At 39.8% G+C, this 53,167-nt stretch carries 44 protein-coding genes, 1 tRNA gene and 1 pseudogene (1 of these 46 running past the window's edge); 22 read left to right on the forward strand and 24 right to left on the reverse strand.

What is annotated here, in order from left to right; translation table 11 throughout:
• The 5 genes from BT127_RS16520 to BT127_RS11560 all read left to right on the forward strand — a co-directional run.
• Window positions 1-1,804, forward strand: partial view of an ATP-binding cassette domain-containing protein gene (locus tag BT127_RS16520; protein ID WP_139275512.1) — the 3' portion only. 128 nt of this gene lie to the left of the window's left edge; 1,804 of the gene's 1,932 nt are visible here — the last part of the coding sequence; the start codon falls outside the window, past its left edge; the stop codon is at window positions 1,802-1,804.
• Window positions 1,801-2,985, forward strand: a complete 1,185-nt coding sequence (locus BT127_RS16525) for an ABC transporter ATP-binding protein (protein ID WP_139275514.1) — start codon at window positions 1,801-1,803, stop codon at window positions 2,983-2,985. Before BT127_RS16520 ends, BT127_RS16525 begins: the two co-directional genes overlap by 4 nt.
• A complete protein-coding gene (locus BT127_RS11550; protein WP_075425149.1) occupies window positions 2,978-3,160 on the forward strand; it encodes a hypothetical protein in 183 nt (60 codons plus the stop codon). Before BT127_RS16525 ends, BT127_RS11550 begins: the two co-directional genes overlap by 8 nt.
• Window positions 3,161-3,185: 25 nt before the next feature.
• On the forward strand, window positions 3,186-3,947 hold the full coding sequence (locus tag BT127_RS11555; protein WP_318257228.1) for a class I SAM-dependent methyltransferase: 762 nt from the start codon (window positions 3,186-3,188) through the stop codon (window positions 3,945-3,947).
• 124 nt (window positions 3,948-4,071) lie between these two features.
• A complete protein-coding gene (locus BT127_RS11560) occupies window positions 4,072-4,572 on the forward strand; it encodes a hypothetical protein (protein WP_075425150.1) in 501 nt (166 codons plus the stop codon).
• 340 nt (window positions 4,573-4,912) lie between these two features.
• Here the strand turns inward: BT127_RS11560 and BT127_RS11565 are convergent, their stop codons facing one another.
• Both BT127_RS11565 and BT127_RS11570 read right to left on the reverse strand, forming a co-directional pair.
• The gene (locus tag BT127_RS11565) at window positions 4,913-6,385 is read right to left on the reverse strand and encodes a sensor histidine kinase (protein ID WP_075425151.1); all 1,473 of its coding nucleotides are present in this window, start codon (window positions 6,383-6,385) and stop codon (window positions 4,913-4,915) included.
• Window positions 6,375-7,049 carry a response regulator transcription factor gene (locus BT127_RS11570; protein ID WP_075425152.1) on the reverse strand — a complete coding sequence of 225 codons (675 nt, stop codon included), beginning with the start codon at window positions 7,047-7,049 and terminating at the stop codon, window positions 6,375-6,377. The genes BT127_RS11565 and BT127_RS11570 overlap by 11 nt, the downstream gene beginning before the upstream one ends.
• Before the next feature lie 275 nt (window positions 7,050-7,324).
• On the opposite strand from BT127_RS11570, the gene BT127_RS11575 reads away from it, so the two are divergent.
• From BT127_RS11575 to BT127_RS11585, 3 genes are read left to right on the forward strand one after another with little or no spacing between them, the layout of a single operon-like run.
• A complete protein-coding gene (locus tag BT127_RS11575; protein ID WP_075425153.1) occupies window positions 7,325-9,535 on the forward strand; it encodes a putative bifunctional diguanylate cyclase/phosphodiesterase in 2,211 nt (736 codons plus the stop codon).
• A gap of 12 nt (window positions 9,536-9,547) precedes the next feature.
• Window positions 9,548-10,036, forward strand: coding sequence for an LURP-one-related/scramblase family protein (locus BT127_RS11580; RefSeq protein WP_075425154.1), 489 nt, complete (start codon window positions 9,548-9,550; stop codon window positions 10,034-10,036).
• Between the two features lie 26 nt (window positions 10,037-10,062).
• Window positions 10,063-11,145: a 6-phosphofructokinase gene (locus BT127_RS11585; protein WP_075425155.1), complete on the forward strand. Its 1,083-nt coding sequence runs from the start codon at window positions 10,063-10,065 to the stop codon at window positions 11,143-11,145.
• A gap of 62 nt (window positions 11,146-11,207) precedes the next feature.
• On the opposite strand, the gene murD is transcribed toward BT127_RS11585, so the two are convergent.
• From murD to BT127_RS11605, 4 genes are all read right to left on the reverse strand, one after another.
• Entirely contained in the window at window positions 11,208-12,554 is a 1,347-nt protein-coding gene (gene murD / locus BT127_RS11590) for a UDP-N-acetylmuramoyl-L-alanine--D-glutamate ligase (RefSeq protein WP_075425156.1), read from the reverse strand.
• Complete coding sequence (locus BT127_RS11595; protein WP_075425189.1) at window positions 12,551-13,933, reverse strand: MurL-like N-terminal domain-containing; 1,383 nt, start codon at window positions 13,931-13,933, stop codon at window positions 12,551-12,553. The genes murD and BT127_RS11595 overlap by 4 nt, the downstream gene beginning before the upstream one ends.
• Before the next feature lie 17 nt (window positions 13,934-13,950).
• Window positions 13,951-14,331: a metal-dependent transcriptional regulator gene (locus tag BT127_RS11600; RefSeq protein WP_075425157.1), complete on the reverse strand. Its 381-nt coding sequence runs from the start codon at window positions 14,329-14,331 to the stop codon at window positions 13,951-13,953.
• Window positions 14,332-14,493: 162 nt separating this feature from the next.
• On the reverse strand, window positions 14,494-14,922 hold the full coding sequence (locus tag BT127_RS11605; RefSeq protein WP_082335019.1) for an acyl-CoA thioesterase: 429 nt from the start codon (window positions 14,920-14,922) through the stop codon (window positions 14,494-14,496).
• A 186-nt stretch (window positions 14,923-15,108) separates the two neighbouring features.
• Between BT127_RS11605 and cls the strand changes: the two genes are divergently transcribed.
• From cls to BT127_RS17210, 5 genes are all read left to right on the forward strand, one after another.
• Entirely contained in the window at window positions 15,109-16,641 is a 1,533-nt protein-coding gene (gene cls / locus BT127_RS11610; protein WP_075425159.1) for a cardiolipin synthase, read from the forward strand.
• A gap of 18 nt (window positions 16,642-16,659) precedes the next feature.
• A complete protein-coding gene (locus tag BT127_RS11615) occupies window positions 16,660-17,130 on the forward strand; it encodes a PM0498 family protein (RefSeq protein WP_075425160.1) in 471 nt (156 codons plus the stop codon).
• 107 nt (window positions 17,131-17,237) lie between these two features.
• A tRNA-Trp gene (locus BT127_RS11620) sits at window positions 17,238-17,313 on the forward strand.
• Window positions 17,314-18,125: 812 nt separating this feature from the next.
• Window positions 18,126-19,133, forward strand: a complete 1,008-nt coding sequence (locus BT127_RS11625; RefSeq protein ID WP_075425161.1) for a tyrosine-type recombinase/integrase — start codon at window positions 18,126-18,128, stop codon at window positions 19,131-19,133.
• Window positions 19,134-19,847: 714 nt separating this feature from the next.
• The gene (locus BT127_RS17210; protein WP_075425162.1) at window positions 19,848-23,444 is read left to right on the forward strand and encodes a leucine-rich repeat protein; all 3,597 of its coding nucleotides are present in this window, start codon (window positions 19,848-19,850) and stop codon (window positions 23,442-23,444) included.
• Window positions 23,445-23,690: 246 nt separating this feature from the next.
• On the opposite strand, the gene BT127_RS11635 is transcribed toward BT127_RS17210, so the two are convergent.
• From BT127_RS11635 to BT127_RS11665, 7 genes are all read right to left on the reverse strand, one after another.
• Window positions 23,691-27,338, reverse strand: a complete 3,648-nt coding sequence (locus BT127_RS11635; RefSeq protein WP_075425163.1) for a leucine-rich repeat protein — start codon at window positions 27,336-27,338, stop codon at window positions 23,691-23,693.
• A 585-nt stretch (window positions 27,339-27,923) separates the two neighbouring features.
• Window positions 27,924-28,244, reverse strand: a complete 321-nt coding sequence (locus tag BT127_RS11640) for a hypothetical protein (RefSeq protein ID WP_075425164.1) — start codon at window positions 28,242-28,244, stop codon at window positions 27,924-27,926.
• Between the two features lie 138 nt (window positions 28,245-28,382).
• Window positions 28,383-31,484, reverse strand: a complete 3,102-nt coding sequence (locus BT127_RS11645; RefSeq protein WP_075425165.1) for a type I restriction endonuclease subunit R — start codon at window positions 31,482-31,484, stop codon at window positions 28,383-28,385.
• Entirely contained in the window at window positions 31,481-32,344 is an 864-nt protein-coding gene (locus BT127_RS11650; protein ID WP_075425166.1) for a DUF4238 domain-containing protein, read from the reverse strand. Before BT127_RS11650 ends, BT127_RS11645 begins: the two co-directional genes overlap by 4 nt.
• A complete protein-coding gene (locus BT127_RS11655) occupies window positions 32,345-33,550 on the reverse strand; it encodes a restriction endonuclease subunit S (protein WP_075425167.1) in 1,206 nt (401 codons plus the stop codon).
• Between the two features lie 25 nt (window positions 33,551-33,575).
• Window positions 33,576-33,791: a hypothetical protein gene (locus BT127_RS11660; protein WP_075425168.1), complete on the reverse strand. Its 216-nt coding sequence runs from the start codon at window positions 33,789-33,791 to the stop codon at window positions 33,576-33,578.
• A gap of 18 nt (window positions 33,792-33,809) precedes the next feature.
• A complete protein-coding gene (locus BT127_RS11665) occupies window positions 33,810-35,378 on the reverse strand; it encodes a type I restriction-modification system subunit M (protein ID WP_139275516.1) in 1,569 nt (522 codons plus the stop codon).
• 328 nt (window positions 35,379-35,706) lie between these two features.
• Between BT127_RS11665 and BT127_RS11670 the strand changes: the two genes are divergently transcribed.
• The 6 genes from BT127_RS11670 to BT127_RS11695 all read left to right on the forward strand — a co-directional run bounded on the left by BT127_RS11670 (window position 35,707) and on the right by BT127_RS11695 (window position 37,698).
• Window positions 35,707-35,901 (forward strand): hypothetical protein, encoded by a 195-nt coding sequence (locus BT127_RS11670; RefSeq protein WP_075425169.1) that lies wholly within the window; start codon window positions 35,707-35,709, stop codon window positions 35,899-35,901.
• A gap of 2 nt (window positions 35,902-35,903) precedes the next feature.
• On the forward strand, window positions 35,904-36,101 hold the full coding sequence (locus tag BT127_RS11675) for a hypothetical protein (RefSeq protein WP_075425170.1): 198 nt from the start codon (window positions 35,904-35,906) through the stop codon (window positions 36,099-36,101).
• A 48-nt stretch (window positions 36,102-36,149) separates the two neighbouring features.
• On the forward strand, window positions 36,150-36,344 hold the full coding sequence (locus BT127_RS11680) for a hypothetical protein (RefSeq protein ID WP_075425171.1): 195 nt from the start codon (window positions 36,150-36,152) through the stop codon (window positions 36,342-36,344).
• Between the two features lie 18 nt (window positions 36,345-36,362).
• Entirely contained in the window at window positions 36,363-36,926 is a 564-nt protein-coding gene (locus BT127_RS11685) for a hypothetical protein (protein WP_075425172.1), read from the forward strand.
• Window positions 36,927-37,192: 266 nt separating this feature from the next.
• Window positions 37,193-37,387: a hypothetical protein gene (locus BT127_RS11690; protein ID WP_075425173.1), complete on the forward strand. Its 195-nt coding sequence runs from the start codon at window positions 37,193-37,195 to the stop codon at window positions 37,385-37,387.
• A gap of 86 nt (window positions 37,388-37,473) precedes the next feature.
• Complete coding sequence (locus tag BT127_RS11695) at window positions 37,474-37,698, forward strand: helix-turn-helix transcriptional regulator (RefSeq protein WP_082335021.1); 225 nt, start codon at window positions 37,474-37,476, stop codon at window positions 37,696-37,698.
• A 75-nt stretch (window positions 37,699-37,773) separates the two neighbouring features.
• Here the strand turns inward: BT127_RS11695 and BT127_RS11700 are convergent, their stop codons facing one another.
• The 3 genes from BT127_RS11700 to BT127_RS11710 form a co-directional block, all read right to left on the reverse strand.
• Window positions 37,774-38,796, reverse strand: a complete 1,023-nt coding sequence (locus BT127_RS11700; protein WP_075425174.1) for a zeta toxin family protein — start codon at window positions 38,794-38,796, stop codon at window positions 37,774-37,776.
• Window positions 38,789-39,262: a helix-turn-helix domain-containing protein gene (locus BT127_RS11705; protein WP_075425175.1), complete on the reverse strand. Its 474-nt coding sequence runs from the start codon at window positions 39,260-39,262 to the stop codon at window positions 38,789-38,791. The genes BT127_RS11700 and BT127_RS11705 overlap by 8 nt, the downstream gene beginning before the upstream one ends.
• Before the next feature lie 125 nt (window positions 39,263-39,387).
• Complete coding sequence (locus tag BT127_RS11710; protein ID WP_075425176.1) at window positions 39,388-40,095, reverse strand: hypothetical protein; 708 nt, start codon at window positions 40,093-40,095, stop codon at window positions 39,388-39,390.
• Between the two features lie 246 nt (window positions 40,096-40,341).
• On the opposite strand from BT127_RS11710, the pseudogene BT127_RS11715 reads away from it, so the two are divergent.
• Window positions 40,342-40,572 (forward strand): annotated as a pseudogene (locus BT127_RS11715) (DUF6809 family protein).
• Window positions 40,573-40,691: 119 nt separating this feature from the next.
• On the opposite strand, the gene BT127_RS11720 reads toward BT127_RS11715, so the two are convergent.
• From BT127_RS11720 to BT127_RS16860, 4 genes are read right to left on the reverse strand one after another with little or no spacing between them, the layout of a single operon-like run.
• Window positions 40,692-42,758, reverse strand: coding sequence for an RICIN domain-containing protein (locus BT127_RS11720; protein WP_075425177.1), 2,067 nt, complete (start codon window positions 42,756-42,758; stop codon window positions 40,692-40,694).
• A 17-nt stretch (window positions 42,759-42,775) separates the two neighbouring features.
• Entirely contained in the window at window positions 42,776-44,848 is a 2,073-nt protein-coding gene (locus BT127_RS11725; protein ID WP_075425178.1) for an RICIN domain-containing protein, read from the reverse strand.
• Window positions 44,849-44,876: 28 nt separating this feature from the next.
• The gene (locus BT127_RS11730; RefSeq protein WP_075425179.1) at window positions 44,877-46,742 is read right to left on the reverse strand and encodes a phage tail tip lysozyme; all 1,866 of its coding nucleotides are present in this window, start codon (window positions 46,740-46,742) and stop codon (window positions 44,877-44,879) included.
• The gene (locus tag BT127_RS16860) at window positions 46,739-48,547 is read right to left on the reverse strand and encodes a CHAP domain-containing protein (protein WP_175541958.1); all 1,809 of its coding nucleotides are present in this window, start codon (window positions 48,545-48,547) and stop codon (window positions 46,739-46,741) included. Before BT127_RS16860 ends, BT127_RS11730 begins: the two co-directional genes overlap by 4 nt.
• A gap of 294 nt (window positions 48,548-48,841) precedes the next feature.
• Here BT127_RS16860 and BT127_RS17215 point away from each other — a divergent pair, with 294 nt between their 5' ends.
• Together BT127_RS17215 and BT127_RS17220 are read left to right on the forward strand one after the other, a co-directional pair.
• Window positions 48,842-49,384 carry a tyrosine-type recombinase/integrase gene (locus BT127_RS17215; protein WP_318257230.1) on the forward strand — a complete coding sequence of 181 codons (543 nt, stop codon included), beginning with the start codon at window positions 48,842-48,844 and terminating at the stop codon, window positions 49,382-49,384.
• Between the two features lie 12 nt (window positions 49,385-49,396).
• Entirely contained in the window at window positions 49,397-49,933 is a 537-nt protein-coding gene (locus BT127_RS17220; protein WP_318257231.1) for a site-specific integrase, read from the forward strand.
• A gap of 307 nt (window positions 49,934-50,240) precedes the next feature.
• On the opposite strand, the gene BT127_RS11745 is transcribed toward BT127_RS17220, so the two are convergent.
• The 4 genes from BT127_RS11745 to BT127_RS11755 form a co-directional block, all read right to left on the reverse strand.
• Window positions 50,241-51,209 carry an AAA family ATPase gene (locus tag BT127_RS11745; RefSeq protein ID WP_350339281.1) on the reverse strand — a complete coding sequence of 323 codons (969 nt, stop codon included), beginning with the start codon at window positions 51,207-51,209 and terminating at the stop codon, window positions 50,241-50,243.
• A 51-nt stretch (window positions 51,210-51,260) separates the two neighbouring features.
• The gene (locus tag BT127_RS17365) at window positions 51,261-51,641 is read right to left on the reverse strand and encodes a relaxase/mobilization nuclease domain-containing protein (RefSeq protein ID WP_350339283.1); all 381 of its coding nucleotides are present in this window, start codon (window positions 51,639-51,641) and stop codon (window positions 51,261-51,263) included.
• The gene (locus BT127_RS11750) at window positions 51,590-51,943 is read right to left on the reverse strand and encodes a plasmid mobilization protein (protein WP_075425180.1); all 354 of its coding nucleotides are present in this window, start codon (window positions 51,941-51,943) and stop codon (window positions 51,590-51,592) included. The genes BT127_RS17365 and BT127_RS11750 overlap by 52 nt, the downstream gene beginning before the upstream one ends.
• Window positions 51,944-52,348: 405 nt before the next feature.
• Window positions 52,349-53,167, reverse strand: an 819-nt coding sequence (locus tag BT127_RS11755; protein ID WP_350339282.1) for a hypothetical protein, incomplete at its 5' end; no start/stop codon positions are given.

Below are 53,167 nucleotides of genomic sequence, written 5' to 3' on the forward strand. Positions count from 1 at the left end.
CAAGACCACATTGACACGTCTTATAAACGGTCTGATACCACATTTTTACGAGGGAGAACTGATAGGTGAGGTACTGATAGACGATCACAATGTATCAAAAAGTGAACTGTCGGAAACTTCAAAGCTTGTGGGCAGTGTGTTCCAGAATCCTAAATCACAGTTTTTCAATATCGACACTTCTGGTGAACTGGTATTCGGCTGCGAAAATATAGGACTTCCCCGTGACGAGATCGGGAAAAGGCTTGACAGGACGGTAAAGGACCTTAAGCTTGCACCGCTGCTGAACCGTAATATATTTGAGCTGTCAGGCGGAGAAAAGCAGCAGATCGCCTGCGGAAGCGTCTATGCCGCTGATCCGCAGATATATGTACTGGATGAGCCTTCCTCCAATCTTGACAAAAAAGCGATCAACCGTATCCACGATATCTTTGCAAAGATGAAGGCGAACGGAAATACACTCGTGATATCCGAACACCGTATCCACTATCTTATGGATATCGCCGACAGGTTCATTTATCTGGATGACGGTATCATTACAGGTGAATACACTGCTGATGAAATGCGTGCAATGCCTGATGAAACACTTGCAGAGCTCGGACTTCGCTGTACTGATATACGTAATATCCCTGCAAACGATCAGTCCGATACGATGCAGAATGCCGCTGCGGCGCTCGATGTTATCGACCTGAGTTGTAGTCGCGGCAATTCTCGTATTCTGGATATAGACCGTATTTTGCTGCCTGAAAACAGTATCGTCGCAGTTGTCGGTGATAACGGCTGCGGTAAAAGCACACTTGCTGAAGCACTTTGCGGACTCATCCCGTCTGATGGAAGCGTGGCACTGGGCGGTACATTCCTCAGCAACAAGCAGAGGCAGCAGCAATGCTATATGGTCATGCAGGACGTGAACCGTCAGCTTTTCTCTGACAGCGTTATGGAAGAAGTGATGCTGAATGCGGCGGTCTCACAAGAAGATGCGGAAAAAACACTTGAAGAACTGGGACTTGGGGACTTCAAAGACCGTCACCCCGCATCCCTTTCAGGGGGGCAGAAGCAGCGTACTGCGATAGCAGCGGCTCTCTGTGCAGGCAAAGATATCATTCTCTATGACGAACCGACAAGCGGACTTGACAGAACGGGAATGCAGCGGTTCGGTGAGCTTCTGAACAGCACACGCAGCAAGGTGAAGCTCTCTTTCATCATTACACATGATCCTGAGCTGATCCTGCATTGCTGTACCCATGTCCTGCATATGGACAGAGGACGCGTGACAGCCTTTTATCCCATGAATGAAGAAGGTGCTCAGCGCGTCAGAAACTATTATCTATCAAAGAGCAGCGATACTACAAGCAAGGTCAGGGATAAAAAATCGCAGATCGGCAAGATACTTGAGCATACAGGAAAGGAACGTCCGAAGGTATTTTTGTCCGCACTCCTTATGATGATAGGTGCGGCGGCAAGCATTGTGCCTTACGGACTTGTGGGGAGTCTTGTACGGAAGATACTGAGCGGCGGCAGGTTAACACTTGACACGGCATTACCCGTAATTGTAGGGATGCTTATCTGCGAGATACTGTATGCGGTGTTTTATATGCTCGGACTGCGTGTTTCTCATCATGCGGCATTTGCTGCACTTGAAAACATCCGATGCAAATTGCAGGAAAAGCTTGAACAACAGCCGTTGGGTTCGGTCATGGCACGTTCAAAAGGCGAACTCAAAAAGCTGTTTTCGGATGATATAGAATCGATAGAAATGCTTCTTGCACACATGATATTCTTGCATTCATCATCGCTCAGCCTATGATACGCTGTTCACTTGCGGATGCGAAGACGCGTCAGGAAAGCATTGAGGGACTGACATCTGCGGTTCTTGAATATGCGGAGGGACTGCCGGTCATCAAAAGCTACGGCATGACGAGAGAAAGCGCAATTGAGATGCGTAAGGCATTTCGGGACTCCAGAACAGCTAACCTGTCATTTGAAGAGCATATCCTGCCTTACGAGATAGCAATGATGATACTGTACGGTGCAGGTATGACAGGCATACTTGCTTCTGCGATATATCTTCTTCAGCAGGGGAGTATCACCAATGTTTATTTTGTCGGCGTAGTGCTGTTTTTGTTCAGCATCTTTTCTTCGGTAAAACATCTGTTTCAGCAGAGCACCCGACTTACTATCATGAAGAATTCACTTGACAGGATAAATGAAGTATTTGCCGAAGCTGAGATAACAGATTCGGGAATAGCAAAGATCAGTGACGATGAAACCGATGCAGAGATAGAATTCAGAAACGTATCTTTCGGTTACGGTAAGGAGGATATTCTCCATGATATATCATTCACTGCAAAGAAAGGACAGATGGCCGCACTTGTCGGTGAATCTGGCAGTGGAAAAACAACGATAGCATCACTGCTTTCGAGATTCTGGGATGTGGGTTCAGGAGAGATACTGATCAGAAACACCAATATCAGGGATGTGAAGATCAGTGACCTTATGGAACATATCAGCATGGTATTTCAGCGTGTCTATCTGTTCAATGACACCATTTACAATAATATCGCAATGGGGAGCGGTGCATCCCGTGATGAGGTGATTGAAGCTGCAAAGAAGGCAAGGTGTTATGACTTTATCATGTCGCAGCCCTATGGCTTTGATACGATGATCGGTGAGGGAGGTGCAACACTGTCAGGCGGTGAAGCACAGCGTATTTCAATTGCGAGATGTATTCTCAAGGATGCGCCTATCATTATTCTGGATGAGGCTACAGCAAATATCGATGCGGATAACGAACGAAGCATCCAGCAAGCGATGTCCGAGCTTTGCCGTAACAAGACTGTTCTTGTCATTGCACACAGACTGTACACTATTGCCAATGCCGATAAGATAATCGTTATTGACAAGGGACATATCGCAGAACAAGGAAACCGTGATGAACTGCTTTCGCTTGGAGGCATCTACAGCAGAATGGAGGCAGCCAATGCATAACGCAAAGAAGATAGCAGGACTTATAATGATAATGATCAGCGTATTTCTGTTGTCAGGAGGATTATATATAACGACTGAAATGGTATCGCAGTTCACTGTAACGATACTTATTGTCAGCGGCCTGTTGCTGCTGATCGCAGGATTCGTACTGTATAAGCTGACTGATAACAGTTGATAACAAATAACAGGAGGAAATCACAATGGAACTTAAATTAGGCGACGTACAAACCACTGCTCTTATTCCGCTTTCTATCAAGGCAAACGAGACAATGCGCAAAAATGCGAGGATCAAAGATAAAAAAGCGGTAGAGATCATTAAAGCGCTGAATATCGATACTGCACAGTATGATAAGTTCATGTCTCACGAAGGAGTTATTGCAAGAACTATCATGCTTGACCGACAGTTAAAGGGCATCATCAAAAATGCACCTGATACGGTTATAGTCAATGTTGGCGCAGGCTTCGATGACCGTTTTTCCAGGGTGGATAACGGCAGGATCATTTGGTTCGATCTTGACTTGCCTGATTCCATAGCCGCAAGAAGAAAGGCTTTCCCCGAACGTGAACGTGTGACAATGCTCGCAGGAAGTGCTCTTGAAGAAGATTGGTGCGGACAGGTTAAGGACGCTCTTACCGGCAGAAAAGCAAAGCCTGTATTTATAGCCGAAGGATTGTTTATGTACCTGACACTTGATCAGATACGCACATTTCTTGAAGTGCTGAAAAGCAATTTCCCCGGCGGCGGTATTCTCATCGCCGAACAGAACGGCAAGTTCATGCAGAAGAGTGAAAAGCACCACGATACAGTAAAAAATACAAATGCACATTTCATGTCCGGAACGGACTCAGCACAGGAGATCGCCAATCTGACAGACGGTATACAGCTTGTGGAAGAACACAGCTTCAATGAAGAAATACAGCATACGTGCAAAGCTCTTTGCACTGCTGCTGCCGAAAGTTAATGATCGTTGGGCAACTTTCAGATGGTAAAAGGATAACATTTGTTTTACCGTGCGGAGAAACAATTTCGGATACTCCGCAAAAGGTTATGGAGCGCGGAATAATGCATTAAGGAGGTGACATAATATGCTTTTGACAATTTTTCTTGCGATCGTATTTTGTGCTGCGATCTCACTGATGCTGCTTTCTGCGGTGGCATTTATTCAGGATACCCGTTTCTTTTCATCTGCACCAAAGGAGGCTCAGGCTGTTCTGAAACCAAGAGAGAACGAATTATTCTACGGAGCGAGGATCATCGGATGGACACTGATGCTCTTTAGTGTGCTGATGATATTGGGAGTCGGTGTGATCTCGATTTGGGACGGGTTCCGAAGCGGCTATACATTCCGTCAGTTTTTCCTGCGTTTCGTATCTGTTTTCACCATTTACAAGCTCTATGACATGACATGCTTTGACTGGTTCCTGCTTTGCAGATCAGGCTTCTTCCAGTATTATTTCCCGGAAGTGGGACCTGTTTACAACGGAAGAAAATACGGCTATAATATCAAAAGTCAGCTGCTCAAACTGTTTGTCATTTTCCCCGCAGCGTCTGCACTTGCAGCATGGATCTGCACACTGTTTCAGTGATCTTGCAGAATAAAAAAATGTGCCTATACATAATTACAGCCTTACAGTTCATCTGTCACAGAAAAAGCGGCAGAATTGGTTTAACGAACTATAAGGCTGTAATTCTTATTGTAGACAAAAAAGACATGTTGGATCTCAGCAAAAAACAAATGAGCCTCCTGGGGTAGGAAGCTCATCTGCCATGATATAGGGATTATTGGGGATTTAAATAATTTAATGTTGGGGTAAACATTAAACTACCATGAAAATCAGCTTCGGGATATTTCCCTCAGCATATTTATTATAATCTAACTTTGTGTAATTTGTGTGATAAAACAAAAAAATATTTGTGTAGAAAAAATCAACTGTTTTTACTTTCAATTTGTGCATCCTGCACATCTTTTCCGGCTATCATAAACCAGAAAGTAGAACCTTCCCCGAGTTTGCTTCTTACTCCGTAGTCATAGTTATGGAGCTTGAGCACAGCCTTTACTATGGAAAGACCGAGACCTGTTCCCACAACTTCGCGCTTGTGGTTTTCGGAACGGTAGTACTTGTCAAAGATGAGCTTTATCTTGTCCTCTTCGATACCTTTTCCCGTATCAGATACCTCGATAACAACGCCTTCGGGTTTGTTTATCTGTCGGACAAAGACCTGTTTATCGTCGCCTGTATAGTTGATAGCGTTATTGATAAGGTTGTAGATAACCTGTTCGATCTTTACCACATCACATTTGACTGTACGTTCTTCATCAGGTGTGAAGTGGATATTGTAGCCCATTTTCTCGGATATACCCTTGAAGCGGTCGATGATCTCATTCAGCTTGCTTCCGATGAGGAAGGTCGACGGGTGGAGAGTTTCCTTACCGCTTTCGAGCTTTGAAAGGTCGAGAATATCGTTTACCATAAGTGACAGGCGGTCGGTCTCGTTTATGATTATTTCAAGGTGTTCGTTTCTCTTTACCGGGTTATCTCCTGAAAGGTCGCGTATCATTTCAGCGTAGGCTTTGAGCATAGTCAGGGGAGTACGCAGGTCGTGGGAAACGTTGGCGATGAGGTCGCGTTGCATAGTGTCAACACGGGAAAGTTCCTTTTCGGCGTAGGTAAGGGTATCTGCGAGCTTTTTTGCTTCAAGGTAACCTCGTCCGTCGAACTTTGTATTGAAATCGCCTTTAGCGAGATTCTCAGCGGAAGTAGTTATCCTGTCGATAGGAAGTGAGATACGGTTGGACATCAGGAGTGAAATGATAAATGCGAAGATAATGAGTATCGCAGTTATTATCATCAGCTGTCTTTTTATGATGTTCACAGTAGAACCTACGGGCACGAGTGTAGTGTTTATCAGCAGATAGCCGTCGGGACGGTCCGAAGAGCCCTTCAGTGTTGTACCGAAAAGCACCATGTTGGAGCGGTTGCGCGGATTCACGTCCTTGCGCCAGATAGGTTCGCCGTTATTATCGTCAATTTTCTTTGTATAGATAAAGGTACTGTTATTTGGACCGTGTATAAGGCAGTCTCCCGAGTGCTCCGCCCAGTAGCGGGTACGGTTGTACTTGTCCACGATAGAGACACAAAGGTCATTTTCGTAAGCGAGCGTCTCTAATTTTTTGTTCATGACGGCAATGTCATCATTTTCATATGAATAGATGATCTGCTCTGCGATAGAGTCAACGTCATGGACTTTGCTCTGTTCATAAAATCTTTCCAGAAAAAGTATCTGAAATGTCCAGAGAAGTACGAATACAATGATAGTGAAAGCAATAAAATAAAGCCAGATGTTGAATTTCAGAGGTATTTTTCCGAAAAAGTTCCTTACTTTTTTATTAAGCTTCAAACTTATATCCCATTCCTCTCAGAGTAACGATGAATTTTCTGTATTCGCCGAGGCTGTTTCTCAGCATTTTTATATGAGTATCAACAGTTCTGTCGTCGCCGAAGAAGTCGTATCCCCAGACCTCTTCAAGGAGCTTGTCTCTTGAAAGGGCGATGTTCTTGTTCCTTACGAGGTAGAAGAGAAGATCGTATTCCTTTGGAGTCATTGAAGCCTTTTCGCCGTTTACGTAGACCTCGCGTCCCGGGATATCAACTTCAAGTCCCTCGAAAACGTACTTGTCGGGCTGCGGAGCATCAGCGACGGTCTTATTGCGCTTGAGCACTACCTTTACTCTTGCCATGAGTTCCTTTGGCGAGAATGGTTTTACAACATAATCGTCAACACCTATCTCGAATCCGAAGAGCTTGTCATATTCTTCGCCTCGTGCCGAGAGCATTATGACGGGAATGTTCTTGGTCTTGTGTATTTCCTTGCAAGCGGAATATCCGTCCAGACGGGGCATCATAACGTCCATTATGATGAGATCGTAGTCGTTGTTGTGGCAGAGAGTCACAGCTTCCATGCCGTTTTCTGCTTCGGTAACTTCATAGCCTTCAAATTCGGCGTATTCTCTTACGACCTTTCGTATATTTATCTCGTCGTCTACTATAAGAATGTGTGCCATATAATCAAACCTCCTGTGAAATATATGTGTAAATGCGTTGTTTTCTCATAAACTATTATAACATTTTATCACACAAAAGTGTACACCAAATGAATAATTCGTGGAAATTTATGTTAATTTTATAAAAAACGTATTGAAATTGCAAATTGTGATTGACTTTTTCAGTTAAATTTGCTATAATGAAATAGTAAAATAATGTGGGGCGTTCTGCCCACTCGTATTATGCGTTATTCTTTCATTTATATAAATTGTATGATCAGGAAGGAGGATGCGTTGTGAGAGGAAAAAATTCTCTTATAGCAGCGGTAGTTATCGCTGCTGCGACTGCTCTTGTTATAGCGTTTTCGATCTATAAACCTCAGTATGCCGCTATAACGCTCCTTGTTTATTTTGCGACGGTCTTTTTCTTAAGCGTCATGGTATTCATTCTCAGCAGTATGTATGATAAACACCGTTCATCAATAGATACCAAGGATTTTGTTGCTATTGCAGAACATCTTAATATAGAGATAATGATATGGGCTGATGACTATTCGTTCATCTACCTTAATAAAAGGATACGTCAGCTCCTTGAAGTGGATTATGACGGATATGACCGAGTCTTTGCCATGAACAAGGCGTTCGGACTTATCGACAACGATCCCGATCTTTTGAGGAAGATAGCTGCCAAGGATTCCCACGAGGCATCTTTCAGAGGCAAAAACGGCAATATAACCACTATTACGTGGAGCACCTCCCTTGTCAAGAACAGAAGGACTCATTCCGTTTACATCAGTACGGGATTTGACCTCACCGAGCTGAAGAAGATGAAGGTCAACCTTGCAAGTGCAAACGACTTCTTCAACGCCGCAATGGAGCTTGCCGAGATCGGTGTTATCATGACCACCGACCACAAGAAGTACGCCGTATCACCCGAAGCTGCAAGAGTTCTCGGCATCCACGGCAACAGCGTGGACGTGAATACGTTCCGCAGTCTTATACATCCGAATGACAGAAATACCTTCGATAAGGCTGTGAAGTTCGCTGACAGGAACGTCGGAGTTGAAAGCATAGACCTGCGTATCAAGCCTGTGGACGGAAGCTACCACTGGTATTCCTTCCGTTATAAGGCCATTGGTGCAACAGGCAACACGCTTCCGCTGTTCGGCGGTGCGCTCATCGATGTAAGCCAGGAACGTGCCAAGGACATGCTCATAGAGCGCCTTGCCTTCATAGACGAGGTCACAGAGATCGCTAACAGGAACCGCCTCATGGAGGTCGGTCAGGAGACATATGATACCTGTCAGCTCCTGAATTATTCCTATTGGATAATCGTACTCGATATAGACCGCTTCCACATCATCAACGATACCTGCGGATATAAGAACGGAAACTATATCCTCAAGAATTTCGCACATATACTTTATAAGTTTGTGACTCCCGGAGGACTTGCAGCACGTATAAGCGGAGATAACTTCGCCCTCGTACTGAGAGATTACGGCGATGACGAGCTCCCTGTGCTTACAGCAAGGAAGGTACAGGAGGAGTTTGCAAGACTTGCCGTTGACGAGTTCAGTGCAATAAACCTCAGCTGCTCGGCAGGCTATTCAAAAATGCCTGAGGACGGAAGTTCCTTCCTCGATGTAATGGAGCATGCAGAGTTCGCACTTAAGTCCAGCAGCGGACTCAGAGCAAGCATATGCGGTTATGAGCCAAGTATGCACGACTCTATCATCGGCAATACCGAGCTTGAAAAACAGCTTGCAACAGCTATCGACAACAACGAGCTCCAGCTTTTCTATCAGCCTAAGATATCACTGAAAACAGGACGTATCATGGGCGTTGAAGCTCTTATCAGGTGGATAAAGCCTGACGGTACGATAATCAACCCCGATTACTTTGTACCGATCGCAGAAAGCTCGCACCTTATTGGCAAGATCAGCGATTTCGTACTTAACGAAGGCTGTCAGCAGAACAAAATGTGGCAGAAAATGGGTTATCCGAATATCGTTATGTCCATAAACTTCACTTCCAGCGACTTCTACCAGAAGGACCTGAAAGAAAAGGTATTCGATGCTCTTACAAGAGCGGGACTTTCTCCCGACTGGCTTGAGGTGGAGCTTACAGAGTCCCTTGCTCTCACGGATGAGGAGTTCGCTATATCACAGATGAACAATCTCCGTGAGCTTGGCGTAAAGCTTGCTATGGACGACTTTGGTACAGGTTATTCTTCACTGAGTTACCTCCAGAAGCTGCCCATAACTCTGCTTAAGCTGGACAAATCCTTCATAACCGATATACAGAATGATAATATCGCTTACGAGATTGTTTCATCCGTCATAAGGATAGCGAAGTCCAAGCGTATCGAGACGATCGCAGAGGGCATTGAAAATAAGGATCAGGAGGAGATCCTCCGCAAGGCAGGATGTGACTACGGTCAGGGATATCTCTACGGCAAGCCTATGCCTGCACAGAAGATAGAGGAATTCTTTGATAAAACAAGATAAGGAGCATTTCATTTGAAGTATTATATCAAGCAGAAAGTTTTCACACTTAAAGACAAATTCACAGTAAAGGACGAAACAGGCAGTGACATTTTTTACGTTGAGGGAGAGTTTTTCTCTATCGGTAAAAAGCTGCACCTTTACACTATGGACGGCACTGAACAGGCTTATATCCACCAGAAGGTAATGTCAATCCTGAAACGCTATATCGTGGAATGCAGCGGCGGCAGTGCGGAGATAGTGAAGGAGTTCACACTGCTGACTCCAAAATATTCTGTAAAAGGTCCCGGCTGGACTGTTGATGGTTCGCTGACAAAGCATGATTATAATATTTGTTACGGAAGAAGCGCTGTAGCGAGTGTAAAGAAGGCGTGGTTCACATGGGGCGACAGCTATGAGATAGAAATAGCCGACGGAGTTGACGAGGTGCTTGCTATTGCGGTAGTACTTGCTATCGACTGCGCTACAAGCGACGACGGTGCATCAACTTCTTCGACATCTTAAAATATAAAGCAACGGAGGTAATTATCATGAAAAGAAGGATCGGTATTCTCACAAGCGGAGGTGACTGTCCGGGACTCAACGCAACTATCAGAGGCGTTGCAAAGGCTTGCTATGAGCGCTTCGGTGAGGACAATGTTGAGATAGTAGGTATTTCAAACGGCTATTACGGACTTATCAATAATCTTTGCAAGGATATGTCTCCGTCAGCATTTTCGGGTATACTTACACAGGGCGGTACTATATTCGGTACAAAGCGTCAGCCGTTCAAGATGATGCAGGTCATCGGCGACGACAATGTGGATAAGGTAAAGAATATGAAGGAGACCTACAAGAAGCAGAAGCTGGATTGTCTCCTTACACTCGGCGGAAACGGTACACACAAGACCTCGAAGCTCCTTTCCGATGAGGGACTCAACGTCATCGGACTTCCAAAGACTATCGATAATGATATCTATGGTACAGATGTTACCTTCGGATTCCATACAGCAGTGGACATTGCTACGGATGTTATTGACAGACTCCATACAACAGCTGCAAGCCATTCAAGAATACTTCTCTGCGAAATAATGGGAAACAAGGCAGGCTGGCTGACGCTTAACGCAGGTATTGCTGGCGGTGCGGACGTTATTCTCATCCCTGAGATACCCTATGATATAGACAAGGTCTGCGACTCGGTAATGGCAAGAAGTGCTTCAGGAAAAGCGTTCTCGATAATCGCTGTTGCAGAGGGTGCATTTGATGTGAACGAAGCAAAGATGAAGAAGAAGGAACGTGCAAAGAAACGTGCCGAGGCAGGAATACTCACTGCTACAAGCCGTATAGCTGCCCAGATACAGGAAAATACAGGTATGGAAGCAAGAGTCTGCGTTCCGGGACATATGCTCCGCGGAGGCGCTCCGAGTGCTTACGACAGAGTGCTTTCAACACAGTTCGGCGTACATGCAGCTTACATGATCGCTCAGGAGAAGTACGGCAGAACAGTTGCAAAGATAGGCAACAAGATAACTTCCAATAAGCTTGCGGATATCGCAGGAAAGACAAAGTTCGTAGATACCAACGATCACATAGTTATCGCTGCAAGAGACATCGGAGTTTCATTCGGCGACTGATAATAACTTGATATATAAAAACAAGTCCGGAAGTGGTTTGCACCGCTTTCGGACTTTTATCGTTATTTCAGTTCTGAAACAAGCTTCTTGAAGGCGTCGCCGCGTTCCTCGAAGTTCTTGAAAATGCCGTAGCTTGCAGCAGCAGGTGAGAGAACACAGCTCTTGCCCTCGGGAGTTATCTCCGATGCGAGCTTTACTGCTTCATCAAGGTGCTGTGCGTAGTGAACTCTCTCGGGAGAGGTGAAATTACCTGCGGACTGTATCATATCGTACACTCTTTTGCCCGAAGTTTCCATGCATATAACGTTTACCGTGAAATGTGACAGAAACTCAACAAGGTCGGAGTAATCGATTCCTCTGTCCATGCCGCCGATAAGGATGGTTGCAGGTTCGGGGATGCTTTTCAGAGCCTCGATCGCAGTAGCGCAGGCGGTTGAGATAGAGTCGTCATACCAGCGGATGCCCTTAACTGTATCCACGTATTCCAGTCTGTGAGAGAGGGGAGAGAATGTACAGAGTGCTTTCTCGAAGTCCTCGTCCGATACCTCGAAATAGCTGCACAGCTCGTATACAACACCGATATTGTAGTGATTATGTATGCCGAGGAGCTTTATCTTGTCAGTAGGTATGCGGAACTCACTTGAAGTACCGTGAACAACTCCGCCTTCAACGTATACATTAGCGTCCGGAACGGTTGAGGACATGGAAACTGTCATGGAATTAACTCTGTCGGGGATGATATCGTAGTTGCAGTAGAGCCAGTCCACTTCCTGTTGGTGGAGATAGATGTTCTTCTTGGCGTTGTAGTAGTTTTCCATAGTGCCGTAGTGGTCGAGGTGCTCCTCGTAGAGATTGAGGAAAACGGCGATATGCGGAGAAACCGTCATATATTCCAGCTGGTGGCATGAAAGCTCGCAAACCACGATAGTATCATCGTTTACGGAATCGGCGATATCGAAAACGGGAATGCCGATATTTCCTGCGATACGGCAGTCCTTGCCCGACTCCTTAAGGATGTGGTAGGTAAGGGAAGTAACTGTACTTTTTCCCTTTGTACCGGTGATACCGATTATCTGACTGCGGAACACCGAGAAGAAAACCTGAGTTTCAGAGGTTATCTCGCAGTTCAGCTCCGAAGGCTGATGATTGAGCACGATACCCGGACTCTTGAACACGATATCGAAGCGGTTGAGAGTTTCCTGATAGCCTTCACCGCTTATAATCTCGACACTGTCTGGTATGTTGTTGGCGCTGCGGTCGATGTTGTTAAGGTCGGCAATAGTTACTGATTTGGGTGAGCAGTATTTATTGAGCATTCCGAAGGTGGACTTGCCTTCTCTTCCGAAGCCAAGCACACAAACGGACTTGTTTTCCGTGTATTCTTTTAAATATTCTGCGAATTTATTCAAAGCAGATTCCTCATTTCTTCTGATAAGATCTTTCTGAATTCCTCGGGGAGAAGATTTTCTGTGTTGTAGGATGAACAGCAGTCGCTGTAACGTTTATCAAGTGTTTCGGGCGAGTAAAGACCGTCCCTTTCGTACTTTCCGAAAAGTTTGGGCAGGGGAGCGTTCTCGCTCTTCATTCTGCGTATAGCAAGCGATACAGCAAGGTTTACCTCGTCGATGCTTCCTACGCACTCGAAGGGTTTGTGCTCTGAGCGACCGATAAGCTCTGTGAAGTAGTCGGTGAAGCTCTCGTCATTGAGCATATCCTTTCCGAAAACCTCCGTAAGTTCGCTTTCCGAAAGGAAAGGCGAGAGTATAAGCGCTACGAACAGACACTTCGGACAGTTTCCGCACCATATATCGGGGGATACCTTGCTTCCGAGGTTGCAGCTTCTGAAAACGGGCAGGTACTTGCGGTGATGAACGAACATCTTTGCTATCTGGAACTCTGCCAGCGGACGAAGGAAGCTGAAATAGTATATGCCTGTACGCAGGTAGTTTTCCTCGTAGAATCGGAAGTCCTTCTCGAACTCAAAGCTCTTTGAGTACTGGTGATTTACGTCCTGACCTGCAACGGTGCTTTCGTTAGCGCTGTCCTCATTTGAAAGGACAATGTACGCAAGACGGTTCAGGTAAGCGGTTATCTCTGCCGAGAATGCGACAACTGACGAGAAAGGCGTATGACCGTTAAGGAAGCCTTTTGAGTTAAGGTCCACAAGTGAGCGGTCGAAGTTTCTCTTAGCGGTTATCAGTGCAGAGTCGGGGAGACCTGCTGTGGATACTGTGGCACTTATGGAAGCTCGCTTGTTTATAGCATAGCACTTGCATTCCTTGCCTGCCTGAACGAGTGTTTCGAGGGTGAGGGCGGAGTCCTTTCCGCCGCCGATAGGTACAAGACATCCGCTGAGAGACGGCATTTCCTGTTCTGTACCGGCTGGTTCTGTACCCTTTACAACTACCTCCACCAGTGAATCCTGATCTGTAGTTATGCCGTTTACGTAGAAGAACTCGCCGAGACCGAGATACCATAGTTTCTTCCACCATTTTATCTGTACCTCGTCCAGAGTGCCGCACTCCACGATGAATTTAGGAGAGCAAGCGGCTTTCCAGTAGCTTACGGCTTCAGCCATACCCATAGAGAATGCGAGACGACCGAAAACAGGATCGTTTTTTACACTGATGCTTTCGGGCTTAGGAAATTCCCATGAGGGCGTGAACTGAGCGAGTCCGTCGATAGAGAAAACGAAGTTGATCTTCACCGAATCATCGGACTCAGTAATGCTGTATGATCTATAAGTAAAGGTCGGATATTCTGATCTTAACTTGCTGAATTTATCCATTATATCCTCCGTAGGTGTCATTTTTGTGCTTCTTCCAGTTTATGGAAGTGAGCTTTGATGAGAGCGAAGGTCTCATCGGAAAGGTCGTGCTCGACCTTACAGGCGTCCTCGAGAGCAACATCCTTGCTTACTCCCAGGAACATGAAGAATGCGGAAAGAGTCTCATGTCTGTCATAAATGCGAACTGCAACAGACCTTCCTGCATCTGTAAGTGTGATATGGTTATCGCTGTCTACATTAACAAGACCTTCATCCTTCATTTTCTTGAGGATTATCGATACTGTAGGTCTTGAATAACCGAGGTACGAGCAAATATCGATCGCGTGGACATCGGGCTGAGCCTTGGAAAGGATCAGGATAGTTTCCAGATAATTTTCTACTGCTTCAGTAATAGCCATAGATATTCTCCTTTATAACAAAATGCATGTATGCGATACAACATGCGCTATAATAATCATTATACATTATATACAGCGCAATTACAAGTGTTATTTGTAAAAATTAACATAAATTAAACAAATTAAAGTAAATTCGTTCTATGCGGATGTAAGCGTGTACTATCAGACCTCAACGCCTACCTGTTCGGCAAATACAGCATAGACTTCGGGATAGGTGCGCTTTGTACGTACAGGCTTAAGATCGTTGTCGGTAAAGCAGTGGGAGGAACGTCCTTCGGCACAAACCGCACCGTCTTCACAGCAGACCACTTTGTATCTTACATCGAGAGAGACTCCGTTGAATTTCTCTATGCAGTAGTGTACCTCAAAGCTGTCACCGAAGCGCAGGGGACGTTTATAGCTGCACTCCACAGAGAGAACAGGCATCATAAGTCCGAGGGACTCGATGCGGCTGAAAGGCATACCTGCCTGTTCAAGGAAGTCGACTCTTGTCTCTTCAAAGATACGGATGTAGTTTGAGTGGTGCATTATTTGCATCTTATCTGTTTCGTAATAGTAAACTTTTCGTGAATATGGGTATAATTTCTTCAAAAACCTCTTCCTTTCTTGAAAAAGATGTGATATAATAGTGATATCGCATCTTATGGTTAAGTAATTGTTTTACGATATGAATAATTTATTTTTATAGTATATCTAATATTATTTCTGCTTAGTTACTGCATTAAACTCTATTATATCACATCTGCTGAAAAAATACCAGTGCTGTGAGGTGAAAAAATGATAATCAAATTGCTGAGACGTCTTTTCGGACGTAACGCTATGTCAGTCATCCTCCTGGTGTTCCAGATCGTCTTTCTGTTGATAGCTGTGTATTCTATCGGCGAAAGATTCTATCTTGTCTATCTGATGCTGATAATACTCGATGCTGTTCTTGTCGTTTATCTCATGAATAAAAGCGAACCTGATTCCTACAAAATGGCTTGGATCGTTCTTATAAGTATCCTTCCTCTGTTCGGCGGAGTTGCTTACCTCTATGTCAAGCAGACTCAGAAATTCCCGAAGGCTAAGGATGCGGAATATCAGAAGATCATCAAGAATCATCTTGTTCAGGATAATGACGTTATAAACGAAATAAAAACAGCTTCCCCTGACTATTCCAACCTTTCGGGCTATGTGTATAACAGTGGACTCTATCCCGTATACAGGAACCGTTCAGCGGAATATTTCCCCCTTGGCGAGATACAGTTCGAGGCTATGCTCAGAGAACTCGAAAAAGCCGAAAAATTCATCTTTATGGAGTATTTCATAATTTCAAAGGGGTATATGCTCGATAAGGTGTCAGAAGTGCTGATGCGCAAGTCGAGAGAGGGCGTTGATGTAAGACTCCTTTATGACGGTATCGGTACAGGTCTGAGGAGCAATTCGCTTCCATTTCGTGAACTTGAAGAGAGCGGTGTTAAATGCCGTGCGTTCAATCCGTTTACGCCATTCCTCTCTTCGATTCAGAATAACAGGGACCACAGAAAGATCATCGTTATCGACGGTAATGTCGCCTTCAACGGCGGTACTAACCTTGCAGATGAATATATCAACAGAAAAGAACGCTTCGGTCACTGGAAGGATACTGCTCTTATGATAAAGGGCGAAGCGGTCTGGAATTACACCGTGATGTTTTTACAGCTTTGGGATGTGCGCAGTGGTTCTGGTGACGACTGTCAGCAATACTTCCCAGATGTTAGCAGCTTTGCAGATGTACCCTTTGACGGCTATATCCAGCCTTTCTCGGATTCTCCGCTGGATAACGAACCCGTCGGTAAGCTTGCTTACATGGAGCTGATAAATAACGCAAGAGAGTATGTTTATATAACAACTCCGTACCTTATCCTCGACGAGGAAATGAAAAATGCGCTCGTTTTTGCCGCAAAGAAGGGGGTGGATGTAAGAATAATAACTCCGCATATTCCTGACAAATGGTATGTTAACATGATAGCTTGGAACAACTATCCTAAGCTGATAGGATCGGGAGTGAAGGTATACGAATATACCCCCGGTTTTATCCACGCAAAGGGCTGTATTGCAGATGATAAAACTGCTGTTATCGGTACGATAAATCTCGATTACAGAAGCTTCTATCTGCATTTCGAGTCCGCTGCAATTATGTACGGATGCGCAGCGATCGGGGATATGAAGCAGGATTTCGATGACACGGTCAGGGTTTCACACCTTGTAACGCTTGACGATTGTAAAAACAGACCGCTGTTTAAAAAAATATCGGGAGACCTGCTTAATATGTTCGCTCCGCTTTTGTAAAAAATTGGAGGATTTACTATGTTGAAAATGAATGAGTCAATGCATCGCCTGTACGATCAGCATAAAAATGCAAGCGTAAGCAGGCTTCATAAGATCGACGTTAATCACGCTATTAAGAAGCTCTTCAAAAGCATAAGCTATGAACACGGATGTATCCTTACGGGACAGAACGATGAGGGAACTATTGCATCCCTTATGGATATGTTCGGCGATTATACAGGCGCTGAAGCAGGTGCAAACGAATTCAGGATCCATGAACAGCTTTGGTTCAAAACGGATTTCTCGGATATTGTCCTTTTTGTGGACGAGTTTGAAAAAAGGATTGCTCAGGAATACCCTAAGCTTCGTATAGAAACTCTGCTTTCTGTCGATGAGGGTGGCGAGGCTGTTTTCAGATTCTATCAGAATCGTCCCGAGGAACTTGAATATTGCCGCGATATTGGCAATTCTTGCAACGCTGTAAGGATCAATACCCTCTATACAGAATAAAAACTTTTGTTAAAATAAAAAAATATTCTGTGAACGGTTGACAACATCGTGAGTTTGTGTTATAATATTTTATGTTGTGAGTTACGAATCTGATTCACAACATAAATAGGGGTATAGCTCAGTTGGTAGAGCAGCGGTCTCCAAAACCGCGTGCCGAGGGTTCAAGTCCTTCTGCCCCTGCCAATACAATAACTACTCAGAATGCAATAATTGTGTTCTGAGTACTTGTTATATTACAATAAAAATTGCGATTTGACAGCTCCTGTCTACTCTCGATAACATTTACGCTATTTCACATCATGTTATCGCATTACTTACAGCTTACGGCTCGTGAAACCTTGACTTAGCAAACATTAGTGTTTATTCAGCTTTGCTGAACAGGTTCACATCGTGGCTCGTTCCCCCGACTCATCCTCTCCTCGATTGGTTACGGATTGAAAAAGAGTAAAGGTAGCAGCAAGTAAACTCGCTTCAAATCTTGATATTCAATTATCAAGGTTAATGCAAATAAAATATCAAGCCCTTCAGACATGGTAGGACATACTGAAAGGCTTGACAAGCTCTATTACAAATGTTATAATGTAATGTAAATGACCATTGCATCACAACACGAAATAGCATTCTCACTAAGTCATTCAGATGTTCCTGCATCTGTCTGATTACGAGGCGTAGTCAGTCGCCAAACTGTCTATGCCTTGTGGGGGTGCTTTTATTTTATTGGTATTTATTATAACACTTTTATTTTAGTTTGTCAACTGCTTTCACTAAAAAACTCTCGATTTTTTTCGGGAGTTTTTTTATGCCTATGGTTATATTTATGATAAAGCATTATTATATCTTGCTTTTTTCAAAAAATATGATAGAATATTTAAGAAGGGGGAATTGATACGGAAAATATAATATCACTGCTTAATAATGACAATGTAGAACGAGTTATTTTAGAAAAAGCTGAAATTACTGATTTTAATACAGATCCCAATAAGCATGTTATTAATATGAATATAAAAATCTGTTTAAAAAGCGATAGAGAAGATTCTAAAGATGCTGTAACAATTGAGGAATATATATTGAATTGGCTGAATACTGTTAAAATCAACGAATTGAAACCAACGAGTTTTGATAGGAAGGAACAAACTATTCAGTATCAGATCCTTCCATATATTGGTAAAATCAGGTTGTCCGATTTAAAATCCGAAGATATTCAATTTATGATAAACGATTTAAAGGGTAAATATTCGTATTCTACTATAAAGAAGGCGTATGAATGTATTAATTCTTGTTTGAAATATGCTGTCAAGAGACATGATGTATCGTTTAATGCGGCAGAAGGGTGTACAATACCAAAAGCGCTTATGAATGGTTCTGATGATAAGATCAAATTTTTCTCGGATGAAGAAATGAAAAGAATCGAGTGTGAAGCTGTTAGGTGCTATAAAAATGGCAACAGGATATACAGAATGGGAGAAATTATAATTTTTCTTGTTAATACGGGGATGAGAATTGGTGAGGCTCTTGCTCTGGAATGGTCAGATATTAATTTTGATTCTGGTACAGTTCAGATAAGGAAAAACGTTGTTCTTGTGAAAGACAGAGATGAGAATAGGGGGAAGTCGTATAAGTACATAAAACAGAATCCAAAGACAAGAAGCGGAAGCCGAATCGTTCCACTAAATAAAGCGGCTACGCAAGCATTGATCAGCCTTAGAGGAATAAACGGTAAATTTAAATATGTATTTGCTACAAAAACGGGAAAAAGAATTCATCCGCGAAGTATCGACAGGATGTTCAGATGTATATTGAAAAAAAGCGGTCTTGAAGGAGTTGGAGTTCATAGTCTTAGACACACTTTCGCAAGCAGATTATTTGCAAAGGGCGTGGATGTAAAAACAGTCAGTGATCTTCTGGGCCATTCAGAAGTTGGGGTAACATATGATACTTATATTCACTTGATTCAGGAACAGCATGTTATAGCTGTCGAAACGTTAGAAAATGTGCTATTATAGCACAAAAAAATCTTAATAAAAACTCTCCTTTAGCGGAGAGTTTTCTTTATTTGGCTATTTATCGCTAAATAACTGCTGTTTACACAGTTTTGTAAGGAGAGTAAAAAAGTTCCACACTTTTTGTTTTTACTTTCGATTGAAAATGATGTATTATATAGTTACAGAAGAACGAAAGCTAAAGATAAGGTATCAGTAAGAGATGCTGGCACTGAATGGAGGGTGTTTTTATGGAGAGAAATAACGTTATCGGTATCGTACTGATATTTAAGCATCAAATGATGGTAGAGATGTCTTTGATTTTGACCAGTTTGAGATCGCCAATAATCTTTTATCATTTGGTACATCTGTTAAAGTTGTTTCTCCACCAAAGGTTATTGAAAAACTGACAGAGAGAATAAAAATAGGTTATATTTAAGGAAACTATTAAATTATAAGCTTAGTTTTACAGCTATTTCGGAATGAACGGAATAGCTGATTTTTTTCCATTGCAAGAAGCGCCAAATATAGTTTTTCAAATAAGAGAAATGATCACTTCTTTAGGATGTTGTATTATTTAAACATGATAAAACTGATTGTATATTTTACCTGTGCATCTTTTACAGCGTAAAAGTGCTTGGATTGTGCAAGGTGCAGAAATAGGTATGTGTGCATTGATTTTAGCTATTACTTGATGTATAATTATTTTATCAATTAATCTCTACAGGAGGATGAAAAATGAAATTTAATAAATTAATTGCGGCATTCCTTGCGTTGTCTGTTGTCTGCGGAGGAATTACTCCCTTTGCAACAGAAATGTCTGAGTTTTCGCTGACGGCTGTTGCGACAGACGCTGTTAACAGCGGAAAACTTGGTGACAACATCACATATACTATCGACAGTGAAGGAATTCTAACCATCAGTGGTACAGGAAACATGTATGATTATGATTTGCTTATCTCTGTTTCACCATTGAAGTCTAAAGCCAATATAATAAAATCAGTTATAATTAACAATGGTATTACTAGCATCGGAGAAACTGCTTTTAAAGAATGTACTTCTCTTAAATCAATAACCATTCCAGATTCTGTTACAAGTATTGGGGCGAATGCATTTAATAGCTGTTCGTCCCTTAAAGAAATAACCATTCCAGATTCAGTTACAAGTATTAGATATGGGGCGTTTTCTGGTTGTTATTCTCTTGAATCAGTAAATATTCCTGCTTCTGTTACGAGTATTGAATTTGGTGTATTTAGTTCTTGTCATAACCTTAAATCAATAACTATTCCAGATTCAGTTACAAGTATTGAAAAAGATGCATTTGCAGGGTGTTCCTTTGAATCAATATATATTCCAGATTCTGTTACAAGTATTGGTGATAGTGCATTTGAAGGGTGTTCTTCCCTTGAATCAATAATTATTCCAAATTCCGTTACTAGTATTGGAAAAATGGCATTCAATGGAACAAAATGGCTTGATATTAATACTAATAAAACTCCGTTGTTTGTGGTCAATGGCATTCTTATTGACGGAACAAAATGTGGAGTTTATGTAACGATTCCTGATTCAGTTACAAGTATTGGTGATAGTGCGTTTAAAAATCGTACATTGATTAAATCAATAACTATGCCCGACTCAGTTACAAGTATTGGTGAAAGTGCATTTGAAGGATGTTCTTCACTTGAATCAACTAATATCCCAGATTCTGTTACTAGTATCGAGGCGAATGCGTTTAATAGCTGTTCGTCCCTTAAGGTATTAACTATTCCAGATTCCGTTACTAGTATCGGAAAAGGTGCGTTCAGTAATTGTAAATCGCTTACTTCAATAACTATTCCTGATTCTATTACAAGCATTGAATCATCTGCGTTCAGTAACTGTTCTTATCTTAAGTCTATACTTATTCCTGATTCAGTTACCAGCATTGGAGCTAATGCGTTTTCTGGTTGTTCTTCTCTTAATTCAATAATTATTCCAGATTCTGTTACAAGCATCGGAGGATATGCGTTTTATAAAACAAACTGGCTTAAAGAAAAAACTGCAACTAATCCTTTAATTGTTGTCAATGGCATACTTATCGACGGAACAAAATGCTCAGGTGATGTAGTTATTCCTGATTCTGTTACAAGCATTGGTGATAATGCATTTTCTGTTCATTCTAACTTCAAATCAATTACTATTCCAGATTCTGTTACAAGTATTGGAAAGAGTGCGTTTTCTGATTGCTATTATCTTGAATCAATTACTATTCCAAATTCCTTAACAAACATTGGAGCATCTGCATTCAGTAATTGTAAGTCTCTTAAAGAAATAACTATTCCAGATTCTGTTACAAGTATTGGGGATAGTGCTTTTAAAGGGTGTTCTTCCCTGGGATCAACTAATATCCCAAATTCTGTTACAAGTATTGAATATGGTGTGTTTTCTGGCTGTTCATCCCTTAAAGAAATAACTATTCCAGATTCTGTTACAAGTATTGGGGGTGGTGTGTTTTCTGGCTGTTCATCCCTTAAAGAAATAACTATTCCAGATTCCGTTACAAGTATTGGCCATGGTGCTTTTAAAGACTGTCATAACCTTAAATCAATAACTATTCCAGATTCTGTCACTAAAATTGAAGGAAGCTTAGGTTCAGTCGAACCGTCTAGAGGTGGTGCGTTTGAAAATTGCACTTCTCTTGAGACAATAATTATTCCAGATTCTGTGACGAGTATTGACAATGATGTATTTTCCGGTTGTTCTAACCTCAAATCAATAACCATCCCAGATTCAGTTACAAGCATCGGAAAAAGTGCGTTTAATAATTGTTCATCTCTTGAATCAATAACAATTCCTGATTCAGTTATAAGAATTCATAATAAAGCGTTTTCTGGTTGTTCTTCCCTCAAATCAATATTAATTCCTGACTCTATAACGAACATTGAAGAGAATACTTTTTCTGATTGTACTTCTCTTGAATCAATAATTATACCAGATTCTGTTTCAAGTATTAATAATGAAGCATTTTCTGGTTGTACTTCTCTTGAATCATTAATTGTTCCTGATACAGTTAAAAGTATAGGATCTAGTGCATTTGAAGGATGTTCTTCTCTTGAATCAATTAATATTCCAGATTCCGTTATAAATATTGGAGAAATGGCATTTAATGGAACAAAGTGGCTTGATGAGAATACTGATAAAACTCCATTGTTTGTTGTTAATGGCATTCTTATCGACGGAACAAAATGTTCTGGTGATGTAATAATTCCAGAGTCTGTAACGAGTATTGGTGCTCTAGCTTTTATCGGTTGTGATGCGTTATTATCCATGGCTATTCCAGATTCTGTAACTAGTATTGGAGAAAGTGCATTTAAAAACTGTACTTCTCTAGAAACTATAAACATACCAGATTCTGTTTCAAGTATTAATAATAAAGCATTTTCTGGTTGTACTTCTCTTGAAGCCATAATTGTTCCTGACACAGTTACAAGTATTGGTGAAAGTGCATTTGAAGGATGTTCTTCTCTTGAATCAATTAGTATTCCAGATTCTGTCACGAGCATTGGAGAGGGTACGTTTAGTGAGTGTACTAACCTCAAATCGATAACTATTCCAAATTCCATTTTAAGCATTAAGAATCGTGTGTTTTTTAAGTGTTCTTCTCTTAAGTCATTGATTATTCCCGATTCTGTTACTAGTATAGGAAGCTATGCGTTTTATGAGTGTTATTCTCTTGAATCGGTAACCATACTGAATCCCAAATGTATAATATACGACTATCCAACAACTATAGAAATACTCAATGGTGTAATAAAAGGCTATTCTGACTCTACAGCACAAGCTTATGCTGAAAAATACTATAGATTTGAATCTCTTGGAGAAGCACCTGTTTCTGCAACCGAACCTGTTACAACAACAATTTCTGTAACCACAACTACTACCACAGTGAATAAACTTGCCACTACTACAATATCTTCAAAAACAATTGAGTCCAAAACTACAACTGCGGAACCTTCAGGAATATCATCTCAACCGGTGACAACTATTGATAATTCATCGACCGCACTTGAAACGACTTTACCGATAGCTTCATCTACAACACCAGAAAAACTTGAAGCAGAGTCTGGAGACCTTAACGGTGATGGGAAAATAGATGCAAACGATGCAACGCTCGTTCTCGTTAACTACTCACTGCTGTCAACTGGAGAACCGATACAGCTTACGGAAGCTCAACAGAAATCTGCAGACGTCAACGGCGACGGGAAAATAGATGCTTCGGATGCAACTCTGATTCTTCAGTACTATTCGTATCTCTCTACAGGTGGAGATATGGATTTCAAATCATTTATAAAATAAAGCCGTTGATATTTGTATCAATGTAGAAAAAGGCTCCCTTTCAGATTAAATCTGTCAGGGAGCTTTTTATGAAAGTGGTGTATATGTCTTTATTTAATGCTATTTTTTAACGCATACAGAGAATAAGAATGGATTATATTTAATTTACGTTTATAACTGGCATCAGGAATATTCATAAAACCTCTCCGATGAAGGAGAGGCTTTATAGTTTGTATTATTGAAATAATTATCAATACAGTATTAATTTCAGTGATTCATGTATGCTTTAAAATTTAAGGATCCGCCTGTAGATAGGTATGAATAGTACTGAAGAATCAGAGTTGCATCCGAAGCATCTATCTTGCTATCTTCGTTTATGTCTGCTGCTTTCTGCTGAGCTTCCGTGAGCTGTATAGGCTCGCCTGTTGACAGCAGTGAATAGTTAACGAGAACGAGCGTTGCATCGGTTGCATCAATTTTTCCATCTCCATTAACGTCTCCTAAATTACTACTGGAATCTTTAACAGAAACGGTTGATTTTATTGCTGCTGTACCTGCATAGCTTACAATCTTATCAGTAATTGTCACACTTTTAATTTGATTTGTAAACTCACCTGAAATAATAAATGTATCAGTATATTTGTCCTTTTCGTTGACAAGTTGAGGCGATATTGTATATTCGCCTTCAAATCTGTCAATTATGATTGACTTATTGGTTACAGATGATATATCTATATATTTTGATAATTCAACTATAATGTTGCCATTGTTCATTTCGGCAGATATAATTTCTGGTGCGTCTTTATTAATAAGTGCAAAATTAACGCCGGTTTGAATAGGCGGAACTGTCAGCCATTCACTTTCAATAGTTTCATATCCATCTTTTTCGCAAACGACTTTCCATAAACCTTCAGGTACATCCCACGCATAGCTGCCGTCCGATTCTGAATAAAGTGTACTTTTTTGATCATAATCTTCTGCATTCCAAAGTACCGTTTCGTCAGTTTCTGGATCTTTATAATAGATAGTCAGCTTTGCATCTTTGATTCTATTAGAATCTATTGCTTCATATACATAGCCACTGGGATCAAGTATGGAACGTGGATATCCATTTCGTTTATAATATTCATCAATTTCGTCATCCAAATATAATTCCAAAGTATCTAACAACTTATCTATAGCATAACTTGCAATTTCATTAAATACTGGTATTTCAATAAAATTCCAAGCGAGAGTGTTTACAGTTTTCGCCCAGACTATTACTGCAGCTTTGGCCTTTAATTCTTTAGAATCAAGATTATCTATTCTTCTTATATAATCTGACCATGCATTTTTTAAATCGTTAGCTTGCAGCAAATAGTCAAACGGTTTTAAAACATCATATCCACCCACAAATACTTCTAAGGAATCATACCCTAAATTGTATACTTGTGCTGTTTTTTTACTATTTGATGAGTCGGAAACTTTGAGGACAGACATACTTCCTAATGTGTAATTACTATATTTGGGATTAGTGAATGCTGCCGCTTTAAATTGTCCGTTAGATTCTTCTCTAACTCCATCTATTCTTGTATAATACTTATATTTAACCCCATCTTCTTCAGCAATATATGCTGTATTATCAAAGCCATAATCCATTGGATTTTCAGCTATTTCATTAGCTGTAACCTTACGATTATCGATGTATATTTCTTCTGATATTCCAGAATAAACATTTAAATCTAATTTATCTAATCCATTAGATAATTCTACTGAATATATTGTTTCTGTTTCATTATTTTCAATTATGTTGATTGTACTGTTGTTTTTTATTTCATCTGAAATGTATAATTCATCATCTTGATTATTAGTATCGATTTTTATTTCTTCTGCTTTAATTATTTTGACATTAAGTGCTCCCATTATGTAGTTGGTGTTATCAGGATCAAAATAGCCGTCTGTAATCCAAAGTTGTTTCTTTGCATCCCATTTAGCTTCCAAATATTTTGTAATATTACCTTTTTTGCTTGTAACGAATATTTGCGAAATTTGATCATTATGATCTGCTTCTATTTCAAACTGATAATATGTTGATGATAAGGTAAAAACAGGAGATACACCTTCAGTGAAAATTTTTGTGATATCTTCTCTCTTATCGCCATTATAAATAAGAGTTATTGATTTAATAGCAGGTTGATTTTCTTCGTAAACTATATTTTGTTTGTCACTTGAAATATCATTACATTTTGCGTAAATTGAATATGATTCGCCAGATTTTTTGCTTGGAAGAGTAATTGAAGTTGAATATTTGCCGGTATAGTTATTTGAAGTAACTTTTTTAACCTGCTTGTCATCAACGTATATCTCAACTTCGCTACCTTTATTTGCTAAACCGTGAACAGTAATATCAAAACTATTAGTTTTTTCCTGTGAATAGCAAGTGATATCGGGACAGTCAACATTAAGTCTTCCGATTGGCTGCTCCCACCACGAATTATTATAATCAAAGGTTAAGGCAGCATAAACCTGATAGTCTCCTACTTCTGTTATTCTCACACTGAAACGTAGTTCTCCTTCGGGTGAATTAACTGAAATAACACCGTTTTCAATTCCGTCGGTGTCCAAAACAAGATTCTTACTTTGAATGGTGTCAATCATAAGTGTTAATCCTTCTGGAATATCAAGGTGTATTTCATAATTATTAGCACTTTTAGCTACAGAAGGCATGAGCTTGTACTTAAGAGTATAATTTACAGTTCCATTAACAATTGCCTGATCAGAATTTGCGATAAGGTATGTGTTTGCTGAATCAAGAATGCTGAATCTTGTGTCATCAAGATTATCACAGCCTTCAAATGAATGAGCAGAGAAGTTAAACGTCTTTCTATTAGAATTAATTCTGTAAAGATTATTACAGTTAGCAAAAGCATAATCTCCAATTTCAGAAACAGAATCAGGAAGATGTATCGCTTTTAGGGTTGTACAGTTAGTAGCAAGATACTCAGGAATTATTTCTAATCCTGATTCAACAATAATAGTTTCGATGCTACTATCTTCTAAAGCATTCCAAGCTTCGGTAACTGTTTTAGGAAGGGTTATTTCTTTGATTCCTACACAACCAGTCAAAAAACCATAACCAAGTTTTGAAATGGATTGTCCGAATGAAAGTTCTGTTAATCGTTTACATCCACTAAAACAGTATTCACCGATCAATGTAACATTATCAGGAATACTAATTTTTTTAAGTAATGCACAGTTTTCAAATGCCCTGTTTCTGATTTCTGTGATGCTGTCAGGAATTGTAATTTCAGTAATTGAAGTACCTGAGAAAGCGCCATCACCTATAACATATCCATCAAGTGTATCTTCTTTTTCAGGAATTATTACAGATTTAACGCTGCTTGCATTACAGCATATGTAATCGGGAATATTTGCGATATCTTCTTCAAATGTAACTGTTTCAACGTTACTATCTTCTAAAGCATTCCAAGCTTCGGTAACTGTTTTAGGAATGGTTATTTCTTTGATTCCTACACAACCAGTCAAAAAACCATAACCAAGTTTTGAAACATTACTAAGTTCAATTGAGGTGATTTTTCTGTTTTCAGAAAATGCATAGTCTGCTATAGCTTTTATATTTTTCCCTTCTATTTCGTCAGGAATAACAAGTTTTGATGCTGTACCAGAATATCCACAGATTACAATTTCGTCATCTTCCTCGTAATACTCCCATCCGTCTGCAGTTATTTCCGCCCCCTCAGAGTTCGTTTTTACAAAATTAATGCTTGGGATCTTAGTTTCAATAAATGATGGTGAAATACTTTTTGCATTTATTCGAGGAATATTATTATCTGAAAATGAAGGGAAATAACCTATAGTTGCAGATAGCGTCAACGAGACAACTGATATGGTGGCTAATAATTTCTTGATTTTCATGGTTATCAACATCCTTTTTATTATAATTTTTTCATTACTATACAATAGTAATGTTTTTACCTTTTAATATTATAACGAATTATGTAAGGCAGATTATCGTTTTATCGATCTTATGAGACTAAACATTATTATTCAGCCTCAATCTCTTTTTTATATTTATAATAAGTATTTCTGCTAATCTTAGCGAGTGTCATGCACTTCTGATCAGAGAGAGAACCGCCGAAAGATTTAGAATGTTTTTTATAAGCTCCTCATAGTTCATCTTTTTAATTTTATTGTAAGTATCTCGGTTAATGATTTCTTTATTCATCGTAGCCGTAAGCAGATACTGAACACGTTTCAATACAATCATTTTTGTTTACTTTTAATTCAAATCTAACAGTTCCTTCAGGAACTAAACCAGTATGATATGCAACATAAGTCCAGTCAGTGTTTATTATTTTTTCGTTTTTATCTTTAAAATCACCTTCAACTTTTATATATTTGACACTTTTTTCCCTACGTTTTTGATAGTGCAGTACAATACGAATAGTTTGAATCTGAATTCACATTATCAATTATTATTTCTAAAACAGATTGTTTCGTTTAATAGTCATAACTCGTAGGCGAAGAATAAGGTATAAGTCTTACATAGTCTTTATTGAATAAAGTCTTCTTTATATTGGTAAATAGTGTTTTATTATATTTAAAATCTCCTTCATCATTAACTATATATTTTCCGCCTGTTTCAGTAATAAAGCTTCCTGTTCTATAATTCCATTTTGTTATTTTGTGTATTTCTTTTTTTGAACCCGATTCTCCTACTTTTAAAAAATCTATTAAGAAATCTTCTTTAACTTCAAGAAAATGTGATTCATTTCCAAGATAATAGGAATAATAATATGTTCCTTGCAAATTTGCTTTCATTTCTTCTTCTGAACTATAAGTAGTCCGACTGGCAAAAAATAAATAAACATAAGAGGACATATAATAATTACTATTCTAAGTTTTACTTTATTAGAAAAAATCATAAAATCCTCCCTGCATAAAACACTAAATATAGTATTATCCTATACTCCAGAACCTTTCAAAGAATATCTTAAGTTTTTCAATAACAGTTTCTTTTTTCTCCTTGCGATTACCACCACTAAAGCGTGATACCGCAGGAAGTATCTTGTCTATATCTGTTCCTGTAGTCTTTACTGTACCGTCACGAAAAGCTCTTTCTATGAATTGTCTTGTTTCCGTTTCTTTCAGCTTTTCTTCTTCGATAATGCTTTGGAGAGCTTTTTCACGTTCTTCGGCAACATAGCTGTGCCATTCGTCCATAATGTCCTCGACCTCATTAATTCCTGCGATGAAGTTCTCGATAAGGTCTTTTTTGCTTCTAAGTTCAGGACTTGCTTCAACAGCTTTCTGAATAGTTATAAGCACTTCTTTATCCATGCAATGACTGTCATGATATTTGGTTACAAGGATCAGAATGTAGTCTATATTTATTTCTATCTGTTTAATCAGCTCAATCTCAAATATGATATCATCATCTATATTTTCAAGAGTAGCCTTTATTCTGCGATTTTTCCATTCATCATGCAGATCCTGATATCGTCCGAGGTAGTCCTGAAAATCTCTCTCGGAGATAATCTCTTTGCCTTCAAACTCATCAAAGCTGACGAGCAGATTACGCATACGAAGTATAGCACCTATTAAAGATATGAATTCTTTCTGATTAGTCTCACCTATGATCTGAGGTTCATCTAATGGGAATTTGGTGAGAAGCTTGTCTATCAGATCAACATATCCGTCAACGTGCTTGCCTTTGCTGTCTTCATAACCGTTGTAGTAATCATCAAAGCTTTGTAATGTTACAATTCCTCCCGCTTCTTTGTCACCGAAAAGAGCGATTGCAGCATCGGTACGTTTCTGTAATGCTCGGAAGCAAACTATATTACCAAATGTCTTTATAGAATTGAGAATACGGTTTGTTCGGCTGTAAGCCTGTATCAGACCATGCATTTTGAGGTTCTTATCAACCCAAAGAGTGTTGAGCGTAGTTGCATCAAAACCTGTGAGGAACATATTTACAACGATAAGTAAGTCAAGTTCCTTATTCTTCATACGGAGAGATACATCCTTATAATAGTTCTGGAACTTATCGCTCGATGTATCGTAATTTGTATTGAACTGCTTATTATAGTCTTTTATTGCTTTTTCAAGGAAGTCTCTTGAAGTTGAGTCAAGAGCTGAGGTGTCTTCGGGATTTTCTTCGTCTATAATTCCGTCAGGATCATCTTCATTAGCTCCATAGCTGTATATAAGAGCTATTTTCAGTGCCTTGTCAGGTTTATCTTCCATTTGCTTCATGAATTCCTCATAATACAGCTTGGCAGCTTGTACCGAGGAAACTGCAAATATCGAGTTGAAACCACTTAAATGCTGTTTTCGCTTGATTTCCTTTACTTGTGAACGCCTTTTATCGGCAGCTACTTCTGAAATGTTTGTGAGCACATTGTAGCTGTAAGTGCGTTCGTTTCGATAAGTTTTCTGATTGAAGTGATCTAAGATATATTCTGTGACTTTAGTAATACGCTTTGGTGACATATAGGCGCTTTCACGGTCAATATCCCAAACTTTGACATCTTCAATATCTTCCTCTTTATCCATAGTCTTGATGTAGTCCACACGGAAAGGAAGAACATTCTTATCGTTGATAGCGTCAACAATAGTATATGTATGCAGCTGATCTCCGAAAGCCTGTTCAGTTGTACAGAGGTTCGGATTTTTTACTGCGCCTGAATTGACTGCAAATATAGGCGTTCCTGTAAATCCGAAAAGATGATACTTCTTGAACTTTTTTGTTATAGACGAATGCATATCACCGAACTGACTGCGGTGACATTCATCGAATATAATAACAACTCTCTTATCGTATACATCATGAGTAGGATTTTTCTTTATAAATGTAGAGAGCTTCTGTATTGTGGTGATGATTATACGGCAGTCTGAGTTTTCAAGCTGTCTTTTAAGAACTGTTGTAGAAGTGTTGCTGTTGGCAGCTCCCTTTTCAAAACGGTCATATTCACGCATCGTCTGATAGTCGAGGTCCTTACGGTCAACTACAAACAGCACCTTATCAATATAATCGAGTTTTGAAGCCAGACGTGCAGACTTGAACGATGTCAAGGTCTTGCCGCTTCCTGTTGTGTGCCAGATGTAGCCACCACCTGCGACAGAGCCGTACTTTTTATAGTTGTTGGCTATTTCGATACGATTCAATATACGTTCAGTCGCTACTATCTGATAAGGACGCATTACAAGCAGCATATTCTCAGCTGTAAAAACGCAGTATTTTGTCAGGATATTCAGTATAGTATGCTTTGCAAAAAAAGTCTTTGTGAAGTCCACAAGATCGGGAATGACCTTGTTATTAGCATCTGCCCAGAAAGAAGTGAACTCGAAAGAGTTGCTTGTACGTGTTTTATTACGAGTTTTCTGAGCGTTCCTGACAGCGTTATCACGGGTAGTATTGGAGTAATACTTTGTATTCGTACCATTGGAGATAACGAATATCTGTACATACTCGTACAGACCGCTGCCAGACCAGAAGCTGTCACGCTGATAGCGGTTTATCTGATTGAAGGCTTCACGTATAGGCACACCACGCCTTTTAAGCTCTATGTGAACCAATGGGAAACCGTTTACAAGCACAGTTACGTCATAACGGTTCTTTCTTGAACCAGTATCGACTGCATACTGATTTATGACCTGTAAGCAGTTATTATGGATATTCTTTTTGTCGATAAGAGTGATGTTCTTGCTTGTACCGTCATCACGCTTCAAGGTCTTTACATGATCTTCCTGTATAGTTCTTGTTTTTTCGACTATTCCTTCATTGGCATTGGCGATATATTCGGTAAAGAAACGTTTCCACTCGCTATCAGAAAAGGAATAGTTATTGAGCTTTTCGAGCTGAGTCCGCAGATTGGCGATGAGATCATCTTCCTTGTGTATGGTAAGATACTCGTAGCCAAGTTCGCCCAGACGGCGGATGAACTCTTTTTCAAGGTCAGCTTCACTCTGATAACTGTCAGCTGAGCGTGGTTCGGGTATGTACTCGGTAACAACGGTATTCTCATTCGTTGCTGCGACTATATTGAAGTAGCTCATACTTTTCCCCTTTCTTTAATAATCCATTTTATTTGCTTTTCTGTGAATCGAGAATTAGAATATATCCATCGCTGACAATGTTGGGCAATAGCACTATTGAAATAATTAATACCGTTTGTGTTAATTTCAACAAGCCGATTATAATATTCTTTTTTTGTTTTTTTCAATGGTTTCATATATAATAATAAGTATGAAGAAATTGGCATTATAACTTCATCAATTTTCGAAATCATACTTTTTTCATCATATGAGCCATGCAAAATAACTGGTTTGTCACTTGCTAAAAAGCACTTTTTATTTGTTTTTACTATCTGAAAACTCATGTTTTCAAATAATTTCAGCATCAAACACAGAAGATTCTTATCTTCTGGTATGAGTTTATTATATATTGGTAAACACGTTTGTAATGCAATGTTTCTTGCTGTTGCATCAGTTACATTTTTATTAATTGATTCAAAGGCTGTTTGTTGAGCTATATTTATAATGTCAGGATTTCTAAGAATTAATGTGGATATAAAAAAAATAAGAAAGCTCTTTTCTTTTGTGCTTAAAAAACATAATGTTTGATAATTGGCGTTATTATTCGCCTTAGACAATATTGAATGAAAAACGTTCGCGAATTCACCTTCAAATTTTCCAAAACAAGTTTCTATAAGATTCCTGTTTATAAAATTGCCAGAATTATCAGTAAATTCATATAGATTTTTCTTATAACAAATACTTTGGATGGAAACAGGATTCAGTGTTTGTTTATTTGAAATAACATCATATTGATAAAGTCTCTCTCCGTCCATAGTAAAACTTCTAAGATAAAACTGAGGAATAAAATGCTCATTAACTGTAGGTTTATTCTTTAACATTTATATCTCCTTGAAAGAAATCAGCTTGTCCCGATAATATTCATACTGTTTCCGTCTTGCTTCTATTTCCGCAGGCAAGCCCTCGGAAATATCATTGCAGAGCTTGTCGAAGCGGTCGAGGATTGATACTATGCGTTTTTGTTCTTCTATTGGCGGAATTGGTACAGGATATTCATTCAGCATAGGTCTTCTAATTGATGAAACAGAAGAATGGAATCCTGCTTTTGAAATATAATCATAAAAAGTTGCTTTCATATAGTAGAAGAAAAATTTAGGCATTACATCACTCGAAACTATATGTATTCTGTATGCTCTTTGATGCAAAGCATATTTTCCCTCATAATAATGAAATACTTTTCCGACACCAACACCGTCACCGGCTGTAATGATAGCAGTTTCATCATATTCATAGTTGTTTTTCCTTAGCGGTTCTTGTGAACGAACAAAGAAAGTATATTGCCCATCTTCAACTGCTTCATTAGTATTGCTACTTCCTGTACCAATTTCGGCAAGCATTTGTAATGTTCGCCATTCGCACTCACTTGTCGCCCCCTTGTGGACACCGAAGTTTAACAGGAGGTCACGATAGTATTCGTACTGCTTTTTACGAGTTGTAAGCTCTGCTGTAAGCTCTGCTGTAAGCTCCGTGAAATTGTCAAGTACCTTGACAATTTCAGCCTGTACCTCTATTGGTGGGACAGGGATTTGAAACTCTCTAATATCTTCTATAGTAACCGTAGCCTGTCCTGCACCTTTTATCTTCCTAAATATTTGTTTTTGTCCTTGATGAGATGTTAGATAATAATATAAGAAATCTATATTACATTCCTGTTTAGGTTTAGCAACACATATCGCTCCACCAAGAAATGCTTTGCGTTCTCCTGAGAATAAACCAACATTACCGATACTTGCACCTACAATTGAAAATAATATACATTTTCTATCAAGAAGTATTTTAGGATAGTTTTCTGCTACATTTATAGGGATATAATAATCTGTTTCATAGTCGAAATTTTTACCAGTAAAAAATTTAGTTTGAATATATGGTAACGAATTAGGCATTTTCTCTCTTTTTAAAGAGTCTTTTATTGTATTAGTGTAGTCAAAACCTGTTTGCTTAGTTATAATATCGCACATATCATCAAAACGCTTATATTCAACCCCATTCGGGCAAAGCTCTTTTATCAGTTGTTCAAGTTTGGTCATTTTTATCTTCCCCGTTTTTGAACTGTTATTTCAACGCATCTGCTTCTATTTTGATAGCAGTCTGAATGGTTTTGGCATCGTCGTATGTATGCCCGCGTGCTGACACTATCAAAAAATACGGGCTTGTCAATCTGGCTGCAAGTGTTGCAGCTGTCCAAACTTCACGTTTTTCAGAGCTGAAACTACTCATTAAACGTTTCTTATCTCGATATGTCACTTCAAACATATATCTCTGATCCATGTTCTTATCCTCCATTCCTTATTCTGGATTCTCAATTTCCGAAATTATCTTATCAATTTCCGCTCTCAGCACATCCTCACGCTTAACGATCTCAGCAATTTCTGCATTGAGAACAGAAATATCAATTACTTCTCTTGTGTCCTCCTGTTCAACATAGGTCGAAACAGACAGATTATAGTCATTCTCGGCTATTTCGTCATTAGCAACAAGTCGGCAGAAGTATTCGCTGTCAGTCTGCTCTGTGAAAGCTGTTACTATCTTAGAGATATTTTCCTCTGTCAGCTTATTATTGTTTGTTACCTTTACGCACTCCTTTGATGCATCAATAAAAAGAGTGTTATTCTGAGTCTTATTCTTCTTCATAACCATTATACATGTAGCGATAGACGTACCATAGAACAGGTTGTCGGGAAGCTGTATAACGCAGTCTATGAAGTTGTTATCCACCAGATACTTGCGTATCTTCTGTTCAGCTCCGCCACGATACATCACACCGGGGAAACATACGATAGCAGCGGCACCGTTGCTTGCAAGCCACGCCAGAGAGTGCATAATAAATGCAAGGTCTGCTTTTGACTTTGGGGCAAGCACTCCTGCAGGAGAGAAACGAGGATCATTGATAAGCAGCGGATTCGCATCGCCCTCCCACTTTATCGAGTATGGGGGATTTGATACAATGACCTCAAAAGGCTCATCGTCCCAATGCTGTGGCTCAACGAGTGTATCTTCGTGAGCAATATTGAATTTATCGTAATCAATATCGTGCAGGAACATATTGATACGGCAGAGGTTATATGTTGTGATATTTATTTCCTGACCGAAGAAACCCTGACGGACCTTGTCTTTACCGAGAATCTTTGCAGCTTTCAGAAGCAGCGAACCCGAACCACAGGCAGGATCGTAAACTTTGTTGACCTCAGTTTTTCCTGCTGTTGCAAGTCTCGTCAGAAGCTCGGATACTTCCTGCGGAGTGAAGTATTCACCGCCAGATTTTCCTGCATTTGAAGCGTACATACCCATAAGGAACTCATACGCATCACCGAATGCATCTATAGTATTGTCCTTATAATCACCAAGCTGCATTGAAGCTACACCGTTCATAAGACTTACAAGGCGTTCATTTCGCTTTGCGACAGTGCCGCCGAGCTTATTGCTGTTTACATCGAAATCATCGAAAAGACCTTTGAAATCGTCCTCACTGTCACATCCCTGTGCGGAGCTTTCAATGTTATTGAATATGCGTTCTATCGTTTCATTGAGGTTTTCGTCTGTTTCTGCCTTGGCAAGTACATTGCAGAACAGTTCACTCGGAAGAATAAAGAATCCTTTTGTAGTAACCATGTCTTCACGTGCTGCTTCTGCTTCCTCGTCAGAGAGCGTTGCATAGTCGAAGTCAGGAGTACCAGCTTCAATCTCTCCGTCATTTATGTAATTCGTAAGATTTTCGGAAATATAGCGATAAAAAAGCATAACCAGAACATAGTTCTTGAAGTCCCAACCGTCCACGCTGCCCCTCAGATCATTAGCTATACCCCATATGGTTCTATGTAATTCAGCTCTTTCCTGTTCTTTTTTGTTATCTATCATAATGGCAGCTCCTTTTTATAAGTAAATGATACCTTATATTTTACTACATATTTCACATTTAGTCAATTGTTATTCTGTGAATTTTTTACAGATATGTAAAATTGTGCTATTATAGCACAATTATTGCAGGTTCATTTGGAAAAGAAAAAATGTGTATTATATCACAAACTATATACTTGCACAAAATAAATCACCAGAATTGTGCATGTATACAAAATTAACTCGATATCGAGATAAATCCACTGAAGCCTATTGAAATCAACTCAAAATTGAGTTATAATATAATTGTAAGGAAAACGCAGAGCCGAAAGGCAGAAAGGAAATAAAAATGGAACTTGGAACAAGAATAGTAACACCACGCTTTTGTACTGTAACGATCAGTGCAATCTTTGAGAATCCAGAGGACGCTGTTAAATGTGGATACACAGAGCCGACTCACGCTGTACTTCCTGAGTGGGATATAAAGGGAAAATCAATAGATATGTACCACATGGAATTCGCAGCTATCAGGAAAGGTGAATAACAATGATAAGAACGCTATATCAGGACAAATACAATCCCAACAAAACATGGGAAGTGACCTCAATATCACACGGATTTTACCTCAGACAGTACATTTGCAACAAGCAGTTCGGCAGAGGACTGAGAACAACAAGAGAATATTTGAGAAGTGTAGGAATACTTGATATGCAGATATTAATCAGAGAAGAAGTAAAGCGCTGAAAGCAGTTACCGAGCGGAGCTGAAAAGCTCCGCAGAAAGGAAACTATCATGAAAGAATATACATTTGTAATATTTAAACAGATAAGAAAAGAATGCGCTATGAACGATGATCCTGTGGTCGGATATGTTCACGGAATTCATGCAGATGCTCAGAGCGCTTGCAACGAGCTAAACGCTTACTCACCAGATTATCATTATTACATGGATTTAGACGAGCTGAAAGCTCATGGTTTTCAGATATAAGAAGGGAGAGATACTACAATGAGAAAGATAACACTAAAAAATGCCGACAAGCTCCAGACAGTCGAGATAACCTATGACGGATTCAATTACAACGGCACTCTGATACAGCACGGAGCGCTCATGATCGTCAAGTCAACAATGGAATTTATAATAGGTGGAGCTGATGAAGCTGTCGAGTACATCCAGATCGCAGTCAAAGAGAACGGCTTCGCAGCTTACGATGAATACAGAATGAAGTTAACAACCCTCAGGGAAATCGTCTACGCCGTAGACAGCATTGAAAAGCCTTGTGAGCTGAAGCCAAAGCCAGAGTACCCACAGATATTTGAACCTGTTGAGGGGCAGATATATGAGAACAAAAACGGTATCAGCTACCTTTGCAGAAGGGTAGAACATGATGAGCACGATAAGTACACAAGACAGGTAGAATTCTTATCAAGGTCAGGTTGGTATCTGATAGCGGATTGTCCGAGACAGTATAAGGACGGTCACATCGAGTGGGATTCGTCCTATCAGGGACACTACATCGAGCTTGCAGAAGCTCATGGAATGTTTGCAAAAGCAGAAGGAAAGACCGAATAAGAAATGCAGCTGTCCTATCGGCAAAACGGGGAGAAAGGAGATATCATGCAAAAAAATTATTTGATACTCTGATAAGAAACTTAAAGAACTCACCGAAATGCGACATTCCTTCTGCAGATATTTTACAGGAATTATCTCTACAGATGACGTTTGAACAGATAAATACATATGCAAGACTGCTTGTCGATAAAGGCGCTGCAGAATATAACTATGGTAGAATAATCTTAAAAAATGGCTATCAGTTAATTTGAAAGGGGGCTTTGGTTATGAAGTGGTCTGATGAATGGAAGGGAACAGATATAGAGATTAAAGAGCTTATTGAATTCTATCTTAATGAAATTATGACAGCTTATAATGTGGAGCGCAAAACTGCTAAAAAATATTTGTTAGAAGCTTTTTCCAGATCTATTGTTGTAGCAAAAGTAAAAGAAATGTGCTACTCACTTTATAAAATGATTTGAAATGATGCAAACGCTTGACATTATCTCTATATTGAGATATAATAAATAATATACTAATTTATGCTGTTAATAGAAAGGGTATAATCATGAGAATAATATGCAACAATCTGAAAGAAATCAGAAAATCACAGAAGCTCACACAAGGTCAGCTCGCTGAAATGGTTGGATGTTCACAGGGGCGAATAGGTGACTATGAGAGTGGAAGATGTACTATTGAAAATATTACCCTTGGTGTTGCATTAAAACTTTCCAATGCTCTTGGCTGTACTATCGAAGATCTATTCACTATGGAAGCACCAACAGCTGAATAATCCATTTTTAGGTATAAAAATATACCCTCTCCTTTGCTTGTGCATGGAGAGGGTATTGTGCTATAATAGCACAATTTATATCTTCAATGACTTAGGTTTGCTGTTAAGTAGTTCATTAACCTTATCCTTTAACTCTGCCTGATACTTTACAGCGATTTTGCCGTCTTTACGGCTTACACTGAAATTTAAGCCAGAAGATGCAAGCTTTGTAAGCTCATCTTCACTGACTATCCGTATATAGTCAGCTCCATAGCTCAGACCATTCTTTCGGGCAATCGCAGAAATAATATCCTTATTGAATACTTTTTCTTTGAAGTCAGGCAACTCCGCAGCGTTCCGCTGCTCCATGAACTGCTGTGTTGTGTTATCGATAGTTATGAACTGATCAAGCTCAGACTGTGACCATTTACCTTTGAAGACTTCCTCCATTATCTTGTCGGGAGTAGTCGCAGGATTTTTGGACATATCATAAAGGCATACGCCCTCACGGTTGTATATAACGATATTATCAAACTGCTTGCTACTGTATATCTTACTCAGGTTACTCGGTAGCTGATCTATGATGTAATCATGCTTGTCCTTCGCTGTTGCCCTGGGCAACTTTCCTGCGGCAAGCTGCTTTTCATATCTGAGGATCGTACTCAAATACGAAATCTGCGGTTTTACGGCAACTAAAGCCAGTGTGACATTATATCCGTTATCTTTGAAGCCTTTACAAGTAGATAAAGGTACTTCCGCTGTTCGCAGAGTACCTTCTACAAGTATATTATATTTTTCAGCTTTTAGCCTTGACATTAGCATTTCGGTCATTTGTCCAGAAAACTTGCCAGTATATTCTACGCTGTCTTTACCGTATTTTTCTTGTAATGCTATATAATCAGGGTGCAACTCACGAAACTCATCTCCGTTAAGAACGATAAGATTCCCGTTACACTTAGCTTCCATTATTTTTTGAAGTCCAATTTTTCCTGCCCCCGGTTGTCCTCCTAAGACAAAGGCTTTTGGAGAACTATCTTTACTAAATTTTAATGTAAACTTTCGGTATTGCTTTTTAATTTCACGTTCGATAGCATCTATTGTGTAATCGCCGTCATTCATTGTTTTTTATCACCTCATTTGCGTAGTCACGAGCAAATTCAAATTTTGCTTTTATAAGGCTTAATTCTTCCATTGTATAATCCTTGCATACTAAAGAATGCTTAAGGTCAAAAATCATACTTTCCAGTATGTTCAATGGGTTTTTGGCATCATCTTCTAAGTGCTTTTCAATAACATACCGTGATATTGTTGCTTCAATGCTTGCAGCTACCTCGGTCATAACCTCGATTTCAAGTGTGTTAAAATAATCCATTTGTTGATCCTCCTTTATAGTCAGCTTTGCTTCCATACTGTCCAGAAGCTTTAATATTGTTGTGAGCTTAGGATCGGTAGTTTCTTTTTCAAGTCGAGCTATTACAGGCTGCGGAACACCACTCTTTGTGCTGAGCTGCGACTGTGTAATGTGGCGGTTATTTCTGAGCTGCACAAACGTTTTGATAAACTTTTCTTTTTCGTCAATTTCCATTTTATCTATCCTCCAGTATATATAATAATAACTTGTAAGTTATAATTTGTCAAGAGGGATTAAAATAAAACTCTCTCCACCATGTGTAAACAGGGGAGAGAGTCGGTGCTATAATAGCAAAGTTTTTATAACAGACGTAGCATTATTCTAAAAGTGATTGGAATTACCACTATCGAGAAAATTAAAAAGCCAAGAAGAAATGCGAGCGTAACTCCAAGAGAAACTATAAGAAGACCAATTACAGAGCATAAGCAGATATTTGAAGTGAATAGCAACGGCAATCTAACTAATACGCCCCATAATCCGCCGTATTTGATAACGGAAGCAACAATAGTTATTGTTGCTATTAATGAAAGCACAATAGCTACAGGAAGGATCCGATTAACACATAGATCAAGATTATCAGGGTATGAAGATTTAAAAATTAAGTGTATAATAACATAAAAGCCGATTATTAATGCAGGAGCAAGGACCGCCAAAAAATGCTTACATTGATATTTAAAACCATGGTATTTGGAAGCATTCCATGCATGATCAATATAGTCGTATTTCTTTATACTGCCAAGTGGCAGCCTGCTGAAAAACTCATGCATTGAATCTGAGAATAATAGGTCAAATAGCAGAGCCAATAGACCGATACCAATGAGGTAGCCTAACTGTAAGTTGTTATTAAAGGTATTGACTGTATCAATAATGAAGTTTAAGAAGATATTTTGCGTTATGTGAAGATGTTCTGTACTGCCTGAAAATAAAGCCAATATGATTTCATAAAAGCAAAAGACTGATAATGCCATTGATAACAAACAAAAAGTAACAGGTTTTATATTGCTCATCTTTTGACCACCTTTTTATAATTTGTGCTATTATAGCACATTTTTATTTTTGTACTGCGGAGAATCTACGTTATTTGTATTTACAGAATGTTTCTTATTAATATAATTATAACTCTTAGGTTATAGAGTGTCAATAGCCGAATAATAAAAATCTCTCCCCGATTTGTGAACAGTCATTATGGATAATTCCTGAGCAGTTTTTTCCGATAATTACACTAACTGCAATGACTGAAAGGAAGTATCCCTATGATTGATGAGATCTACAATAGCCGTATCGGTGCTATCAAGACAGACCACTTCTCTGATGAGTGGGAGCAGACCGCTATCCCGTTCGAGGAGTCGCTGACCGAGGAGCAAATTATCCTGTTCCATAAGCTATGTGACTTGCAAAGTGAGACTGCTGCCGCTTAGATGAGAGCTGCGTACAAGGCGGGCTTCAAGGACGGTGTGGCTCTGATGAGAGAAGTTCAGGAATAAAGTGTAAAAGAATAGAAAAAAGAACCTCCGCAGGATTGCTCCTACAGAGGTTCTTGATTTGCCCCATTGTTATTATGAATACACCCGATTACTCTCTGATTGTGCAGATAGAGAGTGTTTTAAACATATATCAGCTTACGCTTCATCATGCAGAGATCAAATACATCGAGCCTGTCATCTTCGCACATATCGGCTGCTTTCCAATTCTCAAAATGAGTATCTGGTACTGCAAGCAGCCATTTCTGAAGCAGAACTACATCGGAAACGTTAAATTTTCCGTCATTGTTGCAATCGCCTTCAACATTAGAATAAGGCTTCACTTCGATAATATCGAACTTTTTGTTTTCAAAAGTCTTGTCGTAGATCCATATCTCTAAGTTATCCCCATTCAATGTAAATGGCAGTGCGGAACATAGAGGCTGGATGTAGTAGGCATCATTCATGTTGTAGATCCAGAATCTTTGTGCTGTATTGCCTACATATGGCATCATTTGTACATTAGTGCCGTTTTCCTCCTTAGCACAGTATATATCCATTGATTTTTCATCAGCATACGATGTGATAGAGTAACTGCCGTCATGCTGCCACTTGAAATGCCAAACCTGATCGTTATTGTAAGTATCATCAGCACACACAACATTATTGTCGGTATTCGTAAGATACTTGCCGTTCGTGTTGCATTTTATCTTACCATAGAAGTCACCGTTGAAGTTGCCATCAACATTGATAGGGAGATTTCCTCCGCAATCCATTTTAATGATATCGAACCTTTTATTCTTAAATGTTGAATCGTAATACCACAACTCAAGATTATCATTATTCTGCCTGTTGATTGTGAATGGATACGGATTGCACTGTGAGCGAATATAATATGCACCGTTGATCGAATAGATCCAGAATTTCTGAGCTGTATTGCCAACATATGGCATCATCTGCATATTTGTAGCATTATCTGTTTTAGCTCCGGCTACGTCCATTGACAGACCGTCATAATAAGATGTAATAGAGTAACTGCCGTCATTTAACCATTTGAAGTGCCATATCTGATTCTTCGTTCCGATAGGATCAGCACCTCCAACATTTCCCTCCATGTCGCTGAGGTAACTGCCGCCGTCCTCACATACCATCTGAGCATAGAAATCGCCGCCTATACTGATCGGCATATTTCCATCAAGATCCATTTTGATAATATCGAACCTCTTGTTTGTGAAAGTCGGATCAAAGTACCATACTTCCAAGTTATCGTTGTTCTGTCTGTTGATAGTGAAAGGATACTCTGTGCATTGCGGGCGAATATAGTAAGCACCATTAAAAGAATATATCCAGAACTTTTGAGCTGTATTGCCGACATAAGGCATCATCTGAATATTAGTAGCATTATCCGTACTTGCCGCATACACATCCATAGATAAATCATCATAGTACGACAAGATAGCATAGCTTCCGTCATCCTGCCTTACAAAATGCCATATTTGATTTTTGGTTGCAATGGGATCAGCTCCGCCGACATTGCCTTCCATATTGCTAAGGTAACACCCGTTGTCCTGACATATCATGTGTGCATAGAAACCATCGCCAAGATTAACCGGAGTGTAATCATCATACCATTTTGGCTGTGGCAGTATACCATAATTCGGTCTTAAGTAATAACTAATATTCTTCGTTGTTTCGTGTTCTCCAGCACAGCAACCACCATCATGATATGTATTAGTATCAGGATCATTATTGTTTCCTCCGGCTGTGTATACTTTCCCATTTTCAACTTTTGTTACTATCTCAACATGAGACCAATTAAAAAAAGCAAGATCTCCAATTTCCGGAGACGAAACCCGCACAGCGCCTCTATCAATCATTTTGTTTGCAAAATCAGCAACAGTACCTCCGTGAGCAACGATTGAAGAATCACAGCCTGCGTTTTCAAGACAGTCGGCAACGTACTCATCGCACCATGCGCCCCAGTCTACGCCCGAATATCCGAAGTCATCACAAAATCTTCCTTTCTGAGATTTGGCAATGGTAGCTGCATCTTCTGCCATATTGCCTGATAATGTATATCGGCTCTTGTCAAATCCATCTTTGGCACACCAAATCGCATTTGCTTTCATTGTGTTCGACGGAGTGAACAGTATCATTAGCATTGTGCAGCTCATAATTAATGAAAAAACTTTTTTGATTTTGTTTTTCATTATAAGGCACCTCTTTCTTAACCGTATATCAGTTTACGCTTCATCATGCAGAGGTCAAAGACATCAAGCCTGTCATCTTCACACATATCGGCTGCTTTCCAATTCTCAAAATGAGTATCAGGTACTGCAAGCAGCCATTTCTGAAGCAGAACTACATCGGAAACGTTAAACTTTTCGTCATTGTTGCAATCACCTTCAACATTAGAATAAGGCTTCACTTCGATAATATCAAACTTTTTGTTTTCAAAAGTCTTGTCGTAGATCCATATCTCTAAGTTATCCCCATTCAATGTAAACGGCAGAGCGGAGCATAGAGGCTGGATGTAGTAGGCATCATTCATGTTGTAGATCCAGAATCTTTGTGCTGTATTGCCAACATATGGCATCATTTGGACATTAGTGCCGTTTGCTTCCTTAGCACAGTATATATCCATTGATTTTTCATCAGCATACGATGTGATAGAGTAACTACCGTCATGCTGCCATTTGAAATGCCAAACCTGATCGTTATTGTAAGTATCATCAGCACACACAACATTATTGTCGGTATTCGTAAGATACTTGCCGTTCGTGTTGCATTTTATCCTACCATAGAAGTCACCGTTGAAGCTGCCCTCAACATTGATAGGGAGATTTCCTCCGCAGTCCATTTTGATGATGTTGAACCTTTTATTCTTAAATGTTGAATCGTAATACCACAACTCAAGATTATCATTATTCTGCCTGTTGATCGTGAATGGATACGGATTGCACTGTGAGCGAATATAATATGCACCGTTGATCGAATAAATCCAGAATTTCTGAGCCGTATTGCCGACATAGGGCATCATCTGCATATTTGTAGCATTATCTGTTTTAGCTCCGGCTACGTCCATTGACAGACCGTCATAATAAGATGTAATAGAGTAACTGCCATCATTCAACCACTTGAAATGCCATATCTGATTCTTCGTTCCGATAGGATCAGCACCTCCAACATTTCCCTCCATGTTGCTGAGATAGCTTTCACCATCTTCACATACCATCTGAGCATAGAAATCGCCGCCTATACTGATCGGCATATTTCCATCAAGATCCATTTTGATAATATCAAACCTCTTGTTTGTGAAGGTCGGATCAAAATACCACACTTCAAGGTTATCATTGTTTTGTCTGTTGATAGTGAAAGGATATTCGGTACACTGAGGACGGAAATAGTAAGCTCCGTTGATAGAATAGATCCAGAATTTCTGCGCTGTATTACCAACATATGGCATCATCTGAATGTTAGTAGCGTTATCCGTGCTTGCTGCATACACATCCATAGATAAGTCATCATAGTACGACAAGATAGCATAGCTGCCGTCATCCTGGCTTACAAAGTGCCATATTTGATTTTGGGTTGCGATGGGATCTGCTCCACCGACATTACCTTCCATGTTGCTAAGGTAGCACCCGTTGTCTTGACATATTATCTGAGCATAGAAGCTTTCACCTAAGTCAGCGGAAACATAATCGTCGTACCATTTCTTTTCATTCCAAATGTCATATCGTGTTAAATCATACGTTTCAATAAGTGAAATCAATGAGTTTGTATATTGGGGATCCGTTGCCCAACCATCTTCTCGAATAAGCTGACACACTTTTTTGTAATCAGTAACACCTATGATATTATGATATCTGCTTAAACTATTAATGAAATCATAGTATCCAAGTACGCCTTTTTCAAATGAATCGTATGCTCTAAATTTCGCATAAGTTGTATAGGGGGTTCCAGAACTATCATATTCTGTAGTCTTTAATTCAACAGTTTTTCCCGTATAACTACCTGCTTTCATTCCCCAAAAATTATAATAGTTTTCTGCTAAACTGCTCAACCCATCTCCTGACTTGGATTCAAGTAATGCTTGAGCAGCAACAAAACTTGGCAATATCTTAGATTCTTCGTAATGCTGTTGTGCATATGAGGCTACCTTTTCTACAAATTCAATCTGAACAGTTGATAACGCCTTAGCATTGATCAAGGTATCAGAATAATTGCTTAAGATAGACATTGCTATAAGCACAAAGGACAAAAGGAAAGATGCTGTCCTTTTAATAATCGTGTTCATTCTTATTCGCCTCCAATATAAGAAATGATTATTTGTATATCAATTTGCGCTTCATCATACAGAGATCAAACACATCAAGTCTATCATCTTCGCACATATCGGCTGCTTTCCAGTTGTCGAGATGTGTATCAGGTATAGCAAGAAGCCATTTCTGAAGTAGAACTACATCGGAAACGTTAAATTTTCCGTCATTGTTGCAATCTCCACTTAAATAAACAGAGAAGTCTACTGAACTAAGCGTTTCACCCACACCATTACAGGATACAATATATGCTGTATAGTCACCTACAGGATATTTGTCTGTGTAGTTAAGCGCAAGATCAATGGACTGGTTCACATAATCTTCCCCATTTTTATAAATGTGTAACCAGTATGAATCGGTATCAGCAGTTTTATTCCATTTAATACTGATCTCCTCATCGGTTGAAAATGCTTCTTTCGATATAGTGGGATTAGGCGCTTCAGGCTTTGAGTCATGAACTGTAAAATCAACACTACTAAGTGTTTCGCCTGCGGCATTTATAGGAACGATATACAAAGTATATTCTCCAACCGGATATTTAGCCGTATAAGACAGGTCTGTGCCTATCGACTTATTTTCATAATCTTCACCATTACGATAGCTATGAAGCCAATATGAATCCGCATTAGCTATTGCGTCCCAGCTTACAGTAACATCATCATTTATGGTGAATCTGTTCTTTGCGATCCTAAGATCAGGTTTATCAGGTGGATCACTGTGTACTGTGAATTCTACATAGCTTATAGTTTCACCAAGTCCATTTCCAGAAACAATATAAGCTGTGTATTCGCCTTCAGGATACTGAGCTGAGTACGACAGCGCTTTATCCAAGGATTTGTTTTCATAATCTTCACCGTTCCGATAAATATGAAGCCAATAGTATTCAGTGTCAGGAACTTCTGCCCATGTAATATTAACTGTTTCATTTATTTCAAAATGATATTTGCTTATATACGGCTGAGGTGCAGATGGGGCGGAATCATAAATCGTAAAATCTACTCCACTAAATGCTTCACCATTATTACCTATTGCTGCAACATAGGCTGTATATACCCCTTGGGGAAATTTCTTTTTTATACTAAGGGATTGTCCCACAGATTCATTTATATAATCTTCTCCATACCTATAAATATGTAGCCAATATGAGTTTGCATTCATTACCGAATTCCACTGTAATTCTATTTCATCATTTGGAGTGGCACATTTCAGATTGATTGATAAATTAGGTGGCTCAACATCTCCACCGCCGTACTTTGACCAATAAGTTGTTGCTGCTATTTTACCACGATACTGAGATTCAGTCAATCCGATTCTGGCGGCTATACATCTGTACGTTTTTCCATTCGCCTTGAAGTAGTCATATCCACCATTTACAGTTGGAACACCATTTGCATTGTATTGACCATGTACCTTATCTTTGTATTCAGGGCGTTCAAAATCCATACACCAGTTATAAGCAACATCATAAGTACCAGATTCAGTATTATCAACCGTTTTCATTAAATTATAGAAAGAAGAATTGTTATTCTTCAACTCATGGTTTAGAAAATTAAGTTGCCCTTGCAAGGTGCTATAGTCGTATCCGTTCGAGTTACACCATTCGATTAAATCAGTACGCCGTGAGCCTGTCCATTGACACAAGCCGTAACCGCCGCCGCCGCTTTCGTTTTTTCGTGGATCAAAGCCTGATTCAAGCTCGATATTTGCTAAAACTCCGCAAGCAGCCGCACTGTTAAAACCTAAATTACTGGTAAGATAATCATATATCGTTTCTTCGTTTGATACAGCAAATACTTTTGAATTGTCGATTGTGGTTATGCAAGATAACACCATTATAATTGAAAAAATTATAGATAGCGGTTTCTTTGTCATTTGTTATAACTCCCATAAATAAGCTGTCGTTTCATAAGGCACAAATCAAACACATCAAGTCGATCATCTTCGCATAAATCAGCCGCCTGCCAGTTTTCCATATATGTATCTGGAACAGCTAACAACCATTTTTGAAGAAGTACAACATCAGATATATTGAACTCTCCATCACTATTGCAATCGCCATTAACATAAACGGAAAAATCTACTGAACTAAGAGTTTCACCCATAGCATTGCAGGATACAATATAAGCAGTATAATTTCCAGCAGGGTATTTTGCGCTATAATCCAATGAAAGCATCAGCGACTGATTCACATAGTCTTCTCCATCTTTATAGATGTGAAGCCAGTATGAATCGGTATCAGCAGTTTTATTCCATTTGATATTAATGCGTTCATCGGTTGAAAAAGAACTCTTGGGAATCGTTGGCTTTGGTGCTTCAGGTTTAGAATCATGAACCGTAAAATCAACACTGCTAAGTGTTTCGCCAGTAGCATTTATAGGAACAATAAATAAGGTATATTCACCAACAGGATATTGTGCTGTGTAGGATAGATCCGTTCCAATTGATTTGTTTTCATAGTCCTCGCCGTTCCTATAGCTATGAAGCCAATACGAATCAGCATTAGCTATTGCATCCCAACTAACAGTAACATCTTCATTGATCGTAAATCTGTTCTTCGCTATCCTAAGATCAGGTTTATCTGGAGGATCGCTGTGTACTGTAAAATCTACATAACTAAGTGTTTCACCAAGACCGTTTCCCGAAACGATGTATGCTCTATATTCACCTTCAGGATACTGAGCGGAATATGATAACGCCTTATCTAAAGACTTGTTTTCATAATCCTCGCCATTTCGATAGATGTGCAGCCAGTAATAATCTGTTTCAGGAACCTCAGCCCATGTGATGTCTACCATTTCGTTTATTTCAAAGTGATCTTTACTTATATTAGGCTTTGGCGCAGCAGGAACTGAATCATAAACAGAAAATGATACAGAACTCAATGCTTCCCGACTTCCTCGTATTGATACCACATAAGCAGTGTAGTTGCCTTTGGAATAGCTATGAGTGAATGAAAGTGATTTATCGAGCGACTGATTTATGTAGTCTTCGCCATTTTTGTAGATGTGAAGCCAATATGAATCAGCTCCTTCCACATCATTCCATTCAATCGATATTTCTTCGCCTGCTTTGGCAAAATTTTTGTTGATTGTAAGTGAAGGGGCATCTAATTGAGTGTTTGAATAATTTGGACGCAAAACAGCTACTGGATTTCCATGTTTTCTTGGGGAGCAAACCGTTCTTGTATAACAACTGTCGCCACTTCCTGTATTACCGCCAATTGACACAATACCGCTGCCTGTACCTGAATAAACTATTTCTACATGACCGGAAAAGAATACAATATCGCCAGGCTGTGCATTGTCGAGCCCGACATCGTAACCGCCTGCCTGAATAATAGTCTGCCTTAGTCCCCACCACGGTCGTGCTGAAGTGTATTCGTTGCTAACCGCGCCTGTTCTTGGCACTGCATCACCTTGACCTGCAAGGTCTGCACAGTCTGAAACGAAGTCAGCACACCATTCCTCACTATAGCCAAGATCACTTCCTGTTTTGCCTATCTGAGCCATTGCGACATTGATTATATCTTGTGCGCCATTACCTGTGAGTGTATAACTGGTGGAAAAGTTATTCTTTCTTGTTTGAGTTGCATGAACAGGAATAGTAGGCAAAACTATAAGAACCATAGTAATGCTTACTAAAACCGCCATTGTCTTTTTCATGAATTCCTTGATCATAATCTATCCTCCCTATTATTTTATAGAAATATTTTTTGTTCGGATTATCACGCCACTGTCCGTGATATAATATGAAGGGGAATATCATATCACATTTCTTGAAATCAGTAGTTTGATGAAACCAGTCAATTTCACTAAGAATGTATACCAAAATGGTACACTTTCCCTTATTGAAATTATACATGATTGGAGTAAAGTTTGCAATATTTTTTGAGAAAACCAGCGTTTTGCATACAGTGAGTATATTTAAAATGTGCAATATGCCGGTGTTTAGGCAATCAGGAGGGTTACAGAATGGAAAAATCAAGCGTAAATATTACGTTTCGTAAAGGCAGACGATTCATGGGAAAATTCATTGTGGGCTATGACGATAGAGGAAAGGCACAATATCAGTATGTCTACGGTAAGACTTATGATGAAGCAGAAAGCAAGGTGCTGATAGGTCAGGAGGTGGCTTCTCGCTATCTTTCGGGCAGATATATCACTGTAGGCACGGTGTATATTGAGTGGCTAAATGCTGTAGTTAATCGTGTCAAAGAGTCCACGCTTGCTAATTACAAAGCGAAATTTGAAAAACATATTCTCCCTGTATTTGGTGATGTTCCGTGTGCAGATCTATCGGCAGGACGAGTCAACGAGTATATAAACCAAAAGCTCGCAGACGGCTTATTTGCGAGCTATGTGAGAGATATTATTATGGTATTTAAGGCACTGTTGAGTTATGCTCAGGAGGAGTACAGCTTTAAGCTGTCGATGAAAAATGTTGTACTTCCAAAGGTGGAAAGGAAGCAAATTGAGCGAATCAGTGATGTAGAGCAGAAAAAACTTACCGAATAACTGAAATCAAATATGTCGTTGACTGCTTTCGGTATCTTGCTGTCACTTTGTATGGGATTGCGTATCGGAGAACTTTGTGGCTTAAAATGGGAAGATGTGGACTTTCAGCACAAGATACTGCATATTCGCAGGACTGTTCAGCGAATATCCTCAACAAACGGCAATAGAAAAAACAAAATAGTGATCTCAGCTCTGAAGTCAGCAACATCGTTTAGAGATATAGCCATTCCTGATCCTCTTATGAGATATTTCAGAATGTTCAGAGATAAAGCTGATTTGTATATTCTTTCGTGTGCTGATAAGCCTGTTGAGCCGAGAACTATGCAGTATCGCTACAAAAAGATATTACAGACTGCGGAGATTGGTGATCATAATTACCACAAACTCCGCCACACCTTTGCGACCAATTGTGCTGAACACGGCTTTGATGTAAAAACGCTGTCCACTGTCCTCGGTCATAGTTCCGTTAATCTCACCATCAACAGATATGTCCATCCTGATGTTGTATATCAGCGTAGAATGATCAATAGCATATGCAGGCAGTTGTAAATTGTTTTCATATTAGCATCTTGAAAATCGAATATCTGCTATATTATGCTGTTTAAGTATGGTTATCTTGGAACTACCGATTTCAAGAAATTCAGCTATTGTAATTATAAAGGGTTACTGCGCTAAAAGTGCGCTGTGTGCGCGCTGATTATGTGAAAAAGCTCCTTACAGTGTAATCACTGTAGGGAGCTTTGTTGTATATTCGTAAATTGGCGTGTATGGCATTTCGTGACTGGACAGGGTAATTATCCCCGTAAACAGTACGGACGGCTCTGAGGTGCTTCTACGTTTGCCAGAGAGCCTATCATCATTCGAGGTCATTCCGCTTTCTTTTCTTCTGCTGATCCCGACTCTGCTCCTGTCGCAGATATTCCTCTATCGTTCTCGTTGCTTCGGACAGCTCACGGGACTTCTTATCTGCCTGATTGTATTCCGTATTTTTCTTCGAGAGCTTTTTCTGCAAAGATGCGATATGCTTTTCAAGATTTTCGACTTTCGGAATATTGCCTGACGGGTAAAGCTCCAAAACCTGTTTGCAGGTTTCGTGATATTCGGCAATATCGCTGCCGTGTTCCTTGCGGTATTTTTTTTCCTCTCGACCGCTGAGTGCTTTCAATTCCTCTCCGATATGCTTGACCTTGCGATATTTTTTCAGCATTTTGAGTTTTTCTTGCAAATCTTTGATTTGTGCGTTCAGGTCATTCAGCTCACCGACAAGATGCGCCCTTTCAATAAATGCCGCCATCGCAGCACCACGAACCTGATTCGGCTCAACGCCGTATGCGGTGATAATATTTTTTGCGATGCTTGCCACCTTCATATTGCCACGGTTGATAGCATCACGGATAAACTTGTTCTCCTCAGTTTTTGGAGTAATCTGTTTGACTTTGATTCTCGGAACAAACATCATACCGCCCATATACTGTGCGATACGCCCTTTGATCTGCTCGGTTTCATAATACCAGCCAAGTGTCCGGCTACGGGTGAACTTCGCTCTCGGATTGCGTTCCTTTTGCTCTGCAAGCATAAATTTCAGGTCGATCTTATGGTCGGGATTGTATTCGTAGAGTATGCCGAAATCTGCGCACTTGGCAAGGAAGTCCTCAAAGTTTTCGCTGACCTTGATAGCCTGATCTATTGCATATTTCAGTTTAGATTTCCACGATAATCCTTGCCTTGACATATCCCACTCCCAATGGTTCTTGCCCTTGCCCATTTCGGGATGTTCGATCACAGATAAATGATACTGTCGGCATACCTCGTCCGTGATGTTCATGAGCTTCTGAAATGACCTGTCCTGCTTGGTAGTACTGCGGTTTTCGTGCGTTTAAAAAGTCCTGCCGTCGATGCAGTTGGTTTTATTGAAAACTACATGAAGGTGCGTGTGATTTTTGTCGATGTAGCAGGTCATAAAATACTGATATTCGCCTTTTAGAAAATGCTCACATATCTCCTGACCGAGCTGCAATGCTCTCTCCGGTGTGATCTCACCGGGCTTGAAACAGACGATAAAGTGCTGGGCGAGAACGGAGCTTTTGTCCGTCCCGTGTTTCCGAATCTCAGCAAAATCATGACTTGCCTGCAACGGATCAGAGCTGCACCCCTCTGTGATAATGAGCCTGCCGTTGTCGGTCTTGTCGGGGTTGGCGATGTAGTTTAGTGCTGCAAGGTCATCAGCAGAGATTGAAAATATCTTAGTGGTTGCCAGAGCCGATTCACCCCTTCCTTGATCTCGGCAATATCGTTGTTATAAACTCTGCCGCCGCTGTTTGCACGAACGGCGATCTGATTGATATTGCCTGAGATGTTCCTTGCAAGTCTGAGAATTTCAATCAGCTTCTCCTCGTTAAACTGCACGATGTAGCCCTCGAAGATCATCGCCCTGACGAACTCACTCCTTGACTTCATTCCGCTGTTGCGGAATTTGCGGTCGATAGCATCAAGCTCCTCACGGCTCGCCTTGATCTTCAGGTAGAGATCACGACGATTCTTGTTTTCTTTCTCATTCATTTTGGTGTAAACCTCTCTTTATATTTTTTCTGTGCGGTGTCGTAGGGGCAGCAGCCCTCTGCCAAGCGGTGCGAATTGTGGATTGCCGTTAGTGCGCCCACGATTTGCCGAGCTTGCGATTTGTGTTAGCCCCTGTGGGGCTATTTTGCATTTGAGCCTATCGGCTCTGCTGGTTTCCGCACTTCCATGTGTGGAATTGGAGCGTCAGCGACTATATTTCTCTGTATCGCTTTTGGCTCAAAGCTTTGCGCCCGTCCCTGTGAATATGATGTCTTTTATAAGCTGATCGACAAGCCGCTGACCAACAAAAGAAATGCCCTCGAATGATCAGGGGCATAAAAAACAACTATTGAACCTTCCATAATTGCTGTTGATATTGTAAAACAGGGGAGAGATTTTGTGCTATTATAGCACAATTTTTTTCTGTTGTTCCAGAAGATCGTGTGCTTTGTCCTTGTCGCTGCGGTTGATTTTAATGATATAATGACCTTCGCTTTCTTTCATTTCAAAGGTGATACCGCTGCTTTTCAGCTTTTCCGCAGCTTTCTCGGAGCTTACTTCAATAAAATAAGGATCAACGATCTCAGCAAGCTCTGATGTTGATTTATCTTCCGCAGCGCTTTCAAGCTGTTTTGTAAGCTCATCGAGCCGTTTTGACTTTTCTTGCAGCTCATCTTCATGGGGGAATGGAGCATCGATTTGTGTCTGTGCTTCAGAAAGTTCATTTTCAAGTCTTTCAAGCTGTAATTCCACGTTTTTCAGAGTGTTCTCCATACCATTGAGCAGATTATCCAGTCTTGTAAAATTACCACTTTCACTTGCGCCAAGCTCTGCTCTGTATTCAGAGTGACCTTTCAACTGAGCTACATACAATCTGTTCATTGGTTCATATCCAATGTTCAGCTTGAATCCCTGATAACTTCCAACCTCAGTATATCCGCTGAAATTAACTTTAACAGCAGATTTACAAGCATCTATCAGAGCTTTTCCTGCGGTTTCCTTATCCTTATAAACTTTACCGCCAAGCTCAATAGAAGGGAATACAGGTTTGCCTTTATCATCAAGCTCTACAGGACGTGCCTTAAATTCCTTTATATCAGCTTCTATATTTGTTTTAAGGTCTTGATATGTTTTTATTTTCATAGGCAATATTTTGAATACCTTATCTTGCAGATCATACAGTGAATTCATGTGACTTGCTTTCAGCATTTTCAGCTTGCCGAC

It is taken from the genome of Ruminococcus sp. XPD3002, assembly GCA_900119535.1.
Lineage (GTDB): Bacteria > Bacillota > Clostridia > Oscillospirales > Ruminococcaceae > Ruminococcus > Ruminococcus flavefaciens_H.

Bases quoted from the DNA above. Each gene is read 5' to 3' on its own strand.
- BT127_RS11640 (WP_075425164.1), bottom strand. From the start codon at position 28,244: ATGAAAGCAAATTTGCAAGGAACATATTATTATTCCTATTATCTTGGA.
- BT127_RS16860 (WP_175541958.1), bottom strand. From the start codon at position 48,547: ATGATCAAGGAATTCATGAAAAAGACAATGGCGGTTTTAGTAAGCATT.
- BT127_RS11685 (WP_075425172.1), top strand. From the start codon at position 36,363: ATGAGAAAGATAACACTAAAAAATGCCGACAAGCTCCAGACAGTCGAG.
- BT127_RS11730 (WP_075425179.1), bottom strand. From the start codon at position 46,742: ATGACAAAGAAACCGCTATCTATAATTTTTTCAATTATAATGGTGTTA.
- BT127_RS11585 (WP_075425155.1), top strand. From the start codon at position 10,063: ATGAAAAGAAGGATCGGTATTCTCACAAGCGGAGGTGACTGTCCGGGA.
- BT127_RS11710 (WP_075425176.1), bottom strand. From the start codon at position 40,095: ATGAGCAATATAAAACCTGTTACTTTTTGTTTGTTATCAATGGCATTA.
- BT127_RS11635 (WP_075425163.1), bottom strand. From the start codon at position 27,338: ATGAAAATCAAGAAATTATTAGCCACCATATCAGTTGTCTCGTTGACG.
- BT127_RS11725 (WP_075425178.1), bottom strand. From the start codon at position 44,848: ATGAACACGATTATTAAAAGGACAGCATCTTTCCTTTTGTCCTTTGTG.
- BT127_RS11705 (WP_075425175.1), bottom strand. From the start codon at position 39,262: ATGGAAATTGACGAAAAAGAAAAGTTTATCAAAACGTTTGTGCAGCTC.
- BT127_RS11665 (WP_139275516.1), bottom strand. From the start codon at position 35,378: ATGATAGATAACAAAAAAGAACAGGAAAGAGCTGAATTACATAGAACC.
- BT127_RS11600 (WP_075425157.1), bottom strand. From the start codon at position 14,331: ATGGCTATTACTGAAGCAGTAGAAAATTATCTGGAAACTATCCTGATC.
- BT127_RS11720 (WP_075425177.1), bottom strand. From the start codon at position 42,758: ATGAAAAACAAAATCAAAAAAGTTTTTTCATTAATTATGAGCTGCACA.
- BT127_RS11555 (WP_318257228.1), top strand. From the start codon at position 3,186: ATGGAACTTAAATTAGGCGACGTACAAACCACTGCTCTTATTCCGCTT.
- BT127_RS11660 (WP_075425168.1), bottom strand. From the start codon at position 33,791: ATGGATCAGAGATATATGTTTGAAGTGACATATCGAGATAAGAAACGT.
- BT127_RS11570 (WP_075425152.1), bottom strand. From the start codon at position 7,049: ATGGCACACATTCTTATAGTAGACGACGAGATAAATATACGAAAGGTC.
- BT127_RS11675 (WP_075425170.1), top strand. From the start codon at position 35,904: ATGATAAGAACGCTATATCAGGACAAATACAATCCCAACAAAACATGG.
- cls (WP_075425159.1), top strand. From the start codon at position 15,109: ATGATAATCAAATTGCTGAGACGTCTTTTCGGACGTAACGCTATGTCA.
- BT127_RS11690 (WP_075425173.1), top strand. From the start codon at position 37,193: ATGAAGTGGTCTGATGAATGGAAGGGAACAGATATAGAGATTAAAGAG.
- BT127_RS11680 (WP_075425171.1), top strand. From the start codon at position 36,150: ATGAAAGAATATACATTTGTAATATTTAAACAGATAAGAAAAGAATGC.
- BT127_RS17220 (WP_318257231.1), top strand. From the start codon at position 49,397: ATGTCGTTGACTGCTTTCGGTATCTTGCTGTCACTTTGTATGGGATTG.
- BT127_RS11595 (WP_075425189.1), bottom strand. From the start codon at position 13,933: ATGGATAAATTCAGCAAGTTAAGATCAGAATATCCGACCTTTACTTAT.
- BT127_RS16525 (WP_139275514.1), top strand. From the start codon at position 1,801: ATGATACGCTGTTCACTTGCGGATGCGAAGACGCGTCAGGAAAGCATT.
- BT127_RS17215 (WP_318257230.1), top strand. From the start codon at position 48,842: ATGGAAAAATCAAGCGTAAATATTACGTTTCGTAAAGGCAGACGATTC.
- BT127_RS11745 (WP_350339281.1), bottom strand. From the start codon at position 51,209: ATGAACATCACGGACGAGGTATGCCGACAGTATCATTTATCTGTGATC.
- BT127_RS11650 (WP_075425166.1), bottom strand. From the start codon at position 32,344: ATGTTAAAGAATAAACCTACAGTTAATGAGCATTTTATTCCTCAGTTT.
- BT127_RS11550 (WP_075425149.1), top strand. From the start codon at position 2,978: ATGCATAACGCAAAGAAGATAGCAGGACTTATAATGATAATGATCAGC.
- BT127_RS11560 (WP_075425150.1), top strand. From the start codon at position 4,072: ATGCTTTTGACAATTTTTCTTGCGATCGTATTTTGTGCTGCGATCTCA.
- BT127_RS11625 (WP_075425161.1), top strand. From the start codon at position 18,126: ATGAATATAAAAATCTGTTTAAAAAGCGATAGAGAAGATTCTAAAGAT.
- BT127_RS17210 (WP_075425162.1), top strand. From the start codon at position 19,848: ATGAAATTTAATAAATTAATTGCGGCATTCCTTGCGTTGTCTGTTGTC.
- BT127_RS11670 (WP_075425169.1), top strand. From the start codon at position 35,707: ATGGAACTTGGAACAAGAATAGTAACACCACGCTTTTGTACTGTAACG.
- BT127_RS11695 (WP_082335021.1), top strand. From the start codon at position 37,474: ATGAGAATAATATGCAACAATCTGAAAGAAATCAGAAAATCACAGAAG.
- BT127_RS11645 (WP_075425165.1), bottom strand. From the start codon at position 31,484: ATGAGCTACTTCAATATAGTCGCAGCAACGAATGAGAATACCGTTGTT.
- BT127_RS11655 (WP_075425167.1), bottom strand. From the start codon at position 33,550: ATGACCAAACTTGAACAACTGATAAAAGAGCTTTGCCCGAATGGGGTT.
- BT127_RS11750 (WP_075425180.1), bottom strand. From the start codon at position 51,943: ATGAATGAGAAAGAAAACAAGAATCGTCGTGATCTCTACCTGAAGATC.
- BT127_RS11615 (WP_075425160.1), top strand. From the start codon at position 16,660: ATGTTGAAAATGAATGAGTCAATGCATCGCCTGTACGATCAGCATAAA.
- BT127_RS11700 (WP_075425174.1), bottom strand. From the start codon at position 38,796: ATGAATGACGGCGATTACACAATAGATGCTATCGAACGTGAAATTAAA.